This window comes from Planotetraspora kaengkrachanensis (assembly GCF_016862895.1).
GTDB lineage: Bacteria > Actinomycetota > Actinomycetes > Streptosporangiales > Streptosporangiaceae > Planotetraspora > Planotetraspora kaengkrachanensis.
This window is the reverse complement of sequence record NZ_BONV01000015.1, coordinates 1-56,264: the sequence shown is the minus strand read 5'-3', so window position 1 is coordinate 56,264 and position 56,264 is coordinate 1. Positions and strand designations below refer to the sequence as shown.

Genomic DNA, 56,264 nt, shown 5'->3' with positions numbered 1-56,264 from the left:
TCTACTCCCGGCTGTCCGAGCAGTCGATCTTCTTCAGGTTCTTCGGCCCGAGGCCGCGGCTCACCGACAGGGAGGTCGCCTGGTTCACCAACGTCGACTACGACGACCGCGTCGCCCTCATCGCCACGATCGGCACCGAGATGGTCGCGGTCGTACGGTACGACCGGGTCGAGCGCGGGGACAGCGCCGAGGTCGCCTTCCTCGTCGAGGACCGCCATCAGGGCAGGGGAATGGCGTCGGTCCTGATGGAGCACCTCAGGGCCGCGGCGCGAGAGCGCGGCATCAGGACGTTCATCGCCGACATCCTGCCGGGCAACCACCGGATGACGGGCGTGCTCCGGCAGGCCGGTTACACGGCGCAGAGCCAGTTCGAGGACGGCGTCGTGCGCATGACTCTCGACCTGGCGACCACGGAGAGCGCGCTCGAGGTCCGTCTCGCCCGCGAGCACCGCTCCGAGGCCCGTTCCATCGAACGCCTGCTGACGCCGGGCTCGGTCGCGGTCATCGGGGCCAGCAGGGAACCCGGAGGCATCGGGCAGACGGTCCTGCGCAATCTGCTCGGCGCCGACTTCTCCGGCCCGGTGTACCCCGTCCACCGGCACGTGCGCGCCGTCGCGGGCGTCCGGGCGTACAAGAGCGTCTCCGCGATCGACGGCGACGTCGACCTGGCCGTCGTCGCCGTACCCGCCGAGGGCGTGCTCGACGTGGTCAGGGAGTGCGCGGAGAAGGGGGTGAAGGGCCTCGTCGTGGTCTCGTCGGGCTTCGGCGAGACCGGGGACGACGGCCGGTTACGCCAGGAGGAGCTCGTCAGCATCTCCCGCGCGTACGGCCTGCGCGTTGTCGGCCCCAACTGCCTCGGCATCGCCAACACCGACCCCGCTGTACGGCTCAACGCGACCCTGGCCGAGGCCCTCCCCGGCCGCGGGCGGGTCGGGTTCTTCAGCCAGTCGGGGGCGCTCGGCACGGCCCTGCTGCAGAGGGTGGCCCAGCGGGGCATGGGGATCTCGACCTTCGTGTCCGCCGGCAACCGCGCCGACGTCTCAGGCAACGACCTCCTCCAGTACTGGGAGGAGGACCCCGACACCGACGTGATCCTGCTCTACCTCGAGTCCCTGGGAAACCCTCGCAAGTTCACCCGCCTGGCCCGGCGGATCTCGCGGAGCAAGCCGATCGTCGTCGTCAAGAGCCGCGGAGTACCGGGGGGCCACGCCGCTCCCGACCTGGGCCTGCCGGACACGGCGCTGAGCTCCCTGTTCGAAGAGGCAGGGGTGATCCGCGTCGACGACCTCACCCAGTTGTTCGACGTCGCCCAGCTACTGGCCTACCAGCCGCTTCCCGCGGGTCCCCGGGTCGGCGTGGTGAGCAACTCCGACGCGCTGGCGCTGCTCGCCGTCGAGGCCTGCGTCGCCGCCGGACTGGAGCCTGCCCCACCGGTGAACCTGGGCGCCCAGGCCAGGGCCGCCGAGTTCGCCGGAGCGCTGACGGAGGTCCTCCCCACAGTGGACGCGGCCGTCGCCGTCTACATGCCCCCGATCCCCGGCGGGTCCGGCGAGATCGCCGCCGCGCTGCTCCGGGTGGCGCGGGAGTCGGGCAAGCCGGTGCTGGCCACCTTCCAGGGCGAGATGGGCATGCCGGCCGCCCTGCGCACCCCCCTGTCACCCCAGGACGCCGCCGGCGCCCCCGGCGCACCGGGAAAGGGCTCGATCCCCTCCTATCCCGCGCCGGAGGAGGCCGTACGCGCCCTCGCCCATGTCGTACGGCACGCCCGCTGGCGGGAACAACCCGCGGGGACGGTCCCCGCCCTCGGGGGCATCGACGCCGCCGGAGCCAGGGAACTGGTCGCCGCCGCCGTCGGCGAGGACGGAGGGGACCGGGAGATCGACGCTACGGGGCTGCTTGCCTGCTACGGCGTGGAGGTGTGGCCGGCGGAGGAGGTCGCCTCGCCCGACGAGGCCGTCGCGGCGGCCGAGCGGGCCGGCTGGCCCGTGGTGGTCAAGGCCACCGGCCCCGGCGCCTCCCAGCGGGCCGGAACCGTCCGGCTTGGCCTCGGCGAGCCGTCCGGCGTCCGGCAGGCCTACACCGGCCTGGCCGCCCTGCTCGGGCCGGAGACGACCCTCGCCGTCCAGCGGATGGCCCCGCAACCAGCGGTGCCCACCGTCGTCGGGGTGGTCCAGGACGGCCTCTTCGGCGGGGTGGTGTCCTTCGGGCTGGCCGAGGTCGCCGCCAGGCTCCTCGGCGATCGCGAGCACCGCCTCGCCCCCCTCACCGCGGAGGACGCGGAAGGCCTGGTCCGGTCCGTACGCACCGCGCCGCTGCTCTTCGGCCAGTACGGCTACCCGCCGGTGGACGTGGAGGCGCTCGGCGAACTGCTCGTCCGGGTGGGGCTGCTGGCCGACGCGCTGCCCGAGGTGGTCAGGATGGAGCTCGACCCTGTCCTGGTGGGCACGTCCGGGGTGACGGTCCTCGGCGCCCGCGCGGTGCTGCGGCCCGCGGCCGTCCTCCGCCCGGACGGGGGCCCCCGCCGCCTGGGCTGAAGGGGGCGGAGCCGCTCGGGTGTGAAACCGGTGTCCCTTACAGGGCAGGATGGACCCATGAGGGAAACCCGAGTCTCCGCCGCGGGCATGCGCGAGGCCATCGACCGCAGCGGCTACTACCCCGACCTGGTGGCTGACGCCGTCGACTCCGCACTCGGCAAGGAGCAGGTCACGGCGTACGTCGTGCATCACGAGGCCACGTTCGACCCGGCGATGGAGGTCCGCAGGCACGTCACGGTCCTGGTGCTCTCGCCCACCAGGCTGCTCGTCTGCCACACCGACGAACACCCTCCCGCCGAGGGCATGCCCGCCTCGCACGCCTCCACCACCACCGAGGCCGTGCGGCTCAGCCGGATCCAGTCGGTCGCGGTGACCAGGGTCGTCCCCGACCCGGCGTCCTACGTGCCGGGGGTCGCCCCCAGCGAGGTCACGCTCACCATCGGGTGGGGCGCCATCTCTCATCTCGATCTCGAGCCCGCCACCTGCGGAGACGAGAACTGCGAGGCCGACCACGGCTACACCGGCGCGATCACGGCCGACGACCTCTCGCTCCGGGTGAGCGAGGCGGCCGACGGCCCCGAGGCCGTCGTCCACGTGCTGGCCTTCGCCAAGGCGCTCTCGGAGGCCACCGCCCGCGCCGCCACCTGATGATCCGCACCGAATGAGCCTGGAGGCGATGTGACAGAGCCGGGGATCCCTGGTCCGCTGCCCACGACGGTGTCCGACACGCCGCCGGCCGTGCCCTTCGTCCCGGCGTACGGCACGGCCTCGCTCGCGGATCTGCCGGAGTCCCTGCTCGCCTCCCTGGGGATGCCCGCCACCGACGTCCTCGGGCTGGAGCCCGCGGAACGGGTGTGCCTGTTCCTCGTCGACGGGCTGGGGGCCGAGCTGCTGGCCGCGCATCCCGGCGCGGCGCCGTTCCTGTCGGCGCAGCTGCGGCGGACGCTCACCGCGGGCTTCCCGTCGTCCACCCCGACGAGCCTGGCCACGCTCGGCACCGGCACCCCGCCGGGCGAGCACGGGATGATCGGCATCTCCATGGCGATCCCGGGTGAGGGCCGGATGCTGAACTGCCTGCGCTGGACGGCTCCCGGCCTGCCCGTCGACCCCGACGTCTGGCAGCCGGCCGACACCGTCTACCAGCGGATGCACGCCAACGGGATCCGTCCCGTCTACGTCGCCCCGGCGGCCTTCGACGGCACCGGGCTGACCCGGGCGGTCTACCGGGGCGTGCGCCACCACGCGGCCGAGACGGTCGACGATCGGGTCGAGGGCGTGCGGCGGGCACTGGCGGAGAGCTCCTACGTGGTCGTCTACTACGGCGAGCTCGACGGCATGGGCCACATGACCGGGTGGGGCAGCGCCCAGTGGCTGGAACAACTGGCCATCGTCGACCGCATGGCGGAGCGGATCGCCGAAGGGCTGCCGCCCGGGTCGGCCCTGTACGTGACGGCCGACCACGGCATGATCAACGCCGTCGACAAGGTCGACGTGGACGAGTCGCCCGTGCTCCAGGAGGGCGTGGTCATGCTGGGCGGCGACGCCCGCGCCCGCCACGTCTACACCGCTCCCGGCGCGGCGGCCGCCGTCCTCGAGACGTGGCGCGCGGTCTTCCACGGCCGCGCCTGGGTGGTCTCGCGCGAGGAGGCCGTCGCCGAGGGCTGGTTCGGCCGCACGGTGCGCAAGGAGTGGCTCGGCCGGATCGGCGACGTCATGGCCGTGCCGTACGGCGGTTGCGCGATCGTCGCGTCGATGGCGGAGCCGCTCGAGTCGTCGCTCGTCGGCTACCACGGGTCGCTGACGACCGCCGAGCAGACCGTTCCCCTGCTCGGGATCCACCGGTGACGGCCGCACGGACTGCTCAGCCCGGGGCAGGGGGGGCACAATGACGAGGCGCATCGCGTCAGGAGGGATGTTCCGATGAGCCCACTGATCACTCCGGAGGAGCTGGCCGCGCTCCACGAGGTCACCATCCTCGACGTGCGATGGAGGCTCGGCGGTCCTCCCGGGGCCGACTCCTACGCGGAGGGGCACATCCCGGGCGCCGTCTTCTGCGACCTCGACGCCGACCTCGCCTCCCCGGCGGGCCCGGGCGGACGGCACCCGCTGCCGGCCGCCGACGCGTTCCAGGCCTCGATGCGCCGCCTCGGCGTGTCCGCAGGCCGAACGGTCGTGGTCTACGACGACGCGGACTCCACGGCCGCCGCCCGCGCGTGGTGGACGCTGCGCTACTACGGCCACGGCGACGTCCGTGTGCTCGACGGCGGCCTGCGGGCGTGGGCCAGAGCCGGGCTGCCCGTCGTGAAGGAGCGCGACGACGTGACGCCGGGTGACTTCGAGGCGGTCCCCGGCGGGATGCCGCTGCTCGACGCGGACCAGGCCGCCGCGCTCGCGGAGAGCGGGGTCCTGCTCGACGCGAGGGCCGGAGAGCGTTACCGGGGCGAGGTCGAGCCCATCGACCCGGTGGCCGGTCACATCCCCGGAGCGGTCAGCGCCCCCACGGCGCAGAACGTCGAACCCGGCGGCCGGTTCCGCTCGCGGGGTTTCCTGCGCGAGCGGTTCAACACCCTGGGCGTGGTCGACGGCGTCCAGGTGGGCGCCTACTGCGGGTCGGGCGTCACCGCCGCCCATGAGGTCCTCGCTCTGGAGGTGGCGGGCATCACGGCCGCCCTCTACGCCGGTTCCTGGTCCAACTGGGTGGCCGACCCCTCCCGCCCGGTCGCCACGGGCTGACAGGCGTCCAGGTCCTCCTTCACAGACTGCGGCGTCCGCTCGCCCGTTCGTCTCCCGCGCCGAAGCACACGAAGCCGCCGACTCCGGTCTTCGCCGCGGCGGCGCCCAGCGCCTCCGCCGGGGTGCGGCCGCCGCCGAGGAAGGCGTGGAAGACCGTCATCAGGGCCGCGGCCTCGTCGTCACGCACGGGGGCGACCCCGGCGACCACACAGGCGGTGCCGCGATCGAGGAAGGCGCCGGCCAGGCCGAGCACGGCGCCGTCCACCGGCGCGTGCGCCATCCCCGCGTCGCACGCGGACAGGATCACCAGTCGCGGGACGGCCCGGAGCCGCCGCAGCTCGTACGCCATGAGCGGGCCGTCGTCCAGCGTGATCCGCGACGACATCGGGCTGCGCGGGGAGAACAGGCCGTGCGCCGCCACGTGGAGCACGTCGGCCCGCCCCAGCGCCGCGAGCATCCCGGCCCTCGTCCCGGCGGCCCGTTCGGCCCCCGGATGCGTGCGGACGACCATCTCCGCCTCCGGACCCGCGTGGGCGAGGCCGGGGCCGGCCAGTGCGACGACCACAGGCGCGCCGTACGGCTCACGCGCGCCGGACGACCGGTCCGCGGTGAGCCAGGAGGCGCCCTCGGCCGCCACGGACACCGGCCGCCCGCGAAGGCGGGGAAGCAACGGCCACGGCAGCGTGCACAGCGACCCGGTGGGGACGACGAGCACCGGTCCGCCACCCAGATCGACCGGCCCGAGCAGCCGCCGGCCGAGTGATTCCAGCTCGAGGTCCAGCCCGCCCGCGGCCTCGGCGTCCCGCAGGTTGCGGCGGCGCAGGCCGTACCTGATCCGGACGGTCGCCTCGGCCGCGGCGGTGTAGGACCCGAGCGAGTGCAGCGCGCAGCCCCGCGAGCTGACGGCGATCCCCCAGAGATCGTCCTCGTCCCGCACCAGCTCGACGAGGATGCCGTCGGTCGCGGAAGGGCGGGTGAAGACGGCGGGAGGGGGCACGCCCCTGACCATCGCCCGCCACCGCTCCGCCCAGGTGAGGACGCTCCAGGGATCGCCGCCGCCGAGCGCCGTCCGCAGACCGAACGCGGCGAGGTCCTCCGCCGGACGGGCCGCGTGCACCCGGGCCGCCTGCTCCCGGATCGCGTCCCCGGTCACGACCGACGCGAGTCCCGCCGCCGCGGCCTCCAGGGCGCCGGGACGGTCGCCGTCGAGGTGCAGGAGCATCGCCGCGGCGTGCTGCCTGATCACGGTCCTGGCGGGAGATCCGGAGAGGCGGCCGAGCTGCTCCCGCGCGGTCCCGAGGTCGCCGAGCCTGCAGGCCAGGCCGGCGGCCGTGAGCCGCAGCGCGTGGGAGTCGCCGGTCCACCCGGATCCGGCCAGGCGTCCCGCGCACGCGAGGAGGTCGGCCAGCAGTTCGTGACCGGGCTCCTCCTCGAGGACGCGGGCGCGCAGCAGGACCTCCTCCGCCAGGGACGCCCACGACGACCGGCCCTGCCCGGCGAGCTCGGCGAGCGCGGTCCCCGCCGTCGCGGCGGCCCGGTGGCCGTCGCCGGTGAGCAGCTCCGCCCGGGCCAGCAGGAGCCGGGCCTCGGGAAGCGCCGCGTGCGCTCCCGCCGCGACCAGGTCGGGCACGGCCCGCTCGACGACGGCCCGCGCCTCACCGGGCAGGCGCGCAGCCAGCAGCGCCTCCGCGTAGTCCGTCCGCATCGCCGCCAGGCGCTCGGGATAGCCGGACAACGCCGACTCGGCGGCGTGGTACCGCTCGAAGGAGGCGGGGACGTCCCCCCGGCGGGCGGCGACGAAGGGGAGGTTGCCCTCGGCCAGCATCGCCAGGTGGTCGAGACCCGACCGTCTGGCCAGTTTCGCGCACGCCGACAGGTCGGCCTCAGCCGCGCCGTACTCCTCGAGGAAGGTGTGCGCCAGACCCCGGTTGAGCAGGCCGCCCGCCTGGAACTTGGGGTCGCGGTCAAGTGACTCGATAGCGTCGTCGCAGTGGCGGACGGCCTCCCCGTGGCGGCCGAGGAGGATGAGCGCCACCGAGCGCTGCACGCCGAGCCGGGCCAGATCGCCGCCCGTGAGGTCCCGCTCCGCCAGGTCGGCCAGGCGCAGCCCGCCTTCGGGATCCCCGAGCTGGGCGCGGACCGTCACCAGGGACATCCTGGCCTGCGCCACGCGTCGCGGCAGCCCCTCCGCTGCCGTGATCGCCTGCTGCAGCCGCTCCTCGGCGAGGGTGAGGTCGCCCAGTTCCCTCGTGGCCAGAGCCGACGCGCGCAACGCGACCGAGAGCGCCTCCGGGCACGGCCCGCCCGCCGTCTCCGCCAGTACGGCTCTCGCCTCCGCCAGCGCGACTCGCGGATCGGTGCCGGAGAGCAGGACGGCGGCCTCCGCACGCGCCACGAGGGCGGCGGCACGCTCCGGCGTCTCCGGGCGGCCCGGCGGCACGCCCTCCGAGGCGGGCTCGGGACCTGTCACGAGCGGACGTGCAGCCACCGGGTGGACACCGGCGGCTCGCCGGGACGGTGGCAGACCACGCTGACCCAGCCCGTGGGCAGGCCGCCCACGGCGAACCGTCCGTTCTCCGACAGGTCGCGCGTCTTGCATACGTGCGCCGTGCGGATCTCGGCCTGCCAGCCGGCATCGGGGCCGGGAGCGGGGGAGACCTGTCCGGCCACCTCCAGGCGCCCGTCGGCGACGACGGCCTCCACGTCGATGACGAGCCCGGCCACCGCGAACCGGTGCATCCCCGGCCCGTCGTCGTCCGGCGCGTCCGGCGTCCCACCGCCGGACCTGGCGCCCGTCGGCCCGCGGACCTCGACGGGCGCCGCGACGACCCCTCCGGGCAGGCGTAGGTGGAAGGCCGCTCGGGCGTCGGCGCCGACCCGGCCGGGCACCGGGTCGGCGCCGGCGGCCAGCCGCAGCGCGGCGAGCAGGTACTCGTCCCTCATGCGGGCTCCTCCAGCAGGCCGCGCAGCCGCGACATGCACCGCGCCCGGGTCGGGCCGATGCTGCCCGGCGACAGGTCGAGGCGGATCGCGATCTGGGCGTAGGTCGCCTCCGGCCGGAGCACGGACAGCCGCAGAAGCGAGCGGCAGGGCTCGCCGAGGGTGTCGAGCCGTTCCCAGGCGTGCCGGCCGAAGTCGGCGTCGACGACGGCCGCGGACGGGTCGGGCAGCACGGCCTCGGGCAGGTCGTGACCCGCCGTCACCTCTCCCCGGCGCCGGCGGCTCAGCCGGAGCGCCTCGTGCCGGGTGGTGGTGACGAGCCACGCGCCGATCCGCTCGGGATCGCGGATTCCGTCGAGGTTCTCGACCATCCGCAACCAGGCTCCCTGGACCGCGTCGGCGGCGTCGGCGGGGCACAGCCCGAGGGCACGGGCGACCGCCCACATCCGGCCGCCGAAGCGGGCGACGAGGTCTTCCCACGCGGCCTGGTCGAGGCGGGCGAGGGGCTCTTCTACGGTCATGGACGTCACTTCGCGCATCGAGGGGGGAACGGTGCGTGAGCACACTACCGATCCTGAGTGACCACGACCCCGAGATCCGGAATTCGCCGCCCGCCCTCGAGCACGTGCCGTACGGCGTCGCGGGGCGGCATGTCCCTGCACAGGCGGGCGACGGCACCCGCGACGATCGCGGTCGCGAACGACGTGCCGCTCCAGGCCGCGTAGCCGCGGAAGCCGGAGTGGTCGACGAAGCTGCTCTTCAGGCCGACGCCCTCGGCCCAGGCGTCCACCCACGGGCCGTGCCCGGAGAATTCCGCCCTCGCGTCCCCGTCGAGGGCGCCCACCGCGAGCACGCCGGGCAGCGCGGCGGGCCAGAAAGGGCGGGAGGAGCCGGTGTTGCCCGCGCAGGCGACCGCGGCGGGAAAGGCGGCCAGCGCGTCCTCAAGGCCCGCGGGAGGCCGGTCGTCGAAGGTGTGGCCCCCGAAGGAGAGGTTGAGGACGTCGACCCGGTCGTGCCGCAGCCGGGTCAGTGCGCGCAGCAGCGCCGCCTCGTCGCCGACGCCGTGACTGTCCAGCAGGCGCAGGGCGCGCAGGCGCACGCCGGGGGCCTGCTGGAGGATCAGCCCGGCGACGAACGTGCCGTGCCCGGCCTGCTCGTCGAGCGCGCCGTCCCCGTCGGCGTCCGGAGTCTCGGCGATGTCGTCCCGGTACCAGTCGAGCAGCCACGGATGGGGTGCCAGGCCAGTGTCCAGGACGCCGACGGTGACGTCACAGGGCTCCCCCTTCTCGTACGGCACGGCGGCCGCGGGCGTGGGCCTGCCGCCCGGCCCGCCGAAGTACAGCGGTTGGCCCACGATGAGGTGGTTGGGCGACGCCACGTGGCCCCCGTCCCGAAGCGTGGCGGTGAGGTCGAGCACGTCCACGCCGGGCGACAGCCGTACATGGTGGAGGGGGCCGGCCGGGGCGGCGTCGTCGGCCCAGCGGGCCGCGGCGTCCGGTGAGGAGGTGAGGAGTTCGCCGGGCCGGATGAGGGCGGGCCGGTCGGGGAGGTGTTCTACCAGCGTGGCGCGCATCCGGACGTCCTTCGCGAGGGAGTCACGAGTCGATCACGATAGGCGGCTTTCCCGATCCGGAGCGTTAACAAGCCTGATTCGCTATGACCTCCCTCTGGTGCCGGGCCACGACGGACGGTAGTCTCTCTAACGTTTGAAACTTGTGATCATCCCAAACTATGAGGCCGTTGGGGAAGGCGCACCTCATGGGATTTGGGAGGTCCGGTGGCTGCTGCTCGTGGCGTCCTGTACGTCCACTCGGCTCAGCCTGCATTGTGCCCGCACATCGAGTGGGCCGTCGCAGGCGTTATTGGCGTACCCGTCGACCTGACGTGGACAGCTCAGCCCGCCGCGCCCGGGACCTTAAGGGCCCAGGCGGAGTGGGAAGGCCGTCCTGGCACGGCCGCCGCGATCACGTCCTCGTTCATGGGCTGGCAGCGCATCCGCTTCGAGATCACCGAGGACGCCTCACCGGGCGTGGACGGTTCCCGGCACGCCTACACGCCGTCGCTCGGCGCCTTCACGGCCGTGGTGGGCGCGAACGGCGACATCCTCATCCCGGAGGATCGCCTGCGCAACGTCATGCTCATGGCCGCCCAGGGACGCGCCGTGATCGAGGACGAGCTCGACCGTCTGCTCGGCAAGCAGTGGGACGAGGAGCTCGAGTCGTTCCGCTACGCGGGCGAGGGCGCGCCGGTCCGCTGGCTGCACGCCGCCGTGTGATCCCCGACTGACCCGGTCCGGCGGCGACACCCCGCCGGACGACGTCCGACGACTGACGCCGAAGGCGCCGGCCCCCCCCACGGGACCGGCGCCTTCGGCGTCGAATCGGCACTCGGATCAGCGAAGGTTCACCGCCGGACCCGCTGCCGGATCAGAGCGGAATGTTGCCGTGGGCGCCGCGCGCCGGCGTGGCCTGCGCGATGAGCCTGGCGATCGCCCCGCGCGTTTTGGCCGGCTCGAGCACCTCGTCGATGACTCCGAGATCGATGGCCCGCTGGAGACCGCCGGCGACCTTCTCGTGCTCCTCGGCCAGGCGGGCCTCCAACGCGGGCCGCTCCTCCTCGGAGACCGCCGCGAGCTCGCGCCGCTTGAGGACCCGGACGGCCGCGACCGCGCCCATGACCGCCACCTGGGTGGTGGGCCAGCCGAAGACCCTGGTCGCGCCGAGCGCCCGGGAGTTCATCGCGATGTAGGCGCCGCCGTACGCCTTGCGGGTGACCAGCGTGACCCTCGGTACGGACGCCTCGGCGAAGGCGTGCAGCAGCTTGGCGCCGCGCCGTACGACGCCCTCGTGCTCCTGGCCCACTCCGGGCAGGTAGCCGGGCACGTCGACCAGCACGATCAGCGGCACGCCGAACGCATCACACATCCGGACGAACCGGGCGGCCTTCTCGGCCGAGGCGGAGTCGAGGCATCCACCGAGCCGCAGCGGATTGTTGGCGACGACGCCGACCGTTCGCCCGCCGAGACGGCCGAGAGTGGTGACGATGTTCGGCGCCCACTTGGGGTGCAACTCCACGCCCGGCTCGTCGAGCAGACCGTTGACGAGCGGGTGCACGTCGTAGGCGCGGCGCGGGTTGTCGGGGAGCAGCGTGCTGAAGTCGACCTCGTCGACCTCTCCGCGACCCCGGCCCTGGTGGCCGAGCAGGGTGGCGAGCTGCCGGGCCCTGAGCAGCGCCTCAGGCTCACTCTTGGTGACCACGTGGACGACGCCGCTGCGCTTGCTGTGCGGCTCCGGCCCGCCGAGCGCCGCCATGTCGATCTGCTCGCCGGTGACGCTGCGGACGACGTCGGGTCCCGTGACGAAGATGCGGCCGTTGTCGGCGAGGACCACGATGTCGGTCAGCGCGGGCCCGTAGGCCGCGCCCCCCGCCGCCGGGCCGACGACGACGGAGATCTGGGGGACGACCCCGGAGGCCTTCGTCATCACGGCGAACACGCGGCCCACCGAGTGCAGCGACTCGACGCCCTCGGCGAGTCGCGCGCCGCCGGAGTGCCACACCCCGATGACGGGGACCCGCTCGCGCACGGCCACGTCGTACGCATGGACGATGTGCTCGCACCCCTCGGCGCCCATCGCGCCGCCCTGGAAACGGGCGTCGCTGCAGAAGGCGACGACGGGGACTCCCTCGACGCGGCCGGTGACGGCCAGCACGCCGCTCTTGTCCTCAGGGGAGATCAACCGGATGGAGCCCTCGTCCAGAAGGTGGCCGAGGCGCGCCCTGGGGTCGCGGGGATCGACAGGCTCCTGTTCGGAATCCCCGGTCACCGTCCCGTCGTCGAGCACAGTCATACGAGACTCCTTGCTCAAACAGAGGTGAAGGCCACTGCGACTTGCTCAAACAGAGGTGAAGACCACTGCGACGTTGTGCCCGCCGAACCCGAAGGAGTTGTTGACCGCGGCGATCTGCCCGCCGGCGAGCTTGCGCGGCTCGGCCCGGACGATGTCCACCTCGATGCCGTCGTCCAGGTCGTCCACGTTGATGGTCGGGGGGACGACGCGCTCAGTCAGCGCGAGGATGGTGAAGACCGACTCGATGCCGCCCGCTCCGCCCAGGAGGTGACCGGTCATCGACTTGGTCGAGGTCACCAGCGGGTGGGTGCCGACCGACTCCTTGATGGCGATCGTCTCGACGACGTCGCCGGCGGGGGTGGAGGTCGCGTGGGCGTTGACGTGGACGATGTCGGCGCCGGTCAGCCCGGCCGCCTCCAGCGCACGCCGCATGGCGGTCTGAATGCCCGCGCCCGAGGGCTCAGGCTGGGCGATGTGGTGGGCGTCGGAGGAGTACCCCGCCCCGGCGGCCACCGCGTAGATCTTGGCGCCGCGAGCGCGCGCGTGCTCCTCGGACTCGAGCACGACGATGCCCGCGCCCTCGCCGAGCACGAAGCCGTCACGTCCCTTGTCGAACGGGCGCGACGCGCGTGCCGGCTCGTCGTTGCGGGTCGACATCGCCCGCATGGCCGCGAAGGAGGCGATGTTGAGCGGGTGGATGGCTGCTTCAGTGCCGCCCGCGACCACCACGTCGGCCCGGCCGTCCTTGATCATCTGTACGCCGTAGGCGATGCCCTCCGCGCCGGTGGCGCAGGCGCTGACCGGCGAGTGGGTGCCCGCCTGCGCACCGATCTCGATGCTGATCCATCCGGCGGAGCCGTTCGGCATGAGCATCGGCACGGTGAACGGAGAGAGCCGGTTCCAGCCCTTCTCCTTGAACAGGTCGTAGGCGTTGAGGATCGTCGTGATGCCGCCGATGCCGCTTCCGACGGCGACGCCCAGCCGCGTCGGCTCGACCTCGGGCTTGCCGGCGTCCTGCCACGCCTCGCGGGCCGCGATCAGCGCGAACTGCTCGGCGCGGTCGAGCCGCCTCGCCTCGGGCCGGGGGAGTACGTCCCCGGGGTCGACCGCCGCGAGACCGGCGAACTTCACCGGCACGGAGTCGATCCAGTCCTCTTCCAGCGTGCGGACGCCCGACCGCCCGTCGAGGAGCGCCGACCAGGTTGAGGCGGCGTCCCCACCGACGGGCGTCGTCGCGCCGATCCCGGTGACGACCACTACCCGGTCATTACTCACGTCTCTGCACTCCTCTTTGATGAATTGGGTGAAACGTGCGGGTCCGGCACGTTCGCCGGGCCCGCCCCCGACCGGCTAGGCCTGGATGAAGTTGATGACGTCCTTGACGGTCTTCAGGTGCTTGAGCTGGTCGTCGGGGATCTCGACGCCGAACTCGTCCTGCGCGGCCACGGCGATCTCGACCATGGAGAGCGAGTCGATGTCGAGGTCGTCCACGAAGCTCTTCTCCGGGGTGACCTCGTTCGCCGGGATTCCGGTGATCTCGTTGACGATCTTGCCGAGGCCAGCCAGGATCTCCTGCTCGGTCAGTGCCATGTCGGTGGTTCTCCTTGAATTCATGGATTATCTGGATCTTGTACGGCGAGCCGCACAAAGCGTTACGGTAGCTCGATCACCTGGGAGGCGTACGTGAGCCCCGCGCCGAAACCGAGCAGCAGGGCGAGCCCGCCCGAGGGCACCTCGCCGCGCTCGATCATGCGGGACAGCGCGAGCGGGATCGACGCGGCGGAGGTGTTGCCCGCCAGGACGATGTCCCGCGCGATGACCGCGTTGTCGGCTCCGATCTTACGGGCGATGGCCTCGACGATGCGCAGGTTGGCCTGGTGCGGGACGAACGCGGCGAGCTCGGCGGGGTCGACCCCCGCGCGCTCGCACGCGGCCTTGGCGACCGGGTGGAGCGCCGTGGTGGCCCAGCGGAAGACGGTCTGACCCTCCTGCTGGAGGAACGAGTTGCGGTCCTTGACCATGATCGCGTCCGACTTGTCGCCCGCGCTGCCCCAGGCCACCGGGCCGATGCGGGGCGTGTCCGACGGGCCGACGACCGCCGCGCCCGCGCCGTCGGCGAAGATGACCGCGGTGGTGCGGTCGTCCCAGTCGACCCACTGGCTGAGCTTCTCTGTGCCGACGACCAGGACGTTGGTGGCGGAACCCGCCCGCACGGCGTCGTTGGCCGCGGCGAGCCCGTAGCAGAAGCCGGCGCACGCGGCGTTGACGTCGAAGGCGCCCGGCGCCTCGATGCCGAGCCGGTGCGCGACCCGGCCGGCCGCGTTCGGGATCTGCGCCTCGAGGGTGCAGCTCGCCACGATGACGAGGTCGATGTCGCTGCTGGACAGGCCGCTCGCGGCGAGGGCCTTTCCGCCGGCCTGGACCGCGAGGTCGATCTCCGACTCCTGCGGGCCGGCGATGCGGCGCTCCTTGATGCCGACCCGGCTCTGGATCCACTCGTCGCTGGTCTCGATCCGCTGGGCGAGATCGTCGTTGGTCACGACATCGGCGGGCTGATAGCCGCCGAACGCGAGGACCCTCGCGCCGGGAGCACCTTGGCTGAGCCTCACTTGAGCACCTCTCGGGCGGCGTCCAGATTATCGGGAGTCTTGAGTGCGACGGTCCTCACGCCGGGCAGCCCGCGGCGCGCGAGGCCGGTCAGGGTTCCGCCGGGCAGTAGTTCGATCATCGCGGTCACACCCTCGGCCGCCATGGTCGCCATGCAGGCGTCCCACCGGACGGGGTTGGCGACCTGCTTGACGAGGCGGTCGACGAAGTCGGAACCGCCGTCGACGAGGGCGCCGTCGGAGTTGGACAGTAGTTTGACCGCCGGGTCGCCGGGCTTGATGCCGGCAGCGGCCTGGCGGAGCTGATCGACGGCCGGAGCCATGTGGACCGTGTGGAAGGCGCCCGCCACGGACAGCGGGATCAGGCGGGCCTTGGCCGGAGGGTCGGCCTTGAACGCCTCGAGTTGCTCGAGTGTGCCGCCGGCGACGATCTGGCCCGCGCCGTTGATGTTGGCCGGGGTGAGGCCCTGCGCGGCGATGGCCGCGAGCACCTCGTCCTCCGTGCCGCCGAGGACGGCGAGCATGCCGGTCTCGGTCACGGACGCGGCCTTGGCCATCGCCTGGCCGCGTTCCCTGACGAGGCCGAGCGCCTCCTCGCGGGTGAGCACGCCCGCCATCGCGGCGGCGGCGAGTTCGCCGACACTGTGTCCGGCCACCAGGTTCGGCGTGACGCCGAGCACGTCGTAGGCGGCCAGGGCGGCGGCCACGAGGAGCGGCTGCGCGACGGCGGTGTCGCGGATCTCGTCGGCGTCCGCGGTCGTGCCGTACGCGATGAGGTCAAGGCCGACGATCTCGGACCAGGCGGAGATGCGGTCACGGAACTCGGGGATCTCGAGCCAAGGGGCGAGGAAGCCCGGAGTCTGGGCACCCTGGCCCGGGGCGGCGATGACGAGCACGTAATCAACCCTGCCCTGTAGAGGTTCGCCACACCGATGGAGATCCGAACGAACTTTGGACCCGCCCGTTTGTGGGGTACCTACAGTTTCCGTTGCGCTGCGGTTAACGGGAGCTCGCTACATTACGGACAGGCGGCCGAGTATGAGGCCCACCTGAAGGGTGAATGCGGATCTGCCCTCCGTCGGCTGGTAACCGGTCAGCTCGGTGATCTTCTTGAGCCGGTACCTCACGGTGTTCGGATGGACGAACAGCAGCCGCGCGGTCGCCTCCAGCGAGGTGCCCTGCTCGAGATAGGTCGCCAGAGTGTCCAGGAGCGGCGTGCCCGCGAGAGGTTTGTAGACGTTCTCCACAAGCTGGGCCCTGGCGTCCTCGTCGCCGTCGAGGGCGCGTTCCGCCAGCAGGTCCTCGGCGAGGACCGGCCTCGGCGCGTCCGGCCACCCGGCGGCCGCGCGCAGTCCGGCGATGGCGGCGCGCGCCGAGCTCGCGGCGGCGTGCAGGTCGGGCACCTCCGGGCCGATCACGATGGGACCCGGGCCGAACCGGGGGACGACGCTGCGGGACGCGTCCTTGACGCCCGCGGCGCCGCCGACGATCACGATCAGCCTGTCGCCCTGCACGCCGGCGAGCAGTTCGTGGCCCACCCGGCGGCCCTTGTCGCGCAGGCCGTCGATGATGCTCTGCGGGTCGTCGTCGGGCGCGTGCCCCGCGAAGACCATGACGGGCGCCGACGTCCAGCCGAGCGCCGCGGCCCAGGAGTGCAGGCCGTCGTCCACCTGCCCGCGCACCAGGGCGTCGACGATCAGCGCCTCGAGCCTGGCGTCCCAGGAACCGCGTGCCTCCGCCTCCCTGGCGTACACCTGGGCGGCGGCGAAGGCGACGTCGCGGGTGTAGCGGAGCATCGCGTGGCGGAGCACGTCCGCCCCGCCCGGGGCGGCGAGTTCGTCGACCTGGGCCTCCACGACCTCGACGACGATGCGGACGAGGTCGACCGTCTGCTGGAGTGACACGCTGCGCTTCAGCTCGCGCGGAGCGGTGCCGAAGAACTCGATGCTCGGAGTGGGCCGTCCCTCGCCCGCGTGGCCGAACCACTCGACGAACGCCGCGATGCCCGCCTGGGCGACCAGGCCGACCCACGACCGGTCCTCCGCGGACAGCGCGCGGTACCAGGCGAGCTGCTCCTCCATGCGGGCCATCGCGGCCGTGCCCAGGCTGCCCATGGCACGGTCGAGCCGTCGCGCCGTGTCCTCCTGGACCTTCGCGTTCATGCCGCCTCCCCGGCCGTCCGCGCGAGCGCGGGCACCGTCGCGCCCGTCGCCGCGCACCTGCCGGCCGTCCTGCTCTCCCGCTCGCTCACGTCTCTAGCGTGCCAGGTCATCCGGGGTGCTGCGGCACTCGGCGCGGCGGGGCGGGGCATGGCGGTCATCCGTACAGGTCCTAGATGACCGCGACGGCGGTGACGAGGCCGATGACGAAGTGCGTGACGGCCAGCAGGAGCGCGGCCGGTTGGAGTGTGGGCTCCTGGACGAGCTCGCGGACGGAGATCCCGGCGACCCGGTCGAACACCACCATCCCGAGCGTCTGCGCGACGATGCCGACGAGCCCGAACACGAGCGTGGCGAGCAGCCCCTCCCGCAGCACCCCTCCCGACGACCAGATCGAGGCCGCCACGATGAGGCCGACGGCCGCGAGGCTGGAGGAGGCGAGCAGGGTCGCGTTCGGGTTGCGCTCCGTGCGGATCACCTTGCTCAGCCGCCCGGGCGTGGCGAGGTCGATCACGTAGAAACCGGCGATGAGCAGCAGCACGCCGAGGATCGCGTACGCCAGGATCGCCAGCGAGCCATGGCCGAGGACCTCGGCGAAGGACGTGGTGGGGGGTGCGGGATTCATCGTGAGGGCGGTCGCTTTCATCCGTGGATGCGGTGAGGGACGAAGGAGGAGGTGTCATCGGTGATCAGCCCTGAGGTCTCGCGGATGCCCAGCCCCGCCGACTCGTCGTCGACCATCCAGGCCCCGAGGACCGGCCGCCAGCCGGCGAAGTCGGGCAGCGGGAGGAACTCCTGGTAGACGAAGCCCTCGGCGCCGTAGTCGCCGTCGGTCTCGACCGTGAGGCCGGGGGCGACGACGCGCATGGACGCGCCCTCGCGGCCGAGCAGCGGCTTCTGGACGTACCCGGCGCCCGCGGCGAGGTCGCGCGGTCCGTCGAGGTAGGCGGGAAGCAGGTTCGGATGGCCCGGGTACAGCTCCCACAGGACGGCGAGCAGCGCCTTGTTCGACAACAACATCTTCCACAGGGGCTCGATCCAGGCCATCGAGATCTGCTGGGCCAGGGCGTGCGGCGCGAACGGCTCGGCGACGATCCACTCCCAGGGGTAGAGCTTGCACAGGGAGCGGATCACCCGGTGCTCCATGTCGACGAAACGCCGGTTGAGCGCGTCCCAGCCGACGTCCTCCATGGCGAGCGCGACCGTGGCCAGCCCGGCCTGCTCCGCGGTCTCCTGGAGGTAGGCGAGCGTCATCACCTCCTCGCCCGTCTCGTCGGCGTTCGTCCAGGCGAAGTGGACCGGGCCGGTCGGCAGCGGTAGCGACTTCCAGCGGTCGATCAGCCGTTCGTGCACGGAGTTCCACTGGTCGTCCTCGGGGAAGACGTCGCGCAGCCAGAACCACTGGACGACGGAGCTCTCCACGAGGCTGGTCGGGGTGTCGGCGTTGTACTCGAGCAGCTTGGCCGGTCCCGTCCCGTCGTAACGCAGGTCGAACCTGCCGAAGACGTGCGCGTCACGCCGGCGCCACGACTCGGCGACGGCCGCGCGCCAGGCGGGCGGCACGGCGAAGTCGGCCAGCCGGTCATGGGCGACCACGTGCTCGGCGGCCGCGAGGCACATCCGGTGGAGCTCCTCCACCTGCTCCTCGAGAGCGAGGACCTCGTCCATGGTGAAGACGTAGTGGACGCTCTCGTCCCAGTACGGCCTGGCCAGGCCCTCGGGGTGGGCGGACCGGTGGAACGCGAGCCCCTGTGACTCGACGGTGGCGGCCCAGTCGTCCCTGGGCCGTGACGCCTCCCTGCGCATCAGCCGCCGCCGCCGCTGTGGAAGCCGAAGCCGCCGCGCTGGATGACCCGTCCCGACCGGGTCGAGATCTGCGAGCCGGACGGCTTGATCGTCGTCCCGTTCAGCACCCGACCGGCGACGCGGGCACCGCCGTAGTACCACGCGTAGGCGCCGTGGGGGCCGTGGTAGCGCGTGTCGTCGCAGTAGTCGTCGCCGACCACGGCGTACGAGCCGTCGGCCTGACGGCTGGAGGTGTCGACGCAGTCGGCGTTCACCTCGTCGGAGCGGTTCTGCGCGACGCAGAATCCGACGACGAGGGTGGACAGGCCGCCGATCATGCCGAGCTTGATCACGCTCGACTTCTTGATGCCGCCCTGTCGTGGACGCCCGGCCGGAGCCGTCCCCGCGAACGGGGGAGGGGGCTGCCGCGGAGGCACGTACGGAGGCGGCTGGTATGGAGGGGGAGCCTGCGCGCGGGGCGCCCGCGGAGGCTCGTCCCCTGGACCGGCGTCGTCCGGAGCGGGCTCGTCCTTGGCGGCGGCGTTCTTGGCGTCGTCGAGTGGGGCCGGGCCGTCGGGTGCGGGCTCGTCCTTGGGGGTGGTGTCCCCGGTGTCGTCGTGTGGGGCCGGGCCGTCGGGTGCGGGCTCTTTTTCGGGGGTGGCGTCCTTGGCGGCGGGGCCGTCGGGGACGGGATTCTGCGGAGGGTTCTCCCCGGACTCCGTCATCGGGCTCCCCTCGGTAGAGAATCTGTGCAGATCGGTCGAACGATAGCGCCAGCCAGACGAACGGGACAGGGGCGGGTTTGGTTCCCCGGCCACCTCGAAACGGCCCGCGCGCCGCCGGCCGCCACTCGGGTAGCGTGCCGGTGTGGATCCGGTCGAGGCTCTCAAGCGCATCGCCTTCCTCCTGGAACGGGCGGGCGAGCCCACCTTCCGCGTCCGGGCGTTCCGCGGAGCGGCGGCCACCGTAGGCGCCCTCCCGCGAGACGAGCTCGTACGGCTCGCGCGGACCGGCGGCCTCGGCGACCTCAAGGGCATCGGCAAGGTCACCGCGCTCGCCGTGACCGAAGCGCTGAACGGCGACGTGCCCACCTACCTCCGGCGTCTGGAGGACACCGCGGACGTCGACCTGGACGAGGCGACCTCCGCGCTGCGGGCGGCGCTCAGGGGCGACCTGCACAGCCACTCCGACTGGTCCGACGGCGGTTCGCCGATCGAGGAGATGGCGGTCGCGGCACGGGGGCTCGGCCACGACTACCTGGCGCTCACCGACCACTCGCCCCGGCTGACGGTCGCGAACGGGCTGTCCGCCGACCGGCTGCGCGAGCAACTCGGCGTCGTCGAGGAGCTCAACGCCGGCTTCGCGGCAGAGGGCTCCGCGTTCCGGATCCTCACCGGCATCGAGGTCGACATCAACCCCGACGGCTCGCTCGACCAGGAGCCCGCCCTGCTGGAGCGGCTCGACGTCGTGGTGGCGAGCGTGCATTCGCAGCTGAAGATGGGCGCCGACGACATGACCCGGCGGATGGTGACGGCCGTCGCGAACCCCCATGTCGACGTGCTCGGCCACTGCACGGGCAGGATCGTGCGCGCCGGCGGACGCCGGGGCGGGCTGCGCCCCGAGTCGGCGTTCGACGCGGAGATCGTGTTCGAGGCGTGCAGGCGGTTCGGCGTCGCCGTCGAGATCAACTCGAGGCCCGACCGGCTCGACCCGCCGAAGCGGCTGCTGCGGCTCGCCTACGAGATGGGCTGCTCCTTCTCCATCGACTCAGACGCGCACGCTCCCGGCCAGCTCGACTGGCAGAGGTACGGCTGTGAGAGGGCAGCGCTCTGCGGGATCGGCCCCGACCGTGTCGTCAACGCGCGGCCGTGGGAGGAACGGCACGTCGCAGGCTGACCCTTCACGGTGCCGAGGGGCGCCGAGGGGTGCCGCCGGGCGCCGCCGGGTGATGGTGGTGTGGCGTCCTGGTGAGTCGGTTTCGTCGGGTTTCGCCGGGCTCGTCGGCGTAGCTTCGAACCATGAACCGCCGTGACGCCCTGGTGGAGGAGCTCCGCGCGGGCGGCCGGCTCTCCGCCCGTGAGCTGGCGTCGCGCCTCGGCGTGAGCAGGCGCACCGTCATCCGGGACGTCGCGCTGCTGCGCGAGGAGGGTGTGCCCATCCGGCTGGATTCCGGCGGTTACGTCATCTCTGAGCTGGAGTCGGTCAAACGGTCGATCGACCAGGCGCTGCTCGGACGGCGGATCCTGCGGATCGAGTACGGCGACGGCCGGGGGACGGTGACGTCCAGGGACGTCGAGCCCAGCATCTGCCTGGGTGGCAGGGGAGGCCACTGGTATCTGGTGGCCTGGTGCCGGCTGCGGGACGACGTGCGCGTCTTCCGCCTGGATCGGATCGTGTCGGCCGTCGTCACCCGTGAGCGGTATCCGGAGCCCACGCCGGACCGCCTCGCCGGCCTCGCGGACGCCGTCGCCGGCTGAGAACCTCCCGGCCCTGCGGATCCTTGACGCCCTCCCAGCTGTAAGTAAAGCTTACTAATTATTTGCTCCGGCTCGTGGAGGACGCCATGAGGCCTGCCGTTCCGCTCGAGCGGGCCTCGGGGCGAAGCTCCAGGCTCGCCCGGTTCGCCGTGCTGTCGCTCATGGTCGCGCTACTCACCGCCGGTGCGGAGGTCGTCGTGTTCACCGCCGCCGAGCCGGCCCGCGCCGCCTCGATCGGGGACGTGGTGCCCGCACCCGTGTCGGCGCAACCGGCGAGCGGGACGGTCTACACGCTGCCCGCCGAGGCCGGCATCTTCACCGAGGCGGGCTCCGCCCAGGCCGCCGAGGTCGGGAACCTCCTGGCCGGGATTCTGCGGCCGTCGACCGGCTACCCCCTGCCGGTCTCCGCCGCCGGCTCGGGCACGCCGTCCGGCGGCATCTCGCTGCTGCTCAGCGGCGCGGACGCGAGCGTGGGTCAGCAGGGTTACCGGCTCGACGTGACGTCGGCGTCCGTGGTGATCCGCGCGCGGACGGCCACCGGCCTGTTCAACGGCGTGCAGACGCTTCGCCAGTTGCTGCCCGCCGAGGTCGAGAGCACGACGGTCCGCCCCGGCCCGTGGACGGTGCCCGGCGGGCGGATCGTGGACTACCCGCGCTTCGCCTACCGGGGGACCATGCTGGACGTCTCCCGTCACTTCCACCCTCTGGCGACGGTCAAGCGGTACATCGACAGGATCGCCCTCTACAAGATCAACTATCTGCATCTGCACCTGTCAGACGACCAGGGCTGGCGGATCGTCGTGGACGCGTGGCCCCGGCTCGCGACGTACGGCGGCAGCACCCAGGTCGGCGGCGGCGCGGGCGGGTACTACACCAAGGCCCAGTACCAGGACATCGTCGCCTACGCGGCGCAGCGGCAGATCACGATCGTGCCCGAGATCGACATGCCCGGGCACACCAACGCCGCCCTCGCGTCGTACGCCGAGCTGAACTGCAACGGGGTGGCGCCCGCCCTCTACACCGGTACGGACGTCGGCTTCAGCTCGCTGTGCACCTCCAAGGAGACGACCTACACCTTCGCGCAGAACGTGCTGGCCGAGCTCGCGGCGATGACGCCGGGGCCGTACCTGCACATCGGCGGGGACGAGGCCAGCGCGACCTCCGCGTCGCAGTACGCGACCTTCATGAACCGGGTGCAGCCGCTCGTCGCCGCGACCGGCAAGGCGGTGATGGGCTGGCACCAGATCGGCGCGTCGGCGGTGCAGCACTCGCCGGGCCGCGTGACGCAGTACTGGGGGCTGACCACCTCGGACTCCCTCGTCAGCGGAGCCGTGTCGAAGGGCGCGAAGGTCGTGATGTCCCCGGCCAACAAGGCGTACCTCGACATGAAGTACACCTCGGCGACCACGCCGGGACAGAACTGGGCGGGCTACATCGAGGTGCAGACGGCCTACGAGTGGAACCCCGGCACGTATCTCAGCGGCGTCCCGGAGAGCGCCGTGCTCGGCGTCGAGGCGCCGCTGTGGACCGAGACCGTCGCCACCGAGGACCACATCGAGACGATGGCCTTCCCCCGGCTGCCGGCGATCGCCAAGCTCGGCTGGTCGCCGTGGTCCACGCACAACTGGACAGCCTTCCGCCAGCGGCTGGGCGCCCAGGGCCCGCGCTGGACCGTCATGGGCATCGACTTCTACCGGTCGCCGCAGGTGCCGTGGGCGACCGGCGGCCAGGGGACCGTGCGGTACGAGGCGGAGAACGCCGTCATCTCACGCGGCGTCGCCGAGTCGAACCACGCCGGGTTCTCCGGCACCGGCTTCGTGAACTACGACAACGCCGCGGGGAGCTACGTGCAGTGGACGGTGAACGCCGCGGCGGCGGGCCCCGTGTCGCTCCGGTTGAGGTACGCCAACGGCACGTCCACCGGCAGGCCGATGGACGTCTCCGTCAACGGCACGACCGCGGCGGCGGGCGTGGCCTTCAACGGCACAGGCGCGTGGACCACGTGGCAGACCAGGACGCTGACCGTCGACCTGAACGCCGGGACGAACACGATCAGGGCGACCGCGACGACGTCGGGCGGCGGTCCCAACGTGGACTACATCGAGGTCCAGCGGTGAGCGGGTGTCCTGTAGATCGCGTACGCCCGTAATTGTCGGTGGTGTGGCCTACCGTCTCGCCTGTGAACCGTACCGACCGGCTGTATGCGATCGTCGAGGACCTGCGGGCGATCTCCCCACGCTGCAGGTCCGCACGTGATCTCGCCCGCCGGTTCGAGGTGAGCTCGCGGACCATCGAGCGGGACATCGCCGCCCTGCAGCAGGCCGGGGTCCCGATCTACGCCGAGGTGGGGCGCAAGGGCGGTTACGTGCTCGACAAGAGCATGTCCCTGCCTCCGCTCAACTTCACCCCGGCTGAGGCGGTGGCCGTCGCGATCGCGTTGAAGGGAGCCGACGGGCAGCCGTTCGCGGACGACGCGCGGAGCGCGCTGCGCAAACTCGTCGCCGCGATGCCCGGGCACGACGGCGACCGGGCGCGCCAGCTGGCGACCCGCGTCCAGATCGTGCCGCCGGAGGGGCCGGAAGACGGCGGCGACGGCTCGGTCACGCGGGTCGTCGAGGAGGCCGTGCTGAAAGGCGTCGTCCTCCAGATCCAGTACACCGACGCCGAGGGCTCGCTGACGGCCAGGCAGGTCGAGCCGGGCATGTTCGTCGGCGGGCGGACCGGCTCGTGGTATCTCGTCGCCTGGTGCCGGCTCCGCGACGCCGTCCGGGTGTTCCGCCTGGACCGGATCGTCTCAGCGGCCCTCACGGGGCACCGGGCGCCGGCCCGGCCGATCGAGGACTTCGACTCCGACATGGCCCACGTGATCATGCGGCAACCGGTGCTGGACTGAAAGGGCGGGGCGGAAACGCCGAAGGACGCCACCCGAAACACCGACAGGGGGTTGTCGCCGGCAGGCGGAAGGCTGGGTCCCGGTCGAGCACCACGAGTCAGCCAGGAGGCAAGGCATGAGCGACCAGGCCGCCGGCACCGTGCCGTGGTTCGAGATCGCGAGCGACGATCCCGACGGTGTCGAGCGTTTCTACGGCGACCTGTTCCGGCCGGCGGTTCCAGACCGACGAGGACCTCTTCCAGATCTTCGCCGAGGCGGGTTCCTGACCCGCTGAGGCGATCCCAGGCCGTCCGATCGCCCGCCGGGACCCCCCTCCCGTGTTTCCCCTCCGGCGCTTCCCCCCAGGTGTGTCACCTCCGGGCCGAGAGGGCGATCGGACGGCCTTTCACGTCTCACCGGCCCTCTGGCCTTCTCCCCGGTCCCCGCTGGGCGTCCTGCCCGGGCCGGCCGGAAACGAGCACGGCTTCCGCTCGAAACGAGTACGGCTCCCGCCGGGGCGGGAGCCGTACCGTCGATCAGGTGAGAGGCGACCAGGTCAGACGCCCATCGACTGGGTGTCGTTGGTCTCCGGGGTCGGGTGGCCGGCCACCTCGGTCACGCCGTTCTTGAGGTGGTAGCGGGCCACGGCCTCCTGAAGCACCTCCTGCTTCATCTCGCCCCGCTTGACCAGCTGGGTCAGCACCGCGAGCGTGATCGAGGCCGCGTCCACGTGGAAGTGGCGGCGCAGCGCCGACCGGGTGTCCGACAGGCCGAAGCCGTCGGTCCCGAGCGAGGCCCAGTCTCCGGGCACCCACTGCGCGATCTGGTCGGGAACCGCGCGCATGTAGTCGCTGACGGCGACGATCGGGCCCGGTACTCCGGCCAGCTTGCTCGTGACGTACGGGATCCGCTGCTCGGCGTCGGGGTTGAGCAGGTTGTGCTCCTCGGCGTTGAGAGCGTCCCTGCGCAGCTCCGACCACGAGGTGGCCGACCACACGGACGCCGCGACGCCCCAGTCGTCGGCGAGCAGGCGCTGCGCCTCGAGCGCCCACGGCCCGGCCACACCCGAGGCGAGGATGTTCGCCTTCGGCCCGTCGCCAGTCGAGGGAGCGAAGAGGTACAGACCCTTGAGCACGCCCTCGACGTCGAGGTCGGCCGGCTGGGCCGGCTGCTGGTAGGGCTCGTTGTAGACGGTCAGGTAGTAGAAGACGTCCTCGGGGGCGTCCCCGTACATCCGGCGCAGGCCGTCCTTGACGATGTGCGCGATCTCGAACGCCCACGCGGGGTCGTACGACACGGCGGCGGGGTTCGTCGAGGCGATCAGCGGCGTGTGGCCGTCCTCGTGCTGGAGGCCCTCGCCGTTCAGCGTCGTGCGGCCCGCGGTGGCCCCGAGCAGGAAGCCGCGGCCCATCTGGTCGCCGAGCTGCCACATCTGGTCGGCGGTGCGCTGGAACCCGAACATCGAGTAGAAGATGTAGACCGGGATCATGTGCTCGCCGTGGGTGGCGTACGACGTGCCCGCCGCGAGCACCGACCCCATCGAGCCGGCCTCGCTGATGCCCTCGTGGAGGATCTGGCCCTCGGTCGACTCCTTGTAGGACAGCAGCAGGTCGCGGTCGACGGCCTCGTACGTCTGCCCGTGCGGGGAGTAGATCTTCGCGGTGGGGAACATCGCGTCCACGCCGAACGTGCGCGCCTCGTCCGGGATGACCGGCACGAAGCGATGACCGATCTCCTTGTCGCGCATGAGGTCCTTCAGGAGCCGGACGAACGCCATCGTGGTGGCGACGTTCTGCTTGCCCGAACCCTTGGACAGCTGCTTGTAGACGTCGTCTCCGGGCAGCTTGAGCGCCTTGGACCGCACGACGCGCCTCGGCAGGAATCCGCCGAGCGCGGCACGGCGCTCCTTCATGTAGGCGATCTCTTCGTTGTCCGGGCCCGGGTGGTAGTAGGGCGGCAGGTCGCCCTCGAGGTCCTTGTCCGGGATCGGAAGGTAGAGCCGGTCGCGGAACTCCTTGAGCTCGGCCTTGCTCATCTTCTTCATCTGGTGCGTGGCGTTGCGCGCCTCGAAGTCCTTGCCGAGCGTCCAGCCCTTGATCGTCTGGGCGAGGATGACGGTCGGCTGGCCGATGTGCTCGCGGGCCGCCTTGAAGGCCGCGTAGACCTTGCGATAGTCGTGCCCGCCGCGCGACAGCTTGCGGATGTCGTCGTCCGACATGTGCTCGACCATCTTGCGCAGCCGGGGGTCGCCGCCGAAGAAGTTGTCCCGGATGTAGCCGCCCGACTCGACCGAGTAGGTCTGGAACTGCCCGTCAGGGGTGGTGTTCATCTGGTTGACCAGCACACCGTCGACGTCCGCCGCGAGCAGCGGGTCCCAGTCGCGGCCCCAGACGACCTTGATGACGTTCCAGCCCGCGCCGCGGAAGTACGACTCCAGCTCCTGGATGATCTTTCCGTTGCCCCGCACCGGGCCGTCGAGCCGCTGCAGGTTGCAGTTGATCACGAAGGTGAGGTTGTCGAGCTCCTCGCGCGAGGCCACGCCGATGGGGCCGAGCGACTCCGGCTCGTCCATCTCGCCGTCGCCGAGGAAGCACCAGACATGGCTGCGGCTGGTGTCCTTGATCTTGCGGCTGAGCAGGTAGCGGTTGAACCGCGCCTGGTAGATCGCGGCGAGCGGGCCGAGGCCCATCGACACCGTGGGGAACTCCCAGAAGTCCTGCATCAGGCGGGGGTGCGGGTAGGAGGGCAGGCCGTGGAAGCCGTGCGACAACTCCTGCCGGAACGCGTCGAGGTCGTTCGCCGTCAGGCGGCCCTCCAGGAAGGAGCGGGCGTAGATGCCCGGCGCCGCGTGGCCCTGGATGAAGACCTGGTCTCCGGACTCGCCGTGGTCCTTGCCGCGGAAGAAGTGGTTGAAGCCCACCTCGTACAGCGACGCCGCGGAGGCGTAGGTGGCGATGTGGCCGCCGACGTTGGTGTGCGCGTTGGCGCGGCTCACCATGACCGCCGCGTTCCACCTGATGTAGGCCCGGATCCGGCGCTCGACGTACTCGTCGCCGGGGAACCACGGTTCCTTCTCCGGCGGGATGGTGTTGATGTAGTCCGTGCTCCGCAGGCCGGGGACGCCGACCTGATGTTCACGGGCGCGCTCCAGCAGGCGGAGCATCAAATAGCGGGCCCGGGTGCGGCCCTCGGTCTTGATGACGTTGTCGAGCGATTCGAGCCATTCCTGGGTCTCGCTCGGGTCGACATCAGGCAACTGGCTGGGTAGGCCGTCGCTGATGATCGAGAAACGCTGGCGTCCGGAAGCCACTGGGTCTCGCCTTCCGAGAATGGACATTGGTCACGTCGGATCTTGCTGAACTCTTGCCGGCTGGGGGGGTGCGTCCTGCTGGATCGCCGCTCCTCTTGGTCGACTTCCATCCTGGCTCTTTGGTTCGGAAAGCGCATCTCTACTCCCCGGTAACCAAATTGTCCCTGCTGGCAGCAGGGCTGGGATGGCCTAGACCACCGATGGTAGGACGATTTTGGCAAACCGCCCACTTGCTCTTGCCTCTGGGGCCGTTGTAAGCCGTCTGCGGGGCGTGTGCCCGTGGACGCTATACGACTCCCGTCGGGTACTTCCCCCCGGGACTCCTCTCTAAAGGGAAGACCGGCGTCCTTCTCCGAAGGCGTACGGATCAGGGGCCTCCGGGGTGCGGGCGGGCCACATCGGCCCCCTTGGAAGCGCGGGGGAGGGAGCCGTACGGCCGGCCGTCGTGATCGCCGCGGCGGCGACCAGCCGGCCGCATATCCCCAGCGTAACGTTTTGGTATGTGTTGTCCCTGCCTCTCGAGTGGGTGGGGTTTCTCCTCTTTCCAGGTGGCGATAGCCGTATCAGGCTCAGAGAGGGAGGGGATCGAGATGCACGCAACCGTAGGCGACAGGCTCGTGGTCCACGGAGCCGTCGTCGGAGAGCACGACAAGTGCGGTGAGATCATCGAAGTCCGCGGGGTCGGCGGCGAGCCGCCGTTCCTGGTCCGCTTCGAGGACGGGCATCAGGCGCTGGTCTTCCCGGGCCCGGACGCTGTGATCGTTCACGAACACAGGGGATCGTAGTATCGCGCTGTGAAGTCGAGGGAGATCCAGGTGCGCACCGGCTCGCGGGAGCGGGTCCACGACATCACTCAGGAGTGTGCGGATTTCGCGCGCGAGTGTGGCGGAGACGGGCTTTTGCATGTGTTCGTGCCACACGCGACGGCGGGCATCGCGGTGATCGAGCTCGGGTCGGGCAGTGACGACGATCTGCTCGCAGCCCTCGGTGATCTGCTTCCCGCCGACGACCGCTGGAGGCATGCGCACGGATCTCGGGGGCATGGGCGATCACATGTCATGCCCGCCTTCATTCCGCCGTACGCGACGGTCCCGGTGCTGGGCGGGGGGCTCGCGCTGGGGACGTGGCAGTCGGTCGCCGTCGTCGATCTCAACGTGGACAACCCGAACAGGCGGGTTCGTTTGTCGTTTTTGTCCAATTAACAGATAACGGTGCGGGTCACCGGCCGTGGCGACCGTTGACGACGATGGGTCACAGCGTGTGGACTGTGCCGAAGCATGGCTCTCCGGAGCCGGACGACCGCACAAAAGAGCGGGGTCACCCAAGCAGGAGGGATGAACGTGAGCGCGACCGCGGGTCAGGCGCAAGGCGAGCGCGGCCTGGCCGAAAGACTCGGCCTCAAAGCCGGTCAGGTGGTGCAGGAAGTCGGCTGGGATGAGGACAGCGACGAGGCGCTGCGCCAGTCCATCGAGGAGCTGACCGGCAACGAGATGGTCGATGAGGACTACGAGGACGTCGTCGACGTGGTGCTGCTGTGGTGGCGCGACGAGGACGGCGATCTGTTCGACGCCCTCAGCGACGCGATGACCGCACTCGCAGACGGAGGCCAGATCTGGCTGCTGACCCCGAAGGCGGGTCGGGACGGCCATGTCGAGCCCAGTGATATCGGCGAGGACGCGGCGACCGCGGGACTGTCCCAGACGAGCAGCGTGAGTGCTGCCAGGGACTGGTCGGGGACCCGGCTCGTCGCTCCGAAGGCTCGCCGCTGAGCTGACCCTGCCGTACGGCTCGGCTGCGCCGTACGGCAGGCACGGTGTGCGGACCACGTCCCGGAGGACAGTTGATGGCGGCAGAGGTCGGGGCGGTGGCTCCGGACTTCGAGCTCAAGGACCAGCACGGTGCCCCTGTCAGGCTTTCCGGCCTTCGGGGCAGGAGGATCGTGCTCGTCTTCTATCCCCTGGCGTTCAGTCGTGTCTGCCAGGGAGAGCTGTCGGCGATCCGCGACGAGTTCGTCGGCTCGGCTCCTGAGGACGTCCAGGTGCTGGCGGTCTCGGTCGACTCGATGTTCAGTCACCGGGTCTGGGCCGACCAGGAGGGGTTCACCTTCCCCCTGCTGTCCGACTTCTGGCCGCATGGGGAGGTGGCCAGGTCCTACGGCGTGCTCGACGAGGAAAAGGGCGTCGCCCTGCGGGGGACGTTCATCATCGACGCCGGGGGCGTCGTCCGCTGGAAGATCGTCAATGAGATCGGCGCAGCGAGGGATGTCGTCGAGTACCAGTCCGTGCTCGACGGCATCTGATCTGCTCTTTGCTTGATTTATCCCGTCTTAACCACCCGGACCTTGTCTTCTCGACCTTGTTCGAGTTACCTGAGTCTTGTGCCCGGGTCTTCTGGCCTGGACTGCCTTATGGGAGGCGAAACATGCCCTGCTACCGGTGCGGGGCCCGGCAGACAGACCCTGTCCGTGGCGCCAGTCCGTGGAAGCGCGGAGTCCGCGGTGAGACTCAGGTTTTGATCTGCCCGGATTGCCAGCGCGCCCGCGACCTCGATCTCGACGCGTGCCCCTCGTGCGGGTCCACATCCCTGATCCGCCGCCTCGGCGAGGTCGAATGCCGCTCCTGCGGTTCCGTACGGCAGGCACGGCCCGACGAGCCGAACGTCGCCTCGGCGAATCCGGCCAAATTCACCAGCGCACCGGGGCTGCCAGCCGAGGTGGCGGCCGCCCTCGACCGTGTGCTCGGACGCTCGTGACCACCACTCGCACCTCAGGAGTCACACACGTGGACTACGTCGTCGGGCTCGACGTCGGCGGCACGACGATGAAGGGCGGCCTGGTCACCCGTGACGGCCGGGTGACGGCACTCGAAGGGCGTCCCACCGGGCGCGAGGACGGCCCTCAGGCCGTGGTGGAGGCCGTCCGCGCCTACTCGGGAGAACTGGCCGAACTCGGCACCTCCCGGTTCGGGGCTCCGCCCGCCGGCATCGGTCTCGCCGTGCCCGGCATCGTGACCGAGTCCACGGCCGTCTACTCCGCGAACATCGGCTGGCGGAACGTCCCGGCGTCGGCGTTCGTCCCCGAAGGCATCCCCACACGGCTCGGCCACGACGTGCAGACGGGCGGGCTCGCCGAGAGCGTGCTCGGCGCCGGGCGCGAGGCCGACGACTTCCTCTTCCTGCCGATCGGCACGGGCATCGCGGGCGCCGTGATCATCAAGGGCGAGCCGTACGGCGGCGCACGCGGCTGGGGCGGCGAGATCGGCCACGCGCCGGTGTGGCCGACAGGGGACAAGTGCGCCTGCGGCCAGGTCGGCTGCCTGGAGACCTACGCCTCGGCCTCCGCCGTGGCCCGTCGCTTCGAGACCCGCACCGGCCGTACGGCGACCGCCAAGGAGGTCGTGTCCCTGGCGGCCGCCGGAGACGAGGCGGCCGCCCAGGTCTTCGGCGAGGCCGTTGAAGCGCTGTCGATCTCGCTCGCGACCTACGTCCTGCTGCTCGATCCTTCGTTGATCGTGCTGGGCGGCGGGCTCGGGGAGGCGGGCCGGGTCCTGTTCGACCCGCTGGAGGAGCAACTGGCCGGTCGGCTGGCGTTCCGGGAGGCGCCTCCGCTACGTCAGGCCGCCCTCGGCATGCGGGCCGGGATGCTCGGCGCGGCCCTTCTCGGGTGGCGTGCCGCGGGGGTGCCGGACACGGGGCGGGGCTGGTCGCTCGATGTGCTGAGAAGCGGCCCTGTGTCGTAAGGTGTAGTCCCGTCCGGGCGGTTAGCTCAGCGGTAGAGCACTCGCCTTACAAGCGAGGGGTCACTGGTTCGAACCCAGTACCGCCCACCTGCGAAAACACCCCGTCTCCGATCAAGGAAACGGGGCGTGAGTGACAAACTGAGTGACATGCTGAACGACTATGTCTCATCGGCCATCGGGAAGATGCGGTCCATCGCAGTTGCGCCTTCTTGGATCACTGGCCGTATCTGCCGACGATGGGACTCTCCTGGAGGTCTCGGAATCCGTTTGGCCTGCCGATCGGATAGTGGTGATCGACGAGTACCCGATCACTCAGCAGCCAGAGCAGCCTGACGTGCCGTCGGATATCTAAGGGTCAATATGGAGCGCATCGCCATCGAGCGAGTACCCGAGGTACAGAACCACTGGTGGTGGCGACCAGGCTGGCAGGAAGGACGGCACTTCCACGCCTGCCATCTTTCCTTTGATGGCCAGCCCGAGTTGCACGCTCTGGTTAATCGCTATCAGGAAGCGTTGAAGCCCATCCCAGTCCTCGATCTCATCCCACGACCCTGGCTCCATCTCACCATGCAAGGAATCGGCTTCACTGACGCGATCGCCGATGAGGCCCTCGGGAAGATCGAACATGTCTTACGGTCCGAGCTGCGGCAGGTCCCTCCGCCCGTCGTAACCTTCCACCGGCCGGTCATCGTTCCAGAGGCGATCTACCTACCCGCCCAGCCAGCCGCGGCGATCCAGAATCTGCGGACGACTTGTCGTACGGCTATCGCGTCGGTTCACCCCATAGATCCTGAGTCCCTGCCGTATCGACCCCATGTCAGCGTCGCGTATGTCAACGCGGACTCCCCAACCGAACACATCGCGCAAGCCTCGACATAGTCGACACCGAGCCCGTCAAAATCACCATCTCGCACGTCTCCCTCATGGTCTTCCACCGTGATCGACGAATGTACGAGTGGACTCGGGCAATTCGCATACCGATCGGCAACAGCGTTCATTACGCGGACATATAAGCCAGGCAATAGAGGGCTGGCCACGAATAGATGATTCTCTTCAAAGGACCCACGAGACGTGATAAGTCATGATTCTGAGCGTGTCTTTTAAGAACGAGTGGCACTACGGCGAAAGTCAGGATGAGGCCTCGCAACTCATCACCGAAGTGATGAAAGGTCTGCGAGGAGAAGAGGAGTCTGATGGCCTCTATTGGACCGGAGACGATGCATGGTTCTGTCTCGCTGATCGGCGACACAGCAACGAAGACCAGGTTTCTGGAAGTTACCTACGCGTCGCGGTCAACCGGCATACAGGTTATGGTGCCCTGATTTGGCTTGTCGACCAGGCCGACCCGAGGAAGGGAGGGGTTTACGATTCCGTTTGGATATCCGACAATCCCGAGTCGCCCGACTTTGACCCCCGTGTTGTGTCGGACCCTGGTTACCCGCTGTTCCACGACCCGTCCAGCACTCTTCCGGTCGCTCAAATTCGAGCCGCGCTGGAAGAATACTGCCGTGCGTACACGGGGGAGCGGCCCGAGTGCATCAGTTGGGTTGAGGGTCACCTGAACGGGCAACGACTTGACCGACCGTCCATTGTGGACTTCGTTGAGAATATATCAATTGACTAGGACAGCCTTCGATAACTCTCCCATGGGTGCATGCCGTCTTAGTGACGATCAGCCGCACACGTGTTCGAAGATGGGTCGGTGCGTCGCTACCACCAATTGCCAGAGGTCGATTTCCGTATGATTCGAATTGGTGTGCTCGGCAGGATTATGGAAGGCGATGAGGCTGGGAAGTTTGTCCTCATCAAGGAACTTCCGGATGCTCCTCCAAGCTATCTGGTCCTTACGGGTGCCGATGAAGAATTCAAGCGGTCGGGTGGAGACGAATGGGTGGAAGACTACCCATCGCTGATTAGCTTTTTCCAAGAAGCTCGATGGGTTGTGGAGTGGCGGTGAGGCCGAGCGATGGCGCTCCCAACTATCGACCAAGCGTGGGAGTCGGCAGGACGACCAGGCCGCTCGCGAGAAGCACGATCGCGGGATTCGGATGAGACTCCTCCACCCTCGCGTTCGGCGCGCATGCCGGAAGGGTGACCCGAACACATGGCGATCAGAGGCACATATGTTCGAAGATGGGTCGGTGCGTCGCTACCACCAGCCGGCAGAGGTCGAGTTCAACGAGAACGGCGAGCCCGTGCGCTTCACCGCGTGGGGCCGCACCTATGCCCTGATCGAGTCGGTGCAGCCGTACTGGGAAGAGATGCTCCCTTGGTGGCAGAACGAGTATGCCGACAAGACGGCAGAGGAGCTCACCGTGCGGCACTACACCCTTCGGGCTCACGGGCCGCAGCGGTCCGCCGTCGTAGAGTTGGTGCAGCGTCTGGGGGAGTGGTACGTCGAAGGCGTCGAGGACTGAGCGACACACGACCACCGAGCAACAGATTCGGCGTAAGAACACGATCTGCGAACAGTCCATGCGGGTTCCCGGCTATCCCGCCTGCCGGCGCGTCATCGTGGTGGTGTGGAGCGACTCTCCCTGTATTCGACACGGCTGGCGCAGCGCCTGTCCTTCCGACGTCACTCCCGCCCTGTCCCTGCCGAACATCGGCCAGTACAACTACTGCACATCGGCATAGCCCTCGTCTTAACCCTTACCGGTGCTGTGGTCATTGTCGGTGGCATCCTCGGTGCCGCTGTCGCATGGCTCGGCCTGCCAAAAAGCCCGCCAGTTCTCGACACCACGAGCCTGCTGGAGATCATTAAAATCTCTTTGGCCGTAGTGGCAGGCATTGGCGGAGCCGTCGCCCTGGTCGTCGCCTACCGCAAACAGCGCCTCGCCGAGGAAGATAGCCACCGAGAGAACACCAGGCTCTACGCCGAGCGCTTCGACAAGGCCACCGACAAGCTCGGCTCCGATGCTCCTCCCGTCCGTCTCGCTGGCGTACACGCCCTCGCAGCCCTGGCCGACGACTGGGAAGGTGGCCGCCAGATGTGCATCGACGTCCTGTGCGCCTACCTGCGCATGCCGCCCGATCCCGAACCACACGCCGACCACGACCCAACAGGCCATTCCCGTTGGCGAGCCATGCGCGAAGTACGACGCACCATCCTCCGTCTCATCGCCACACACCTGCGTTCAACCGCCCAACCCTCCTGGTCCGGCACCGATATGGACTTCACTGGAGTCATCTTCGATGAGGATGCCAACTTCGAGGGAGCAGTCTTCTCCGGTGGCAAAATCTCGTTCGATGGGGCCGAACTCTCTGGTGGCACGGTCTCCTTTTACGAGGCCGAATTCTTGGACGGCGAAATATCGTTCGACACGGCGAAATTCTCGGGCGGTCTGGTCAGTTTCCGCAGGGCGACGTTCTCGGGCAGCTACGTTACGTTCATCGATGCGACGTTCTCGGGAGGTGCGGTCTCCTTCGCCGAGGCGGAGTTCACAGGCAGCCCAGTCGTATTCCGCTTGGCGGAGTTTCCGGGCGGCGAGGTCTCCTTTACTGAGGCGATGTTCTCGGGCGGCTTTCTCTTTTTCGACGGAACGGTGTTCTCGGGGGCCAAGGTCGACTTCAACGGGGCGGACTTCTCCGGTGGCTCCGTCTCACCCGAGATTAGGGAATCTTTCGGCGGCAGAGTCTCGTTCGCCTCAGCGGCGTTCTCTGATGGCACGGTCTCCTTTAACGAGGCAAAATTCTCGAACGACGTGGTCTCATTCGCACAGGCAACGTTCCCAGGCGGCGAAGTCACGTTTAACGGAGCACAGTTCTCTGCCGGCGAAGTCTCCTTTACTACAGCGCAATTCTCAGGCGGCACAATCGCCTTCAACACAGCGGACTTCTCAGGTAGCATGGTCGCCTTCGCCGGGGCGGAGTTCGCACAAGGCACGGTCTCGTTCAACGGGGCAGCATTCTCCGCCGGCAGTGTCTCCTTTGACCAGGCGGAGTTCTCCGGCGGCGTGGTTCTCCTGAATGAACCTCGCGACTGGTCTCACCCGCCAACTGGCCTACCTGATCAGGCCCCCGGACTGCGTCTGCCAGCGTCCTTAAACAAGACACGAACTGCACCACAAACAGGGACAGCACCGCTCCTGTGAGAACTTTCTGTACGTCTTCAAGGCGGCCCTAACCGGGCCGCACGCGCCGCCGTCACGGCAACGCCGCCGCCTCCCGCTGGCGCTCCCGGCGGTCGGCTAAAACCACGCCGGACGGCTGGCGCGGACGAGTCGATGGGCCGCCAGACGACAGTACATCTCTGCTCACAAGGGCATCAGGGCTGAGCTGGAACAGCCGCCAGGCGCTGGCCGCACATGGTGATGCCTCCGGCGGGGGCGCTCCGGGCTCCGGGATGGTGTTCGAACATGCATACGGGTCGTGGGGTGGCTGGGGCGGGATGTCCATCCCGCCCGCCATCGACCCAGGCGAGCCCAGCAGGCCGCCTCCGCCGTCGCAAGCCCGGCCGTGTCCCTTGGGTACCGGCTGCCCGTGGAAGGTGCCCAGGCTCAGGGACACGTCAAGCCGGGCTTGCACCTCTGTCGCCAGCCCGCTGCCGCTCCGCGGTGGGTCGACGGCAGACGGGATGGACGGGTAGAGCGCGTGTGCGTGCTGTTCATCGGCAAGTTTTCAGTGGCGGTGAGCAGAATCGCACCTCGGGGTAGCGTGCGGAGGGCTTGTCGAGCAGGGGCTGCGGTTTGCCGCGCAGGTGCAGGTCGAGGAAGGCCCGCACGTACCTGCGGGTGACGTCCACGGAGCGGGTTCCCTTCAGGCCACCGCCGAGATCCACGCCGAGCTGCTGGATGAGCATGTCGTAATCGGTGAAGGACGGGTGCAGCGCCCCCTCCACCGTCAGCCAGCGTTTCCACCCGGTCATGCGATCCCAGTCGCGTTTCCATGTGTCGTCCAAGCCTTCGGGGGAGTGCTGCTCCTGATCGCCCATCAGCAGGAACGGCCGTGCCAGACCTGTCTCGGGGATGGGGAGGAACATCCTGCCATCCATGTTGATCCCGGCCCGCACCCGGGAGTCTGTCAGCATGGTCTCCGGGGCGGCAGCCCCTCCGGCGGACTGGCCCGCCATCGCGATCCGGGACGGGTCGATCAGGGTGCTGCCCTTCCATTTGGGGTCGGGACCGGTCAGCTCGTCGAGCACGAAGGAGACGTCGGCGGCCCGGCTCCGCATCACTTTCCGGCCGAAGTCGTCGGGGGTGGCATCGTCATCGGGCTCGATCTCGCATGCGGCGCAGGTGGTGACCCGCCCGTCGGGGAAGGTGGTGGCGAAGGTCTCGTAGGTGTGGTCGATGCTCGCGACCACGTACCCGCTGCTCGCCAGGTCCTCGGCCAGACCGGTGAGTGAGCTGCGGTACCAGGTGAAGCCTGGAGACAACACCACGAGCGGCAGGCTGTGTCGGCGTCCAGCCGGCTTGGCGTCGGTGAAGGCGTTCGTCCGCGTCCGGCTCAGCGCTTCAGGCGGTATCTTCTCCAACTCCTGCATCCCCTGGCCCTTCAAGAGCAGCTCCGACTCCTTGGGCGTGATGTACGGCGCACGCCGCCCAGTGCGCGCCGTTGTTGGGTACCACAGGGAGACCATGAGCTCTCTCGCTTTGGCCGTGGGGACCCACGGGTCGGGGCGGGAGGTGTCGGTCAGATGCAGGGACGTCGTGCCGACCCGGTGAGGACCGGTCGGCTTCGGGAGATAGGGCGTGCTGGGTGCTGCGGCAGCGGCGGACGCCGGTGCCGAGAAGGTGGAGGCCGTGAGGGCGAGCAGTCCCGCGATGGCGGTCAGAAGGACCGGCTTTCTTCGCACCGGTAAGGCGTGGTCACGTGTCATGGGGTTTGATTGTGTCGCTCCGGATCGGTGCCGACATCGGCTGAAAGTACTATTGCCGCCGTATCCAAGCCGTACTTTCAACCGATTCCAGCCAATCTCAACCAACCTGCGCGGACAGCTGGGCCAGAACCGTGCGCAGGTCCCGTTGCCGGGAGATCACTCCCTGAAGAAGATGGCTTCCTCCAGTTCCGTTCCAGTTCCGTCCGAGGTCGTAAAACGCCGAAAGCCAACGGGAGACGTTGAGACGCTCAGCACGGAACAGTGGGCAATCGCCCGGCGGTGAATATGGATGGTGTCACGTGCATGACCTCGCGGAAGTGGGCGGTCATGTGTGACTGGTCGTAGTAGCCGGCGTCGCTGGCGAGACGTGCCCAGGGTTCGCGGTGCAGTCTCGGGAGAATCGTTCGGATCCGAATGAGCCGGGCGAATTGCTTCGGCGGGATGCCAACGGTTGTGGTGAAGGCATTGCGCAGGTGCCGTTCGCTGACACCCAGGTGTCGTGCCACCTCGCTGACTCGTCGATGTGGGTGGGCGCCCTTCGGCGACAGCTCGATTGACGCCTGGCTGACCAAGTTTGCTGTCGTGCTGTCCTGGGGCCGCACGGCGCGGGCTCGTGCCGACAGCGCCGCTTCTATGTGTTTGACGGCGGTCATTGGCTCGGAAGCTAGCCCGGTGAGCTGGTCGGTGAGCTGGATACCGGGCGGTCCCCAGAGTTCGCTGAGTGCAACGACGTGATCGGTCAACTCGTCGATGGGCGTGCCGAGGAGGGCGCGGGCGGCGCCTGGTGCGAGCTGGAACCGCGCGCACGCAGTGACGTCCTTGCTGTCGTAGTAGGCGGCGCGGGTGCGTGGGCCTACTACGAGCAGGGCGCTGGAGCCGTCGGCGATAGTCCGCCACACGAGGGTGGTGGCCGGGTCGGGTATGTGGATCAGTGGGCACGAGTGGCCGTCCGCGCGATATGAGGCGAGGTCGACGCGGTCTAGCCAGCGCAGCAGGGCGTCGGGGACCGGCAGTTGTCGACTCGCGTTCATAACGTCAGGCTATTCGCCTTCGGTCGTTCCGACGTCCTGACGGGGAGTGCCGGAATTTCCTAGAAGCCCATGTGCGGCGCTGACAGGCTGCCGCCATGATTTTGGTTACTGGTGCCACAGGCACTGTCGGTCGTGAAGTCCTCCGACTGCTGGCCGGGCGTGGCGTGCCGCTGCGGGCGGTGACCCGCGACCCCGCCCGTTTGTCGTCGGTCAAGACGGATGTGGAGGTGGTGGGGGCCGATTTCGAGGCTCCGGAGACGCTGCGTGACGCCGTGGCCGGCGTGGAGGGTGTATTCCTGCTCACCGCGCCGGGGGCGTGGGTTCCCGAGCACGACCTGGCGATGATTAACGCCGCCCGCGTTGGCGGGGTGCGCAAAGTGGTGAAGCTGTCGGCCGTCGGAGGCCGTTCTTCGACCGACGACGGGGGCACCATGCCAGCGCACTGGCACGCGCCAGGAGAGCAGGCCCTGGCCGGCAGCGGGTTGGCTTGGACGGCGCTGCGGCCGTCTTCGTTCGCTTCCAATGCGCTGCGTTGGGCGGACGCGATCCAAGCCGGACAGCCGGTGCCGAACATGACCGGGACGGGCACGCAAGGTGTCGTCGACCCCCGCGACGTGGCCGAGGTGGCGGTGGAGGCCCTTCTTGGCGCCGAACATGACGGCATGGCTCTCACTCTGACTGGGCCTGACCTGGTCAGCGTTCCCGACCAGGTCGCTCTACTGTCCGAGGTGCTTGCCCGCCCGATCAGTACCGTCGAGATTCCGCTGGAGGCGGCGCGGATGCAGATGCTCGCCAGCGGGCTGGATCCCTCCGTGGTCGACGTCGCTGTCCGCGGATCCCAGCTGGTCCGCGACGGCGGCAACGCCGTCGTGACCAACGACGTCCACCGCGTCCTCGGCCGCCCAGCTCGCCCCTTCCGCACCTGGGCCTTGGATCACCGCGGTGCGTTTCTCGACACGGAGGAGACCGCACGGGCGGCGAGGTAGGCGCTCCAGTCGTGTTGGGCGTGGGTGCCCGAACACCAGGCACTGCTCGACGCAATCAACTGCCGGGATCTCAGGCAATAGCCAAGCGACCGAAATCAGGTCCTACACCGCGGTGGAGGCCCGCTCCGCTCCATCACGGTCCTGGCATCGGACGCACGGCCGGGGCAGCCCCGCGGCTGTCACTTGCCCTTTCGGTGCGACGGCAGCCGGGGATCGAGAGATTGAGTGACAAACTGCGTGACATCAGGAACGCCTGCCGCAGCACGACCATGCACATGGGTGCACACCGAAAGCGGCCCTGAGCAGCGGAAACACCAGCTCCAGCGATCGAATAGCTACTCTTACAAGCGAGGGGTCGGCTCCTCATATTCGTCCAGCCCGAAGACATCGGCCCGAACAGTCCGGGATGAGGCGTCGTCGAGCCACCGGACCGTCAAGATCTCGCCGCGATACTCGAAGATGTTGTTGACCCAGTCTGGCAGCTCGTCGTGGACGTCATCGGCGTCGACGATGAAATCGTCGAAGGCCCCGGCCTGCGTCAGCACGAAACCGTGGACGTGCTCTTTCGCTTCAGACCAGGTTCGCCACCACAGATGCCCGCCGGTCTGCTCCCACCACGCCTCCGCACGGAGGTACAGCGTTGCGACCCGCTCACCGTCCCGAATTAGGAACGCTGCACGCTCACGAAAGGGATCTAGCTGCGGATCACGCCGCATCAGGTCGTCGGTCAGAGGACGCCATGGCACACAACCATGGTGCACCAGCTGTTCCTGACGGAGAGCACCACCAGGGGCGCACTCCCAGCCGGACACAGTGCGCCACGTATAGAGGACTGGGGACCACTTGGGGACCACACGTAATGCACGTAGCCGAACAACGTGCACGTCACCACACGTCGTGCATGGCTACCTGAAGGGCGTTGAGCTGGAAAAACGGCTACCCCCACTACCTGGGGGTCAAGGGGTCGCAGGTTCAAATCCTGTCGTCCCGACGCAGCTCAGAGGGCTGATCCGATTGATCGGGTCGGCCCTTTCGGCGTCTTGGGGACCACGATCATCTTGCATCCGGCCTGATGGTGCTGCTTGACCGGTGGTCAAGTATCGATAGCCCCAGATGTCCTGGCTAAAGCCTGCGTACGAGTGATCCCCGGCGATATACCGGCCGCCGATGATCCAGCCGCGTTCGCCGACGAGCAGGGTCGGGCCAATGTTGAAAGGCCCACGCTGTGAAAGGTCCCCGATTTCCCAGCATTTCGGGCAAGGACAGAGCAACCCGGGACTTCTAAGGTCGAGGTTATGGATCTCGTCACAGCCGCCGGTGCCGTGGTCGGAGTCGCGGCGCTCGGGGTGGGCGTCTGGCAACTCCGTGTTGCGATCATGGATCGTCGGGATGCCCACGCTCGTTCCTCTGTTCTGGCTGACTCGAATACGGATTCGGCCGCTGAGGGGGCTCTTCCGGTTGCTGTTCCTGTCGGTCGGCTCCCGCCCGAGGTCCTGGGCCGAGACGACATGCTGGCAGAGTTGACACGCGCTTTGGGCCGCCGGAAGCGGAATCCCGGTGCATGGGTGCTTGCGGGCATGGGCGGGGTCGGAAAATCGACGGTCGCGTTGTGGCTCGCCGCGGAGGCCCGCAAGCGAGGATGGAAGGTGTGGTGGGTGAGCGCGGCGGATGCGCTGTCCCTGCGGGGCGGGATTGTGGAGATCCTCCGGCAGGCCGGGGCACCGGAGGCGATAAAACGCGAGGTCCGAGAGGGTGCGCCAACCGCCGCAGACCGCTTCTGGGCGTTCGTGGACGCTGGCTCGATGAGGCGGAGTTTGCTTATCTTCGATAACGCCGACCTCCCCTCTGTGCTGTCCGCTGACGGTGTTTCGCTGCCTGCGGATGGCACGGGATGGGTCCGACACGACGCGTCGATCGTTTGTGTGGTGACGACACGGGTGGGTGATCCGCGGATCTGGGGTGGCGGGGCGCGAATCAGACCGTTGAAGGTTCTCGATGATGTCGCCGCGGCGGCTGTGCTGCGCGCCCTCGCGCCTGCGGTCGCCGATCGCACCGGGCAGGAGGCCGTAGGACTGGCGAGGCGACTTGGCGCGCTGCCGCTCGCGCTGCATCTGGCCGGCACCTACCTGGCCTCCCCGTTCGCGCGCTGGCGCGGCTTCGACGACTACCGCCGGGCACTGGACAGCGGTGCGGCGCCGGAAGCGGTCGCCGACCTGGACTCCGCAGGTTCTGGTCCACGGGCGATGGTGTCGCGGACCTGGGAGCTGTCCTTGGACTCTCTGGCGGATCAGGGCCTGGGACAGGCACGGAGACTGCTTTATCTGCTGTCCTGTTTCGCGTCGGCCACTCCGATTCCGGCGTCGATCCTGAGGCCGGAGGCCGACAGGGACAGACGCGCGTTTACGGCCGCTCTTCGAGGTCTAGCCGAGTTGGGGTTGATCGACCTCGGCAGCGTTTCAGACGCCGAGTATCCCGAGGTAGTGGTGCATCCGGTGATCGCTGACACATGCCGGGCGAGGTTGCTGGTGAACGCGGAGCCGGACAACGCCGCAATCATGCGAACGGCCGTACGGCTCGCCCAGTCGGCGGGCGAGGAACTTGACTACTGGCCGTTCTGGGAGCGGCTGATCCCGCACGTACGCGCCCTGCTGGCATGGATCGCTCCCCATCTGGACGAGGCCGCCCTGAAAGGGCTGCTGAGCGCCGGGCAGGAGGCGTTCTCCTCACTGTGGTTGACGGGAAGCCGTGCGAGCGCTGAAGGGGAGGACCTGGCCCGTGCCATCCTTGCAGCCGCCGAACGGCTCGGCCGCGAGCATCCTGCCACGCTCGCGGCGCGCCATCAGCTCGGAATCTCGCTGTACAACCGGGGCAGGGCCGGGGAGGCCGAGAAGGTGTTCCGGATTGTCCTGGCGGGCAGATGCCGCGTGCTCGGCGAGGACGATACCGACACGCTCCTCACCCGGGATCAGCTGATTGGCGCGATCTTGGCGCAGGGCCGCTATCGGGAAGCCGAACAGATGTATCGGGAACTGATCGTGGACATGGAGCGCGCTTTGGGCCCCGACCATCGCGAGACGCTGACGACCCGCATCGACCTTGCCTGGTCGATCGGGATGCAGGGTCGCGCGGATGAAGCGGCTGAGATCTGCCGGGTAACGCTCGCCGCCGATCGCCGCCTACTGGGTGCCGAACATTCACGAACCCTGGACGCGTGGGCGGACCTGGCGCGATGGACGTATGAAAACGGCAGCCACGGCGAGGCGGAACAGATGGCCAGGGAACTCGTTGACATTGAGCGCCGGGTGCTGGGAGACGAGCACCCGCTCACCCTGTCCACCCGCGCGACCCTGGCGCGCTCGATCGCCAGTCAAGGCCTTCTCACCGAGGCCGAGCTAATGCTGCGGGACGTGTTGGCCGTGATGGAGAGGACCATCGGAAACGGTGACTTCCGCGCAATCACGGCCAGAAGGTATCTCGCCGACACCATGAGTGGACAGGGGCACGCACGCCAGGCCGAGCTGATCTACCGCGACGTGCTGGAACTCCAGCAACGTTGGCTGGGGCCAGAGCATCCCGAGACGCTCGCGACGAAGGCGCTTTTGACATCGCCGACAGCGACGTTGTGACCGCTCCACCACGGACGTGGTGAGGTCCGACCGGAGAATCGGAGTCGTCAGACTGATCGTTCGGCCTGGCTTGCGGTTGTTGTACTAACACTCACCGCTTAACCTGCAGAAAAGGATCACGCAGAGGCCGACTCATGCACCACCCCGCTGGACGTGACCGTGCCGTAGCAGGGCGGAGGGGTTTCGCAGGACATCGTGGGGACCACGTGGGGACCACACGTCATGCACGTAGCCGAACGTTTGGCAGGTCACCAAACGTCATGCATAGCTACCTGAAGGCCGTTGAGCTGCAAAAACGCCTAACCCCACTACCTGGGGGTCAAGGGGTCGCAGGTTCAAATCCTGTCGTCCCGACGCAGCTCAGAGGGCTGATCCGATTGATCGGGTCGGCCCTTTCGGCGTCTTGGGGACCACGATCATTTTGTGTCCGACCTCATGGCGTTGCTTGACCGCCGGTCAAGAGCTGTCATGGCGATTGCCACCTATTCCTAAGGATGACAAGCGGGACCACCAGGGCGCCGACCACAAGGCCTATTACAAGGCCACGCCTGGAACCGCAGCCTGACCAGCATGGATCCGTATCCGGCCCGCGTATCTCCTCTTAGTTCACTTGGTGTGACGGCGCGGACGTGAGCGTGTCCCAGGCGGCCATCGCGCAGGTGATGACCGCTTCCAACTCGGCGCGGTCGGCGCCGTCGCGGGCTTGTATGGAGAGGCCTTGCACCACGGTGGTGTAGTAGCGGGCGATAGCGTCGAGGCTGGCGGGCGGCGCGGTGAGGTCGCCGTCGGTGATGCCGCGGGCGAGCCGGTCTTTGATGGTGGTGTGCATGTCGCGCCGGAGGTCGGCCAGGAACTCCCGGACCGCGTGGTTTTCCACGGCGCCGGTCGGCGCGGCGAGGATGAGCATGCAGTAGTGCGGGGTGTCGGGGCGGGTGATCTCATCGGCGGTGGCGCGCAGCATGGCGTGGATCGCGGCGCGTGTGGTCGGTTGTTCGCGCAGCGCGCGCCTGGGCGGCTCGCCTGAGGTCGTGCCGTAGAGCGCCATGACCTTGCGGAACAGGTCCTCCTTGCTGCCGAAGCAGGCGTAGATGCTGGCCGAGGCGATTCCCATGGCCTGGGCCAGGTCGTTGAGCGAGGTGCCCTCGTAGCCCCGTTCCCAGAACAGGTCCAGCGCCTGGCGCAGGGCGGTGTCCGGGTCGAATGTGCGCGGCCTGCCGCGAGTAGCCATCGGGTGCGTCTCCGTACTTTTTTGCCGTTCGATCAAGTTTACCTTGACCGGCACCGCACGGCGGTGACACGATTTGTTGGTCGTTCGACAACAAAAAGGAAGACGACTGCCATGAGAATTCCCTCCACCATGCGTGCCCTGCAGCAGACGTCCCTGAACGGCCCCCAGGACCTGTGCCTGATCACCGACGCACCGGTACCGAGCCCAGGCTCGGGCGAAGTCCTGATCCGGGTCACCGCCGCCGGCGTTAACTTCGTCGACATCTCGCAGGCCCGCGGCACGTTCGCAGGTGGCCCGCAGCCGCCGTATCTGGCGGGCATCGAGGGCGCCGGTGAAGTCACCGCCGTTGGCGAGGGGGTGACCGCCCTGGAGCCCGGGGCCCACGTCATCGGCGTCGGCATCGGAGGCGGCGCCTTCGCCGAGTACATGGTGCTGCCCGCGGCCGCCGCGCTGCCGGTGCCGACGGGCTGGGCCGACGAGCAGGCGCTGGGCCTGGTCGTGAACTGGCCGACCGCGCTGGCGGCGCTCAAGCCGCTGGGCCGCATCGCCGCCGGACAGACCGTGCTGATCCACGCCGCGGCTGGCGGGACCGGCCAGGCCGCGGTGAAGATGGCCAAGCACTACGGCGCGACGGTGATCGCCACGGCCTCGCCAGGCAAGCACGAGGTGGTACGGGCGCAAGGCGCCGACCACGTCATCGACTCCCGCGGCGCCGACCTCCCCGCCGAGGTCCTGCGACTGACTGGCGGCGCAGGCGCCGACCTGGTGCTGGAGTCGGTCGGCGGCGCCACCCTCGACGCCAGCCTGGCCGCGACCAAGCGGGTCACCGGCCGGGTCGTCGTCTATGGCGTGGCCGGCGGCGAAGCCGCGATCACCAACTGGGAACTGGTCTACAAGCACCAGATCCACGTCATCGGTCTGAACATCGGCATCCTGGTCCAGGCCGCACCGCAGATCTTCGGTGAGGTCATGGGTGAGATGTTCGGGCTCCTCGCGGCCGGGGTGCTCGGCCCCGGCCAGCCCACCGCGTATGAGCTGGCCGAGGGGCCGAAAGCGCTCGCGGAACTGGAAGCACGGGCCACCGTGGGCAAGCTGGCACTGCTGCCCTGAGCAGACCGTGACGCCAGGTGGCGGGTCCCCTCGAACGACTCTTGCCTGGCCGCGTATCGATGCTTGACCACGGTCAAGTACCGATAGCCCCAGATGTCCTGACTAAAGCCTGCGAGCGAACGAGGATCATCCAGCTCGTCTTCCGCCCGCTGGTACTCACGCTGCCAGCCGCTTACCCGGGCAGGTTCGATCAATGATGCCGTCGCGGACGGCTTGTTCCATGACCCGCACCCTGCTGTTCATTCCGGATGGAACGACTTACCGTGATCGTCAAGCACGTCGATCCGGAGGCGTCCATGGACATTACGGTCTGGCTAAGCGGCCTGATGGCTCTCGCTGGTGTCGGGTTGGGTGGTCTGCTGTCGTCTCGGGCGCAAGATCGGGCTTGGAAACGCGAGGAACAACGACGCTGGCGAGACGCACGCCGCGCGACGTATGGGGAGTTCGTGTCTGCGGTCAGGGAGTACCGGTTATTCGTCTCTGGGCCCGATACCCGGGTGGAGGTGTGGATGCACCCAGACGGGACACGTCTCATCCCCGCCATAGACTCAGAAGACGGAGAATGCCAGACGAAGATGGAAGCGTCCTTCACCGCAGTGCAGATGGTAGCTCGAGAGCAGGAGACCGTGGACAAGGCGCATTTCCTCACCAGCATCGCGCGCCGTGTGGCGGTCGCTCGCGTCGTTTATGGCCCCGGCAAGGTCCCGAGCGACCTCGATGAGAGCCTGTTCACTGCAGAGCGTGACTTTATCAACTCCGCGCGCCGTGATCTCGGCCTCCTCGACATGAACGATGTCCCATTCCCTCAGGTCCTCGCGGACATCGATAACACCTTGAGGGAGGCATACCGCCACCAATCCCAGGAGCGTGCGGAGATCAGGCAGGAAGAGTTCAGGCACAGAGACGATGCGCACAACCATCAATAGTGTTCGTCTAGGGCTTCGACCAGGCTTCGGAGTTCGCGTGCCCGCCGTGGGGACATTGCCAGCGTCACCGATTCAAGGTACTCACAGGCCTGCCATGGGTCGCCGCAACAGGCCCATTCCGTGCAGCTCGCGTTCTTATAGTCCCACAGGCGTCGATTCGGTTCGTGGACGAAGCTTCGCCAGCGCACAAAGGCCGATCCGATCGAGCCCGACCATAAGTACTTCTTCTGGCGCTCGATCCGTCTGACTTCTGCGAGGGCTGCCGAGGACAAGCCAGGGATAACCGTGTCGTGGTCCTGCGTCTGGCGCCGGCGTGGAAGCCCCGCGCGGACGCGGCCTGGCCGTCTACGCGGCATCGACCTTTCTGGTGATCGTCATGCCGCTCATCTTCTCACCGGGGAGTGCCGGGCGTCACGGGGCCGAGGATGTCGGGCGCCCTCCGAGTGAGTGTCAATCTGAGTGACTTCCGGGGTGCCTAGTCTCGCCCATCGATGCACATCCGTGCACTGAACGTGTGGCCTTCACCCGGACAAGCGCCAGGTTCGAGGATCATGACAGGTGCTTGCGGAGCAGGAGGTCGCGGACGGTCTAGTCCGTCGGTGGAGTAGCTTGAGACAGCGGTGGAGCGGACCTAGATAGGCAAGCCGATGAGCTCTCTTGATCCAGCGCTCAAGGACGCTCTTCGTCGGTTGAGGGCCGTGCGCTCCACCCGTCCAGAGGATCCCTCCGCCGTGATGGAGCTCGCCGAGTGGCGAGATGCAATGGCGGCAGTGCTGGAGGAACTAGCACGCGTCCTGCCCATCGAAGAGGACCGAATCCGGGCCAGCCACGAGGCGAACTGCGCCCGCACGCAGGCCGCTCAGATTCGCGCGAAAGCCGCCATGGACAACAACTGAGAGCCCGCCTCTGTTCCGTCTCTGTTCCGCCACACAGCGAGAGATCTCCGAAACTGTTGGCAACTGCTGGAACATGAAACCGCAGATCAGGACCGGTTTCGGAGATCAGCCGCAGGTCAGAGAAGGGGGGGATCAGAACCCGGCCTACAGGCCAAGACGCATGAGGGGACTGGGGGCCATCCGGGGGACCACACGTCATGCACGTGGCCGAACAACCTGCACGTCACCGAACGTCGTACATGGCTACCTGCCGGGGAACTCGTCGCTCTTGGGTATGCACCCTCCGCAAGGCGCTCACGAGGTGAGCACGTTCGAAAGAACTAAGAACGTCGGGGTGATGAGTCCGTACAGGAGACCGGAGACGATGGGCTTTCTGGGCCATTTCTGGAAATCACTTTTATCCGGTGGCCATCGCAGTACGGCGAGGCCAGCGATAAATGGCATAAATAGCGCCATTACAAGCATCACCTCGACCCAGTCATCAAATGGAGGCTTCAAAGTGCCTGTCATACCCAGTACGAGGAGAAGGACCTCGGTGACTAGGGTGGACGCGGCTGCGAAGATCAACATGTACGTCCACCGCGACGGTTTCGGCATACAGGCCCTCCCTGCTTCGACAGTTGTGCCGCCCCTTGATTGGACTCGGCCTCAGGGCAAATGGTTTGAGGAGCCGGCCGTCCTGATCCGGTGAAGCGATAGCGGGCTCCTCGGCACGCCTGGCACGCTCGGCGAGCGCGTACTCGTCCGTGCGCGCGTCGCAGCTCCGGAACTTCGGGAGGTCGGCCGCCGTCAGCGTGATCATATCCGCGCATGTGTCCAGCCGCCGGGGACCAGACGGGGACCACACGTCATGCACGTAGCCGAACAACCTGCACGTCACCAAACGTTGTGCATGGCTACCTGAAGGCCGTTGAGCTGGAAAAACGCCTACCCCCACTACCTGGGGGTCAAGGGGTGGCAGGTTCAAATCCTGTCGTTCCGGGTCGACGGCACACGGGGTCCAAGAACACCGCCCAGCAGTTGATCTATGTAACCTTCCCGGCCCCGCCTGACCGTGTGCTGACACGATGACCCTCGGCTACGTGGCCGAGGGTCGTCGCGTTGTCACGCCGTACAGCAGGGTGTGGATGATCTGGGCGGCGAGCGTGTCGGGGTCGGGATCGGGCTCGGCGGCCTCCTCGGAAGTGGGGCCGCACGTCTCGTTGAGCAGGGCCAGATAGACCCGCCGGGCCCAGAGAAGGTCGGTGCCGGGGGGAAGGATCCCGGCTTCCTGTGCGCGCAGGAACAACGCGTCGCACTTGTCCATGACCTCGGCCTGGATGCTCGCGGCCTCCTCGCTGAGCGGGTTGACGTGGCTGAGGGCGAACCGCCACCGGGACTTGATGTGGAGCACGTTGGTGGTGGCCTGGTGCAGCGCGACCGGCGGGGGAGCGGTGTGCGGCCTTGCCGCTTCGACGGCCGCGCTGATCTCCTGCCATGCGGCGGTCGTCATGATCTCGACGAGGGCCTCCCGGCTGGCGAACCGCCGGTGAATGGTGGTCCTGGCCACCCCGGCCGCCTCCGCGATCTGCTCCATCGTCGCGCCCGGATTCTCGCCGAGAAGCCGTTCGGCGGCTTCCATGATCGTCCGAATGCTGCGCTCGGCGTCCGCGCGCAGCGGGCGGGCCTTCGTTTCCATGGCCAGATGTTACATCCTGGTCTTCCTTGGACGATTAGTGGAACGCTCGTGTTTCATATAAGGCGGCAACTGATACGTTGAGGAGCGGATCGGGAAACGAAAAGGAGATCGCGATGAGCAAGACCGCCCTGGTGACCGGCGCCTCCTCAGGCATCGGCGTGGAGTTCGCCCGTCAGCTCGCCGCCCGCGGAGACGACCTCGTGCTGGTCGCCCGTTCGGTCGACAAGCTGGAGAAGCTGGCCGATGAGCTGCGGAGTTCGTACGGCGTGCGGGCCGAAGTGATCGGACAGGACCTCACGGCGCCGGACGCCGTGTCGCGGGTGGTGAAGGAGGTGGCCGCCCGGGGGATGAGCGTCGACCTGCTCGTCAACAACGCGGGATTCGGCACCGCCGGCCGGTTCGCCGAGATCCCCACCGCACGGGATCAGGACCAGTTGATGGTCAACGTCGTGTCCCTGGTGGGTCTGACGCACGCGTTCCTCCCCGGTATGGTCCAGCGCGGTGAAGGCGCGGTCGTCAACGTGGGATCCACCGCGGGATTCCAGCCCACGCCCTACTTCGCGACCTACAGCGCGGCCAAGGCGTTCGTGCTCACCTTCAGCCTCGCCCTGTGGAGTGAGTTCCGGGGCAGGGGGGTGAAGGTGTTGGCACTCTGCCCGGGGCCGGTCCAGACGGGGTTCTTCGACGCACTCGGCACGGACAAGGCGAAGATCGGAGCGCAGGAGCTGACGCCGGAGGCGGTCGTCAGGGCCGCTTTACGCGCGCTCGACCGTGACCGGGGTTACGTGATTCCCGGGCTGGGCAACTGCGTCTCGACCCGGTTCATGTCAAAGTTGCCGCGCAGGCTCGTCGCGCTGCTCGGGCGGAGGGTCACGCAGGGGGTGCTGGCCGATCCGGTCGCAGCGAGGTGAGCTGTAGGTCGCGAAGTGCGCCCCCAACTCGGCGCCGGAGAGTGCTCCCTCGGCGCTGTACCAGGTGCCCAGGTGGTGGACGGAGCCGAAGAAGAAGTCGCCGACGATGTCGGCGGGGGCGTCGGACCTGAAGGTACCCTCGCGCTGGACTTCGATGATCAGGTCGCGAAAGCATTCGTGATGAAGGCGCCGCTCGACGCGGACACTGTTGCGGGTGTCGGGCGCGATCAGGTGCATCGAGCGGAAGAAGATCTTGGAGTCGTCCATGTTGGCCACGGTGGTCGTCACGACATCGGAGGGCGAGTGGCGGCCACTGCTGGCCGCCATCGCCGAGTGCCACACCTTGTTGGTGCGACAACTCGATCGCTGTGGGATGTGATGGGTATTGATGTCCGGCATCCTTGCCTCCCTGGAAGCGGTGACGATGGCTCCAGGAAAATGGCCAGATCACCGTCCGCAAAGATGGCCGGAGCAAACCCTCACGCCCTGTGCAGATCCAGCAAATTCTTTGCGGTCCGACCCACTGTCTGACCAGCAGATGGCCCCAGGCCCTTCCTCTCCGTCGCCAAGCACAATCTCACGGGTGTGCTGGAGGCGTTGGGGCGGCGGGAGAAGGCGGCCAGGCTCGACCGAGTTCGCGCGCGACCCGACGTCGTACCACGCGCCTAAACTGCCGCCATGCAAACCTCCGTCACCCGTGCTGAGCTGCTTGCTCTGTCCGAGGACATGCGTCGTCAGCTCAGCTTGGCGCTGGCGCCAGACCACGAGATTGTCCCGTTCCTGAAGCGGACCAAAGTTTCTACGCTGAAGAAGCTCTCTCTGACCCGCCGGGAGTCATTGCAGCGGCTCGAGGAGTTGGCGTCCTGGTTGCACGTCTACGACCGCGATGATGAGGCGCAAGCGGTCGGGCGGGCTCTGCTGGTGTTTCCGTTCCAGGGCGACTACACGCAGTATGGCCCGGTGGAGAGCGTGCTGGCGCTCACGGCGTGGCTCGCCGAGCAGAGCGACGCCGAGCTTGCCGACACCTGCCGGGCGCATATTGTCGGGGCGTACGGGCGCCGTGAGGATTGGTCGGATAGGAGGCGGTCCGCCATGGCCAACCGGCTGGGCGGATGGCAGGTCGAGTGGCAGGAGCGCAATCGTGCCAACCATGATCTCAACTACGCCCTTGCACAGTTGGGCGAGCTGGCATTTCTGGCGATCTGGAGTGGCTCAGGCACCTGGCCGATGGCAAGGATCCGGCAGGAGTTCGCGGACAAGACGGCTCACCTGCGGCGCCTGAAGAAGATCTGACCTACGAGCAGCGGACGCGATTCACAAGGAAGCCCGGCTTCAGCCGACTGCGCCCGGTGACGACGTGTAGCTCATTGCCTCGGCCCAGTACGGTCGCCCTTCTAGGAACCGGTTCCCGTGGGGGCATTACCAATCGGGCGTGATGACCCGGCGAAAGGCCGGCCAAGGGTCGCCCGATCTTCCGGCCGTCGTCCCACCGCGAAACGTCAGCGAGTCGGCGCCGGAGGTACAAGCGCGCCCTCGCATGTCCTGCGACCTCTGGCCATCTGATCGTCAGGCTTCCTACCTAAGCCTGGGTGACGAACTGGGTGACAACCACGCCGTACAGCCCTGAACGTTGCCGGACTCTCAAGGATGTTCGCGCACGTGGAGGGCTCTATGGTCCCTGAGTAGATGTTCGTTCCGGTTGCTTCACACCGAAGAGGTGCTGCTGACGCTCGGGGCGTCGAAAGCTTGAGTGACAAACTGAGTGACATCAGGGATGCCCACCGCAGCCCGACTATGCACATGAGTGCACACCGGATGTAGACCTGAGCAGCGAAAACGCCAGCTCCAGTGATCGAATAGCTACTCTTACAAGCGAGGGGTCACTGGTTCGAACCCAGTACCGCCCACCAGGCAAAACGCACCTCATCTGACCTTGTCTTCCCCGGCTGAGTGACTATCGGGAGAAGAGATCGTCCATTGTCTCGGCACCCTGCATGAGGACCGGGCGGATCTGCTTGCGGTAGCGGTCTCGGTGACGACCGTGTTCCCGTGGCCGACGAGGCGGGAGATGTCCTCGATCGGGACGCCGGAGTCTGACAGCAGCGAGACGAAGCTGTGCCGCATTTCGACGCAACGGGTGGGGCCAGAACTCACCCGCACAGTCATCTCGGAAGATCAGCAAGTGGGGCCGAACATCGTCCACAGGTGGGGCCGGAACTCGTTCTAGCCCGATCAGCCCCCACTCCCGCCGATCGGCCTTCGCCGACCACCTCGCCCCGATCCCCTGAGCAGGTCGGCGAATTTCCTCGAAGCTTTCGATCCAAGCTGCGGATCACGGTTTCAGTTATCGTCGGCCGGGGTGAACGCTGTCGCGTGGTCACGGACGAAGTCGGCGATGTCGCGCGGGGGGTGGCCGAGCAGGTTGGCGACCGTATCGGTGGTGAAGTCTCCCCAGCCAGAGGCGTATGCCTGCGCGTACTCCTCGATCATGTCGACGATCCATTTCGGAAGGTCGTAGCCGAGCAGTGTCTTTCGCTTGGCGTCGTCGCTGACCGGCAGGTACGTGATGGGTCTGCCGAGAACGAGACTGAATTGGTCGGCGACCTCCTCGAAGGTCGGCGAGCGCGGGCCGGTGAGGGTGTAGGTCTGGCCGTGGTGGCGATCGGGGTCGTCGAGGAGCACGCGGGCAGCGCACTCGGCGATGTCGCGTGCGTCGATCATGCCGATCCGCGCGGCGGCCATGTTCAGTGAGAACGTGCCGGCGGCGGAGATGTCACCGGCCTCGTTCAGCAGGTTCTGCATGAACCAGTGCGGGCGCAGGATCGTCCAGCGCATGCCGCACTGTTCGGTCTCCCGGTCGGACAGCGCGTGCAGTCTGCCGCTGCGGTTTGGCGCGTCATGTGCCGCGCCGACCACGGACAAGCGCACGATGCGCTCCACACCGGCTTGGCGTGCGGCCCACAGGGCGTTCATGTTGTTCTCCGGCGCGCGCGGGCCGTTCGGGATGAGCAGCCACACGTCCTGCACGCCCTCGAAGGCGGGCGGCAGCGACCGAGGGGCATCGAGGTCACCGACGAAGACCTCGGCGCCCTGCTCGCGTGGGCCGTCCGCTTTGGACTTGTCGCGGCCGAGAGCACGAAGGTGCACATCGGCTCCTTGCAGCGCATTCATCAGTGCGGTCGACACGGTTCCGGTGGCTCCGGTGATCAGCACGGTGCGAGACACGTTCATTCTCCCTTGATGGTGGTGGGGACACGGGCCCGGTTGCGTACCACGGCGGTGACCTGGTGGGCGCGGGCGAGCGCTTCGGCTGCCACGCGGCGCCCCAGGTTGCCCGTCGCTCCGAACACGGTGATCCGCATGGTTTCGGCTCCTTGGATCAGCTGGTCGAGGTGGCCGGTGTCGGGTCGTGGCCTTGGTGAACGGAGGTCTTTGGGGGGGCTTCCTGCCGCTCGGTTGATGGTGATGCGCTCCAGGACCCAGAGCGCGACGGTCCCGGCCGCGAAGATGGCGCCCAAGGCGCACACGCCGGTCCAGCCGCCGTGCACCCAGACCACCGAAGTCAGCGCAGAGCCCACCGCGCCCCCGGCGAAAAAGGAGGTCATGAAGGCGGAGTTGATCCGGTTTCGGGCCTCGGGCCGGAGTGCGTAGATGACGTTCTGGTTGCTGTTGAGCACCGCCTTGTGCGCCAGGTCCAGCAAGATCACGCCGACGAGCAGCCAGACCAGCGAGCGTGCCCCGGCGGCGATCGCCGGCCAGGACGCCACCAGCAGGACCGTTCCGGCGCCGGTCACGATCTGTACGTACCCGCGGTCGGCCAGCCGCCCCGTCACCGAGGCGGTCAGCGCACCGGCGGCACCGACCAAGCCGAACAGGCCGATGGCCGACTCCGACCAGCCGTACGGCGGACGCACCAGCAGGAAGGTCTGCGCCGTCCACAGCGCGCTGAGCGAAGCCATGCTCAAGGCGGCGATACCCGCCCGCCACCGCAGCAGCGGCTCATACCGGAACATCGCCACCGTCGAGCGGAGCAAGCTGGGATAGGACAGGCGTGTGCCGTCCCCGCCGAGCCGGGGCAGGAAGACCCGCAGCAGCACGGCCATCAGTGCCATCAGGACCGCGTTCGCCCAGTAGACCGTCCGCCAGCCGCCCAGTTGCGACAATGCTCCGGCAGCGGTGCGCGCCAGCAACGAGCCGAGCAGCAGTCCGGTCATCACCGTGCCGACCACCCGCCCACGCTCGGCCGGGGCCGCCAGCGTCGCCGCGAACGGCACCACGACCTGCGCTCCCACCGCAGTCAGCGCGGTCAGGGCCGTACTGACCAAGAGCACCGTGCCATTGGCCGCAGTGGCCGACACCAGCAGGAACACCGCAGTCGCCGAGTAGAGGGACACGGCAAGCCGCCGCTGGTCCACCAGGTCCCCGAGCGGCACCAGCAGGATCAGCCCCAGTGCGTACCCGCCCTGCGCGGCCGCCACCGTCAGCGCCGCCAATGAGGGTCCAAGCCTCAGTTCCCGGCCGATCAGGTCGAGCAGTGGCTGTGTGAAGTAGTTGCCCGCGACCGCCAGCCCGGTCGCCACCGACATGAGCAGCAGCAGCCCGCGCGACATGCCGCCGTCCGGGTGAAGTCTAGTCGTCGTCATGCGCCCAGCCTCGGCGATGGACGATCAATGAGTCCAACACATGTTTGTCATCAGAACGATCGCGTATGACGATTGATTCATGGAGCTTCAGCAGATGCGTTACGTCCTCGCTGTCGCGGAGACGAGCAACTTCACCCGCGCCGCCGAGCAGTGCCTGGTCGTCCAGTCCGCGCTGAGTCACCAGATCGCCCGGCTGGAACGTGAGCTGGGCGCCAAGCTGTTCGACCGCACGAGCCGCCGCGTCCGGTTGACCCCGGCCGGCGAGGCGTTTCTCCCCGCGGCTCGCCAGGCTCTCGACGCCGCCGAGCGGGCCCGCGCCGAGGTGGCAGCCGCCGCCGGCGAGATCCGCGGGCGGCTCGCCATCGGCGCCATCTCCACCGTTGCCGCGGTCGATCTCCCAGCCGTACTGAAACAATTCCACTTGCGCCATCGGGAGGTACGGATCAGTCTCCGCACGAGCCCCAGCGAGGAGCTGATCGAACGGGTGCGGCAGGGCGCTCTGGACGTCGCCTTCCTGGGGCTTCCACTGGGCGTGCGACCCCAGGGCGTCCGCGGCTGCGAACTGGCGCGCGGTGATCTCGTCGCCGTGGTGGCGCCCGACCACCCGCTGGCGGACAAGGAGGACGTGGACCTGCACCGGCTGGCGGAAGAAACCTTCGTCGACTTCCCCGCAGGCACCGCCGGGCGGGCCCATTCGGACGCCGCCTTCGCAGCTGCCGGAGTGCAGCGCGAGGTCGCCTTCGAAGTGACGGTGGCCGACTTCATGGCTCGCCTGATCCGGCAGGGCCTGGCGATCGGAATGCTGCCCGCCGCCTTCGCCTCTGAGCTCCTCGACCTGCCCATCATCCGGCTTCGCGATGCTCCGGCCCGCATAGAGCACCTCATCTGGAGCCGCTTCCAGCCCTCCCCAGCCGCAGCGGCCTTCCTGTCCGCGCTGGGCATCTCGGCATCTTCGGCTGGTGGATGATGTGGACCCGGCGGGCGCCCGGCAAGCTAGCGACGTCGGTGGCGCCATCAGCAGTTCGGCCAGCCCGGTCGGATCGATCGGCATGCCGGTGATCAGCGGGTCGAACTAGCGAGAGGGGCTCCAGCGCGGTGGTCACACTCGCCCTCACCCCGGACCAGGTTCTGGGGTTCGTCCGCCGACAACAAGACCGCGCTGCCCCGACTCCGCGGGCTCGCTCAGATTCTGCCCCGCGTTGGACCCCGATCAAGTTTTCGAGCTCAGCCGTTCTCGCTGCCCTCGATGGTGTTTTCGGGGCCAGGCTACGCCGATGCTCATGTCCTCGTCAGGCCTTAAACCTAGGCTGGGGGCATGAGCGCTATGCGCGAGGAACTGCACCACTTGGTTGACCGGTTGCCGGAGTCGGAGCTGCGGCCTGCTCTGGAGTTGATCCGTGGGCGGCTGGACGAGCCCGTCCCGACGGAGCGTGACCTCCCCTTCTTCGCGTCGTTTGAAGCTGAGCCGGACCTCGCCGAACGGCACGAGGAGATTCTGCGCTCGGAGATGGGCCGCTGACGTGCTCCTGTGCGACACCGGCGTTCTTCGTGCTGTCGGGAACGTCAAGGATGAGCGCCACCAGGCCTGCCTCAAACTGCTCCGCCAGGCAGAGGGACCGCTGCTCGTGCCGTCGCCCGTGATGGGAGAGGTCGGCTATCTCCTGGAATCTCGAGTCGGCCCCCAGGCCGAGGTCACGTTCCTCAAGTCGTTCGGAGCAACGGGTTCCACGTCGCCGAACTAGAGGACGAAGACCTTCCCCGCATGGCGGAACTCGTCGAGAGGTACATCGACCTTCCTCTCGGCCTGGTGGACGCCGCCGTCATCGCGACCGCCGAGCGCCTCGGGCTGAGGGAAGTCGCCACCGTTGACCAGAGGCACTTCAGGGTGGTCCGTCCGCGCCATGTCGAGGCCTTCACTCTGCTTCCCGGCTGATCGCGGGCGCGGCCGTGCTGAGTGACTATCTGGATGACAACCGACACGGACGAGTCTGGACGGCGGTAGACCGCCACGGACCGAATGCCCAGGTCAGGGCGGGTAACCGTGCAGGTCCCGCCCCTTCCCTGGGTTGACTTACAAGCGAGGGGTCACTGGTTCGAACCCAGTACCGCCCACCTGCGAAAAGAGCCCCGCCAGCGATCATGCTGCGGGGCTCTCGTGCCATTAGCGTGCCATTAGCTCTCGCGGTCGCGCGCGCTTGAAGATCCTTAGCCGTCGCTTGGACGGGCTTGTGTGATCGTGTCGTCCATGGCGGTGGCGATCTTGCGGTCGGCCTCATTGGTGCTGTGTTGGTAGATCAACGCGGCGCGTACGGAGTCGTGTCCCATCCGCTCCATGAGATCGCGGAGGGTTGCGCCGGAGCCGGCCGCGATCGTGTTGCCGGTGTGCCGGAGATCGTGGAAGTGGAGG

At 68.7% G+C, this 56,264-nt stretch carries 57 protein-coding genes and 2 tRNA genes (1 of these 59 running past the window's edge); 34 read left to right on the top strand and 25 right to left on the bottom strand.

The genetic code is table 11. The annotated features are described in order from the left end of the window. From Pka01_RS18405 to Pka01_RS18390, 4 genes are all read left to right on the top strand, one after another. Positions 1-2,534, top strand: the 3' portion of a protein-coding gene (locus tag Pka01_RS18405) for a bifunctional acetate--CoA ligase family protein/GNAT family N-acetyltransferase (RefSeq protein ID WP_203884023.1). Its footprint begins 109 nt before the window's first position; 2,534 of the gene's 2,643 nt are visible here — the last part of the coding sequence; its start codon lies beyond the left edge, outside the window; its stop codon occupies positions 2,532-2,534. A gap of 57 nt (positions 2,535-2,591) precedes the next feature. Further along, positions 2,592-3,182 carry a DUF5998 family protein gene (locus Pka01_RS18400; RefSeq protein WP_203884022.1) on the top strand — a complete coding sequence of 197 codons (591 nt, stop codon included), beginning with the start codon at positions 2,592-2,594 and terminating at the stop codon, positions 3,180-3,182. A 30-nt stretch (positions 3,183-3,212) separates the two neighbouring features. Next, positions 3,213-4,379 (top strand): alkaline phosphatase family protein, encoded by a 1,167-nt coding sequence (locus Pka01_RS18395; RefSeq protein WP_239115099.1) that lies wholly within the window; start codon positions 3,213-3,215, stop codon positions 4,377-4,379. A gap of 75 nt (positions 4,380-4,454) precedes the next feature. Continuing rightward, a complete protein-coding gene (locus tag Pka01_RS18390) occupies positions 4,455-5,267 on the top strand; it encodes a sulfurtransferase (RefSeq protein WP_203884021.1) in 813 nt (270 codons plus the stop codon). A gap of 19 nt (positions 5,268-5,286) precedes the next feature. Here the strand turns inward: Pka01_RS18390 and Pka01_RS18385 are convergent, their stop codons facing one another. The 4 genes from Pka01_RS18385 to Pka01_RS18370 are packed head-to-tail and all read right to left on the bottom strand — an operon-like array spanning position 5,287 to position 9,780. Next, the gene (locus Pka01_RS18385; protein ID WP_203884020.1) at positions 5,287-7,755 is read right to left on the bottom strand and encodes a CHAT domain-containing protein; all 2,469 of its coding nucleotides are present in this window, start codon (positions 7,753-7,755) and stop codon (positions 5,287-5,289) included. Beyond that, positions 7,734-8,210 carry a hypothetical protein gene (locus Pka01_RS18380; protein WP_203884019.1) on the bottom strand — a complete coding sequence of 159 codons (477 nt, stop codon included), beginning with the start codon at positions 8,208-8,210 and terminating at the stop codon, positions 7,734-7,736. Before Pka01_RS18380 ends, Pka01_RS18385 begins: the two co-directional genes overlap by 22 nt. Then, a complete protein-coding gene (locus tag Pka01_RS18375) occupies positions 8,207-8,728 on the bottom strand; it encodes an RNA polymerase sigma factor (RefSeq protein WP_203884018.1) in 522 nt (173 codons plus the stop codon). The genes Pka01_RS18380 and Pka01_RS18375 overlap by 4 nt, the downstream gene beginning before the upstream one ends. 44 nt (positions 8,729-8,772) lie before the next feature. After that, entirely contained in the window at positions 8,773-9,780 is a 1,008-nt protein-coding gene (locus tag Pka01_RS18370; RefSeq protein WP_203884017.1) for a S8 family peptidase, read from the bottom strand. 204 nt (positions 9,781-9,984) lie between these two features. On the opposite strand from Pka01_RS18370, the gene Pka01_RS18365 reads away from it, so the two are divergent. Next, entirely contained in the window at positions 9,985-10,482 is a 498-nt protein-coding gene (locus tag Pka01_RS18365) for a DUF3145 domain-containing protein (RefSeq protein ID WP_239115098.1), read from the top strand. Between the two features lie 151 nt (positions 10,483-10,633). On the opposite strand, the gene Pka01_RS18360 is transcribed toward Pka01_RS18365, so the two are convergent. The 9 genes from Pka01_RS18360 to Pka01_RS18320 all read right to left on the bottom strand — a co-directional run bounded on the left by Pka01_RS18360 (position 10,634) and on the right by Pka01_RS18320 (position 19,330). Further along, complete coding sequence (locus tag Pka01_RS18360; RefSeq protein WP_203884016.1) at positions 10,634-12,055, bottom strand: acyl-CoA carboxylase subunit beta; 1,422 nt, start codon at positions 12,053-12,055, stop codon at positions 10,634-10,636. A gap of 45 nt (positions 12,056-12,100) precedes the next feature. Beyond that, entirely contained in the window at positions 12,101-13,330 is a 1,230-nt protein-coding gene (gene fabF, locus Pka01_RS18355) for a beta-ketoacyl-ACP synthase II (RefSeq protein ID WP_203884015.1), read from the bottom strand. 75 nt (positions 13,331-13,405) lie between these two features. After that, on the bottom strand, positions 13,406-13,645 hold the full coding sequence (locus Pka01_RS18350) for an acyl carrier protein (protein ID WP_203884014.1): 240 nt from the start codon (positions 13,643-13,645) through the stop codon (positions 13,406-13,408). Between the two features lie 62 nt (positions 13,646-13,707). Further along, positions 13,708-14,664, bottom strand: a complete 957-nt coding sequence (locus Pka01_RS18345; protein WP_203884013.1) for a beta-ketoacyl-ACP synthase III — start codon at positions 14,662-14,664, stop codon at positions 13,708-13,710. Further along, on the bottom strand, positions 14,661-15,557 hold the full coding sequence (locus tag Pka01_RS18340) for an ACP S-malonyltransferase (protein WP_203884012.1): 897 nt from the start codon (positions 15,555-15,557) through the stop codon (positions 14,661-14,663). Before Pka01_RS18340 ends, Pka01_RS18345 begins: the two co-directional genes overlap by 4 nt. Before the next feature lie 117 nt (positions 15,558-15,674). Continuing rightward, a complete protein-coding gene (locus tag Pka01_RS18335) occupies positions 15,675-16,823 on the bottom strand; it encodes a PucR family transcriptional regulator (RefSeq protein ID WP_239115097.1) in 1,149 nt (382 codons plus the stop codon). Positions 16,824-16,992: 169 nt separating this feature from the next. Next, positions 16,993-17,466: a DUF350 domain-containing protein gene (locus Pka01_RS18330; RefSeq protein WP_239115096.1), complete on the bottom strand. Its 474-nt coding sequence runs from the start codon at positions 17,464-17,466 to the stop codon at positions 16,993-16,995. Further along, positions 17,463-18,626 (bottom strand): glutathionylspermidine synthase family protein, encoded by a 1,164-nt coding sequence (locus tag Pka01_RS18325; RefSeq protein ID WP_203884011.1) that lies wholly within the window; start codon positions 18,624-18,626, stop codon positions 17,463-17,465. Before Pka01_RS18325 ends, Pka01_RS18330 begins: the two co-directional genes overlap by 4 nt. After that, positions 18,626-19,330 carry a hypothetical protein gene (locus Pka01_RS18320; protein ID WP_203884010.1) on the bottom strand — a complete coding sequence of 235 codons (705 nt, stop codon included), beginning with the start codon at positions 19,328-19,330 and terminating at the stop codon, positions 18,626-18,628. The genes Pka01_RS18325 and Pka01_RS18320 overlap by 1 nt, the downstream gene beginning before the upstream one ends. Before the next feature lie 142 nt (positions 19,331-19,472). Here Pka01_RS18320 and Pka01_RS18315 point away from each other — a divergent pair, with 142 nt between their 5' ends. The 5 genes from Pka01_RS18315 (at position 19,473) to Pka01_RS18295 (ending at position 24,249) form a co-directional block, all read left to right on the top strand. Further along, a complete protein-coding gene (locus Pka01_RS18315) occupies positions 19,473-20,501 on the top strand; it encodes a PHP domain-containing protein (RefSeq protein WP_203884009.1) in 1,029 nt (342 codons plus the stop codon). Between the two features lie 122 nt (positions 20,502-20,623). Further along, on the top strand, positions 20,624-21,082 hold the full coding sequence (locus tag Pka01_RS18310) for a helix-turn-helix transcriptional regulator (protein WP_203884008.1): 459 nt from the start codon (positions 20,624-20,626) through the stop codon (positions 21,080-21,082). Positions 21,083-21,168: 86 nt separating this feature from the next. After that, positions 21,169-23,199 carry a family 20 glycosylhydrolase gene (locus tag Pka01_RS18305; RefSeq protein ID WP_275414477.1) on the top strand — a complete coding sequence of 677 codons (2,031 nt, stop codon included), beginning with the start codon at positions 21,169-21,171 and terminating at the stop codon, positions 23,197-23,199. A 62-nt stretch (positions 23,200-23,261) separates the two neighbouring features. Beyond that, positions 23,262-23,975, top strand: coding sequence for a helix-turn-helix transcriptional regulator (locus tag Pka01_RS18300; RefSeq protein WP_203884007.1), 714 nt, complete (start codon positions 23,262-23,264; stop codon positions 23,973-23,975). 115 nt (positions 23,976-24,090) lie between these two features. Next, on the top strand, positions 24,091-24,249 hold the full coding sequence (locus Pka01_RS18295; RefSeq protein ID WP_203884006.1) for a hypothetical protein: 159 nt from the start codon (positions 24,091-24,093) through the stop codon (positions 24,247-24,249). 261 nt (positions 24,250-24,510) lie between these two features. Here the strand turns inward: Pka01_RS18295 and aceE are convergent, their stop codons facing one another. Then, the gene (gene aceE / locus Pka01_RS18290; protein ID WP_345338236.1) at positions 24,511-27,264 is read right to left on the bottom strand and encodes a pyruvate dehydrogenase (acetyl-transferring), homodimeric type; all 2,754 of its coding nucleotides are present in this window, start codon (positions 27,262-27,264) and stop codon (positions 24,511-24,513) included. A 590-nt stretch (positions 27,265-27,854) separates the two neighbouring features. On the opposite strand from aceE, the gene Pka01_RS18285 reads away from it, so the two are divergent. The 7 genes from Pka01_RS18285 (at position 27,855) to Pka01_RS18255 (ending at position 31,088) form a co-directional block, all read left to right on the top strand. Further along, a complete protein-coding gene (locus Pka01_RS18285) occupies positions 27,855-28,049 on the top strand; it encodes a DUF1918 domain-containing protein (protein WP_203884005.1) in 195 nt (64 codons plus the stop codon). Between the two features lie 9 nt (positions 28,050-28,058). Then, on the top strand, positions 28,059-28,466 hold the full coding sequence (locus Pka01_RS18280) for a YjbQ family protein (RefSeq protein ID WP_203884004.1): 408 nt from the start codon (positions 28,059-28,061) through the stop codon (positions 28,464-28,466). A 138-nt stretch (positions 28,467-28,604) separates the two neighbouring features. Further along, positions 28,605-29,033 (top strand): DUF3052 domain-containing protein, encoded by a 429-nt coding sequence (locus Pka01_RS18275; protein WP_203884003.1) that lies wholly within the window; start codon positions 28,605-28,607, stop codon positions 29,031-29,033. Between the two features lie 74 nt (positions 29,034-29,107). After that, entirely contained in the window at positions 29,108-29,563 is a 456-nt protein-coding gene (locus tag Pka01_RS18270) for a peroxiredoxin (RefSeq protein WP_203884002.1), read from the top strand. 212 nt (positions 29,564-29,775) lie between these two features. Then, complete coding sequence (locus Pka01_RS18265; protein WP_239115095.1) at positions 29,776-30,015, top strand: hypothetical protein; 240 nt, start codon at positions 29,776-29,778, stop codon at positions 30,013-30,015. Between the two features lie 29 nt (positions 30,016-30,044). After that, entirely contained in the window at positions 30,045-31,001 is a 957-nt protein-coding gene (locus Pka01_RS18260) for an ROK family protein (RefSeq protein WP_239115094.1), read from the top strand. A 15-nt stretch (positions 31,002-31,016) separates the two neighbouring features. Further along, a tRNA-Val gene (locus Pka01_RS18255) sits at positions 31,017-31,088 on the top strand. Between the two features lie 261 nt (positions 31,089-31,349). On the opposite strand, the gene Pka01_RS40810 is transcribed toward Pka01_RS18255, so the two are convergent. Beyond that, positions 31,350-31,628: a hypothetical protein gene (locus Pka01_RS40810; RefSeq protein WP_239115093.1), complete on the bottom strand. Its 279-nt coding sequence runs from the start codon at positions 31,626-31,628 to the stop codon at positions 31,350-31,352. Here Pka01_RS40810 and Pka01_RS41615 point away from each other — a divergent pair. The 5 genes from Pka01_RS41615 to Pka01_RS18230 all read left to right on the top strand — a co-directional run bounded on the left by Pka01_RS41615 (position 31,569) and on the right by Pka01_RS18230 (position 35,095). Next, the gene (locus Pka01_RS41615) at positions 31,569-31,880 is read left to right on the top strand and encodes a 2'-5' RNA ligase family protein (protein ID WP_486357945.1); all 312 of its coding nucleotides are present in this window, start codon (positions 31,569-31,571) and stop codon (positions 31,878-31,880) included. The genes Pka01_RS40810 and Pka01_RS41615 overlap by 60 nt on opposite strands. A 214-nt stretch (positions 31,881-32,094) precedes the next feature. Continuing rightward, positions 32,095-32,625 carry an Imm1 family immunity protein gene (locus Pka01_RS18245; RefSeq protein ID WP_203883999.1) on the top strand — a complete coding sequence of 177 codons (531 nt, stop codon included), beginning with the start codon at positions 32,095-32,097 and terminating at the stop codon, positions 32,623-32,625. Positions 32,626-32,703: 78 nt separating this feature from the next. Beyond that, positions 32,704-32,958 (top strand): hypothetical protein, encoded by a 255-nt coding sequence (locus Pka01_RS18240; RefSeq protein ID WP_203883998.1) that lies wholly within the window; start codon positions 32,704-32,706, stop codon positions 32,956-32,958. A 184-nt stretch (positions 32,959-33,142) separates the two neighbouring features. Then, entirely contained in the window at positions 33,143-33,418 is a 276-nt protein-coding gene (locus Pka01_RS18235) for a hypothetical protein (RefSeq protein ID WP_203883997.1), read from the top strand. A gap of 105 nt (positions 33,419-33,523) precedes the next feature. Continuing rightward, complete coding sequence (locus Pka01_RS18230) at positions 33,524-35,095, top strand: pentapeptide repeat-containing protein (RefSeq protein WP_203883996.1); 1,572 nt, start codon at positions 33,524-33,526, stop codon at positions 35,093-35,095. 512 nt (positions 35,096-35,607) lie between these two features. On the opposite strand, the gene Pka01_RS18225 is transcribed toward Pka01_RS18230, so the two are convergent. Continuing rightward, positions 35,608-36,822, bottom strand: a complete 1,215-nt coding sequence (locus Pka01_RS18225) for an alpha/beta hydrolase family protein (RefSeq protein WP_203883995.1) — start codon at positions 36,820-36,822, stop codon at positions 35,608-35,610. A 248-nt stretch (positions 36,823-37,070) separates the two neighbouring features. Continuing rightward, positions 37,071-37,853 carry a helix-turn-helix domain-containing protein gene (locus Pka01_RS18220; protein WP_203883994.1) on the bottom strand — a complete coding sequence of 261 codons (783 nt, stop codon included), beginning with the start codon at positions 37,851-37,853 and terminating at the stop codon, positions 37,071-37,073. Positions 37,854-37,948: 95 nt separating this feature from the next. Between Pka01_RS18220 and Pka01_RS18215 the strand changes: the two genes are divergently transcribed. Further along, the gene (locus Pka01_RS18215; RefSeq protein WP_203883993.1) at positions 37,949-38,839 is read left to right on the top strand and encodes an NAD(P)H-binding protein; all 891 of its coding nucleotides are present in this window, start codon (positions 37,949-37,951) and stop codon (positions 38,837-38,839) included. Between the two features lie 341 nt (positions 38,840-39,180). Here Pka01_RS18215 and Pka01_RS18210 read toward each other — a convergent pair whose 3' ends face one another. Then, positions 39,181-39,585 (bottom strand): hypothetical protein, encoded by a 405-nt coding sequence (locus tag Pka01_RS18210; protein ID WP_203883992.1) that lies wholly within the window; start codon positions 39,583-39,585, stop codon positions 39,181-39,183. A gap of 549 nt (positions 39,586-40,134) precedes the next feature. On the opposite strand from Pka01_RS18210, the gene Pka01_RS18205 reads away from it, so the two are divergent. Then, on the top strand, positions 40,135-42,465 hold the full coding sequence (locus Pka01_RS18205) for a tetratricopeptide repeat protein (RefSeq protein ID WP_203883991.1): 2,331 nt from the start codon (positions 40,135-40,137) through the stop codon (positions 42,463-42,465). 601 nt (positions 42,466-43,066) lie between these two features. Here Pka01_RS18205 and Pka01_RS18200 read toward each other — a convergent pair. After that, positions 43,067-43,693, bottom strand: a complete 627-nt coding sequence (locus Pka01_RS18200; RefSeq protein WP_203883990.1) for a TetR/AcrR family transcriptional regulator — start codon at positions 43,691-43,693, stop codon at positions 43,067-43,069. 111 nt (positions 43,694-43,804) lie between these two features. Here Pka01_RS18200 and Pka01_RS18195 point away from each other — a divergent pair, with 111 nt between their 5' ends. From Pka01_RS18195 to Pka01_RS18185, 3 genes are all read left to right on the top strand, one after another. Further along, complete coding sequence (locus tag Pka01_RS18195; RefSeq protein ID WP_203883989.1) at positions 43,805-44,803, top strand: NADPH:quinone oxidoreductase family protein; 999 nt, start codon at positions 43,805-43,807, stop codon at positions 44,801-44,803. A gap of 263 nt (positions 44,804-45,066) precedes the next feature. Then, positions 45,067-45,729 carry a hypothetical protein gene (locus Pka01_RS18190; RefSeq protein WP_203883988.1) on the top strand — a complete coding sequence of 221 codons (663 nt, stop codon included), beginning with the start codon at positions 45,067-45,069 and terminating at the stop codon, positions 45,727-45,729. A 731-nt stretch (positions 45,730-46,460) separates the two neighbouring features. Then, the gene (locus Pka01_RS18185; protein WP_203883987.1) at positions 46,461-46,625 is read left to right on the top strand and encodes a hypothetical protein; all 165 of its coding nucleotides are present in this window, start codon (positions 46,461-46,463) and stop codon (positions 46,623-46,625) included. 294 nt (positions 46,626-46,919) lie between these two features. Here the strand turns inward: Pka01_RS18185 and Pka01_RS18180 are convergent, their stop codons facing one another. Then, positions 46,920-47,195: a hypothetical protein gene (locus Pka01_RS18180; protein ID WP_203883986.1), complete on the bottom strand. Its 276-nt coding sequence runs from the start codon at positions 47,193-47,195 to the stop codon at positions 46,920-46,922. Between the two features lie 330 nt (positions 47,196-47,525). Between Pka01_RS18180 and Pka01_RS18175 the strand changes: the two genes are divergently transcribed. Then, positions 47,526-47,607 (top strand) — tRNA-Gly (locus tag Pka01_RS18175). A 96-nt stretch (positions 47,608-47,703) separates the two neighbouring features. Here Pka01_RS18175 and Pka01_RS18170 read toward each other — a convergent pair. After that, the gene (locus Pka01_RS18170) at positions 47,704-48,303 is read right to left on the bottom strand and encodes a TetR/AcrR family transcriptional regulator (RefSeq protein WP_203883985.1); all 600 of its coding nucleotides are present in this window, start codon (positions 48,301-48,303) and stop codon (positions 47,704-47,706) included. A gap of 113 nt (positions 48,304-48,416) precedes the next feature. On the opposite strand from Pka01_RS18170, the gene Pka01_RS18165 reads away from it, so the two are divergent. Further along, positions 48,417-49,214, top strand: a complete 798-nt coding sequence (locus Pka01_RS18165; protein WP_203883984.1) for an SDR family NAD(P)-dependent oxidoreductase — start codon at positions 48,417-48,419, stop codon at positions 49,212-49,214. Here Pka01_RS18165 and Pka01_RS18160 read toward each other — a convergent pair. After that, positions 49,131-49,541, bottom strand: a complete 411-nt coding sequence (locus Pka01_RS18160; RefSeq protein ID WP_239115092.1) for a TetR-type transcription factor C-terminal domain-containing protein — start codon at positions 49,539-49,541, stop codon at positions 49,131-49,133. The genes Pka01_RS18165 and Pka01_RS18160 overlap by 84 nt on opposite strands. Positions 49,542-49,892: 351 nt before the next feature. On the opposite strand from Pka01_RS18160, the gene Pka01_RS18155 reads away from it, so the two are divergent. Then, entirely contained in the window at positions 49,893-50,507 is a 615-nt protein-coding gene (locus tag Pka01_RS18155; protein ID WP_203883982.1) for a DUF6707 family protein, read from the top strand. A gap of 1,047 nt (positions 50,508-51,554) precedes the next feature. Here Pka01_RS18155 and Pka01_RS18150 read toward each other — a convergent pair. Both Pka01_RS18150 and Pka01_RS18145 read right to left on the bottom strand, forming a co-directional pair. Beyond that, on the bottom strand, positions 51,555-52,439 hold the full coding sequence (locus Pka01_RS18150) for an NmrA family NAD(P)-binding protein (RefSeq protein ID WP_203883981.1): 885 nt from the start codon (positions 52,437-52,439) through the stop codon (positions 51,555-51,557). Positions 52,440-52,441: 2 nt separating this feature from the next. Next, a complete protein-coding gene (locus tag Pka01_RS18145) occupies positions 52,442-53,857 on the bottom strand; it encodes an MFS transporter (protein ID WP_203883980.1) in 1,416 nt (471 codons plus the stop codon). Between the two features lie 79 nt (positions 53,858-53,936). On the opposite strand from Pka01_RS18145, the gene Pka01_RS18140 reads away from it, so the two are divergent. From Pka01_RS18140 to Pka01_RS40805, 4 genes are all read left to right on the top strand, one after another. Next, on the top strand, positions 53,937-54,824 hold the full coding sequence (locus Pka01_RS18140; protein WP_203883979.1) for a LysR family transcriptional regulator: 888 nt from the start codon (positions 53,937-53,939) through the stop codon (positions 54,822-54,824). Positions 54,825-55,172: 348 nt separating this feature from the next. Next, positions 55,173-55,376: a hypothetical protein gene (locus Pka01_RS18135; protein WP_203883978.1), complete on the top strand. Its 204-nt coding sequence runs from the start codon at positions 55,173-55,175 to the stop codon at positions 55,374-55,376. Beyond that, positions 55,288-55,599, top strand: coding sequence for a PIN domain-containing protein (locus Pka01_RS41785; RefSeq protein WP_486357944.1), 312 nt, complete (start codon positions 55,288-55,290; stop codon positions 55,597-55,599). Before Pka01_RS18135 ends, Pka01_RS41785 begins: the two co-directional genes overlap by 89 nt. Positions 55,600-55,619: 20 nt before the next feature. Then, a complete protein-coding gene (locus tag Pka01_RS40805; protein ID WP_239115091.1) occupies positions 55,620-55,790 on the top strand; it encodes a PIN domain-containing protein in 171 nt (56 codons plus the stop codon). 272 nt (positions 55,791-56,062) lie between these two features. Here the strand turns inward: Pka01_RS40805 and Pka01_RS18125 are convergent. Further along, the coding region (locus Pka01_RS18125) for a tyrosine-type recombinase/integrase (protein ID WP_203883977.1) at positions 56,063-56,264 on the bottom strand (202 nt) is incomplete at its 5' end.

Bases quoted from the DNA above. Each gene is read 5' to 3' on its own strand.
- Pka01_RS18400 (WP_203884022.1), top strand. From the start codon at position 2,592: ATGAGGGAAACCCGAGTCTCCGCCGCGGGCATGCGCGAGGCCATCGAC.
- Pka01_RS18390 (WP_203884021.1), top strand. From the start codon at position 4,455: ATGAGCCCACTGATCACTCCGGAGGAGCTGGCCGCGCTCCACGAGGTC.
- Pka01_RS18380 (WP_203884019.1), bottom strand. From the start codon at position 8,210: ATGAGGGACGAGTACCTGCTCGCCGCGCTGCGGCTGGCCGCCGGCGCC.
- Pka01_RS18375 (WP_203884018.1), bottom strand. From the start codon at position 8,728: ATGACCGTAGAAGAGCCCCTCGCCCGCCTCGACCAGGCCGCGTGGGAA.
- Pka01_RS18370 (WP_203884017.1), bottom strand. From the start codon at position 9,780: ATGCGCGCCACGCTGGTAGAACACCTCCCCGACCGGCCCGCCCTCATC.
- Pka01_RS18360 (WP_203884016.1), bottom strand. From the start codon at position 12,055: ATGACTGTGCTCGACGACGGGACGGTGACCGGGGATTCCGAACAGGAG.
- Pka01_RS18350 (WP_203884014.1), bottom strand. From the start codon at position 13,645: ATGGCACTGACCGAGCAGGAGATCCTGGCTGGCCTCGGCAAGATCGTC.
- Pka01_RS18335 (WP_239115097.1), bottom strand. From the start codon at position 16,823: ATGAACGCGAAGGTCCAGGAGGACACGGCGCGACGGCTCGACCGTGCC.
- Pka01_RS18330 (WP_239115096.1), bottom strand. From the start codon at position 17,466: ATGAAAGCGACCGCCCTCACGATGAATCCCGCACCCCCCACCACGTCC.
- Pka01_RS18325 (WP_203884011.1), bottom strand. From the start codon at position 18,626: ATGCGCAGGGAGGCGTCACGGCCCAGGGACGACTGGGCCGCCACCGTC.
- Pka01_RS18320 (WP_203884010.1), bottom strand. From the start codon at position 19,330: ATGACGGAGTCCGGGGAGAACCCTCCGCAGAATCCCGTCCCCGACGGC.
- Pka01_RS18310 (WP_203884008.1), top strand. From the start codon at position 20,624: ATGAACCGCCGTGACGCCCTGGTGGAGGAGCTCCGCGCGGGCGGCCGG.
- Pka01_RS18305 (WP_275414477.1), top strand. From the start codon at position 21,169: ATGAGGCCTGCCGTTCCGCTCGAGCGGGCCTCGGGGCGAAGCTCCAGG.
- Pka01_RS18295 (WP_203884006.1), top strand. From the start codon at position 24,091: ATGAGCGACCAGGCCGCCGGCACCGTGCCGTGGTTCGAGATCGCGAGC.
- Pka01_RS18285 (WP_203884005.1), top strand. From the start codon at position 27,855: ATGCACGCAACCGTAGGCGACAGGCTCGTGGTCCACGGAGCCGTCGTC.
- Pka01_RS18270 (WP_203884002.1), top strand. From the start codon at position 29,108: ATGGCGGCAGAGGTCGGGGCGGTGGCTCCGGACTTCGAGCTCAAGGAC.
- Pka01_RS41615 (WP_486357945.1), top strand. From the start codon at position 31,569: ATGCAAGGAATCGGCTTCACTGACGCGATCGCCGATGAGGCCCTCGGG.
- Pka01_RS40810 (WP_239115093.1), bottom strand. From the start codon at position 31,628: ATGTTCGATCTTCCCGAGGGCCTCATCGGCGATCGCGTCAGTGAAGCC.
- Pka01_RS18225 (WP_203883995.1), bottom strand. From the start codon at position 36,822: ATGACACGTGACCACGCCTTACCGGTGCGAAGAAAGCCGGTCCTTCTG.
- Pka01_RS18220 (WP_203883994.1), bottom strand. From the start codon at position 37,853: ATGAACGCGAGTCGACAACTGCCGGTCCCCGACGCCCTGCTGCGCTGG.
- Pka01_RS18215 (WP_203883993.1), top strand. From the start codon at position 37,949: ATGATTTTGGTTACTGGTGCCACAGGCACTGTCGGTCGTGAAGTCCTC.
- Pka01_RS18205 (WP_203883991.1), top strand. From the start codon at position 40,135: ATGGATCTCGTCACAGCCGCCGGTGCCGTGGTCGGAGTCGCGGCGCTC.
- Pka01_RS18200 (WP_203883990.1), bottom strand. From the start codon at position 43,693: ATGGCTACTCGCGGCAGGCCGCGCACATTCGACCCGGACACCGCCCTG.
- Pka01_RS18195 (WP_203883989.1), top strand. From the start codon at position 43,805: ATGAGAATTCCCTCCACCATGCGTGCCCTGCAGCAGACGTCCCTGAAC.
- Pka01_RS18180 (WP_203883986.1), bottom strand. From the start codon at position 47,195: ATGTTGATCTTCGCAGCCGCGTCCACCCTAGTCACCGAGGTCCTTCTC.
- Pka01_RS18170 (WP_203883985.1), bottom strand. From the start codon at position 48,303: ATGGAAACGAAGGCCCGCCCGCTGCGCGCGGACGCCGAGCGCAGCATT.
- Pka01_RS18165 (WP_203883984.1), top strand. From the start codon at position 48,417: ATGAGCAAGACCGCCCTGGTGACCGGCGCCTCCTCAGGCATCGGCGTG.
- Pka01_RS18160 (WP_239115092.1), bottom strand. From the start codon at position 49,541: ATGGCGGCCAGCAGTGGCCGCCACTCGCCCTCCGATGTCGTGACGACC.
- Pka01_RS18155 (WP_203883982.1), top strand. From the start codon at position 49,893: ATGCAAACCTCCGTCACCCGTGCTGAGCTGCTTGCTCTGTCCGAGGAC.
- Pka01_RS18145 (WP_203883980.1), bottom strand. From the start codon at position 53,857: ATGACGACGACTAGACTTCACCCGGACGGCGGCATGTCGCGCGGGCTG.
- Pka01_RS18140 (WP_203883979.1), top strand. From the start codon at position 53,937: ATGGAGCTTCAGCAGATGCGTTACGTCCTCGCTGTCGCGGAGACGAGC.
- Pka01_RS18135 (WP_203883978.1), top strand. From the start codon at position 55,173: ATGAGCGCTATGCGCGAGGAACTGCACCACTTGGTTGACCGGTTGCCG.
- Pka01_RS40805 (WP_239115091.1), top strand. From the start codon at position 55,620: ATGGCGGAACTCGTCGAGAGGTACATCGACCTTCCTCTCGGCCTGGTG.